The 56,193-nt window shown below is 58.9% G+C and carries 55 protein-coding genes and 2 pseudogenes (1 of these 57 cut by a window edge); 25 read left to right on the top strand and 32 right to left on the bottom strand.

Annotated features, from left to right (window positions below):
* Positions 1–45: 45 nt before the first annotated feature.
* Positions 46–921: an AraC family transcriptional regulator gene (locus tag JQF37_RS17595; RefSeq protein WP_130204006.1), complete on the top strand. Its 876-nt coding sequence runs from the start codon at positions 46–48 to the stop codon at positions 919–921.
* Positions 922–1,038: 117 nt separating this feature from the next.
* On the opposite strand, the gene JQF37_RS17590 is transcribed toward JQF37_RS17595, so the two are convergent.
* Positions 1,039–3,369 carry a TonB-dependent receptor gene (locus tag JQF37_RS17590; RefSeq protein WP_223272614.1) on the bottom strand — a complete coding sequence of 777 codons (2,331 nt, stop codon included), beginning with the start codon at positions 3,367–3,369 and terminating at the stop codon, positions 1,039–1,041.
* Here JQF37_RS17590 and JQF37_RS31445 point away from each other — a divergent pair.
* Positions 3,311–3,625, top strand: coding sequence for a hypothetical protein (locus JQF37_RS31445; protein ID WP_223272616.1), 315 nt, complete (start codon positions 3,311–3,313; stop codon positions 3,623–3,625). The two genes, JQF37_RS17590 and JQF37_RS31445, sit on opposite strands and share 59 nt — an antisense overlap.
* Here JQF37_RS31445 and JQF37_RS17585 read toward each other — a convergent pair.
* The 3 genes from JQF37_RS17585 to JQF37_RS17575 all read right to left on the bottom strand — a co-directional run bounded on the left by JQF37_RS17585 (position 3,612) and on the right by JQF37_RS17575 (position 5,869).
* A complete protein-coding gene (locus JQF37_RS17585; protein ID WP_130204004.1) occupies positions 3,612–4,601 on the bottom strand; it encodes a FecR family protein in 990 nt (329 codons plus the stop codon). The two genes, JQF37_RS31445 and JQF37_RS17585, sit on opposite strands and share 14 nt — an antisense overlap.
* Entirely contained in the window at positions 4,598–5,170 is a 573-nt protein-coding gene (locus JQF37_RS17580) for an RNA polymerase sigma factor (protein WP_130204003.1), read from the bottom strand. Before JQF37_RS17580 ends, JQF37_RS17585 begins: the two co-directional genes overlap by 4 nt.
* A gap of 288 nt (positions 5,171–5,458) precedes the next feature.
* Positions 5,459–5,869, bottom strand: coding sequence for an HPF/RaiA family ribosome-associated protein (locus tag JQF37_RS17575; protein ID WP_130204002.1), 411 nt, complete (start codon positions 5,867–5,869; stop codon positions 5,459–5,461).
* 696 nt (positions 5,870–6,565) lie between these two features.
* Here JQF37_RS17575 and JQF37_RS17570 point away from each other — a divergent pair.
* Positions 6,566–6,883, top strand: a complete 318-nt coding sequence (locus tag JQF37_RS17570; protein ID WP_130204001.1) for a DUF3509 domain-containing protein — start codon at positions 6,566–6,568, stop codon at positions 6,881–6,883.
* Here JQF37_RS17570 and JQF37_RS17565 read toward each other — a convergent pair.
* Positions 6,880–7,380, bottom strand: a complete 501-nt coding sequence (locus JQF37_RS17565) for a phosphate-starvation-inducible PsiE family protein (protein WP_047537873.1) — start codon at positions 7,378–7,380, stop codon at positions 6,880–6,882. The two genes, JQF37_RS17570 and JQF37_RS17565, sit on opposite strands and share 4 nt — an antisense overlap.
* Positions 7,381–7,661: 281 nt before the next feature.
* On the opposite strand from JQF37_RS17565, the pseudogene JQF37_RS17560 reads away from it, so the two are divergent.
* Positions 7,662–7,901, top strand: a pseudogene (locus JQF37_RS17560) (YebG family protein); the annotation flags it as partial.
* A 185-nt stretch (positions 7,902–8,086) separates the two neighbouring features.
* Here the strand turns inward: JQF37_RS17560 and JQF37_RS17555 are convergent.
* Positions 8,087–9,106, bottom strand: coding sequence for a Glu/Leu/Phe/Val dehydrogenase dimerization domain-containing protein (locus JQF37_RS17555; RefSeq protein ID WP_047537867.1), 1,020 nt, complete (start codon positions 9,104–9,106; stop codon positions 8,087–8,089).
* A 183-nt stretch (positions 9,107–9,289) separates the two neighbouring features.
* Between JQF37_RS17555 and JQF37_RS17550 the strand changes: the two genes are divergently transcribed.
* Positions 9,290–10,093 (top strand): transglutaminase family protein, encoded by an 804-nt coding sequence (locus JQF37_RS17550; protein ID WP_130203999.1) that lies wholly within the window; start codon positions 9,290–9,292, stop codon positions 10,091–10,093.
* A gap of 32 nt (positions 10,094–10,125) precedes the next feature.
* Here JQF37_RS17550 and maiA read toward each other — a convergent pair whose 3' ends face one another.
* From maiA to hmgA, 3 genes are read right to left on the bottom strand one after another with little or no spacing between them, the layout of a single operon-like run.
* Positions 10,126–10,761 carry a maleylacetoacetate isomerase gene (gene maiA / locus JQF37_RS17545; RefSeq protein WP_130203998.1) on the bottom strand — a complete coding sequence of 212 codons (636 nt, stop codon included), beginning with the start codon at positions 10,759–10,761 and terminating at the stop codon, positions 10,126–10,128.
* Between the two features lie 12 nt (positions 10,762–10,773).
* Complete coding sequence (gene fahA / locus JQF37_RS17540) at positions 10,774–12,078, bottom strand: fumarylacetoacetase (protein WP_130203997.1); 1,305 nt, start codon at positions 12,076–12,078, stop codon at positions 10,774–10,776.
* 3 nt (positions 12,079–12,081) lie between these two features.
* Positions 12,082–13,386 (bottom strand): homogentisate 1,2-dioxygenase, encoded by a 1,305-nt coding sequence (hmgA, locus tag JQF37_RS17535; RefSeq protein ID WP_130203996.1) that lies wholly within the window; start codon positions 13,384–13,386, stop codon positions 12,082–12,084.
* A gap of 165 nt (positions 13,387–13,551) precedes the next feature.
* On the opposite strand from hmgA, the gene JQF37_RS17530 reads away from it, so the two are divergent.
* The gene (locus JQF37_RS17530) at positions 13,552–14,373 is read left to right on the top strand and encodes an IclR family transcriptional regulator (protein ID WP_130203995.1); all 822 of its coding nucleotides are present in this window, start codon (positions 13,552–13,554) and stop codon (positions 14,371–14,373) included.
* Here the strand turns inward: JQF37_RS17530 and JQF37_RS17525 are convergent.
* The 5 genes from JQF37_RS17525 to JQF37_RS17505 all read right to left on the bottom strand — a co-directional run bounded on the left by JQF37_RS17525 (position 14,338) and on the right by JQF37_RS17505 (position 21,519).
* Positions 14,338–15,027 (bottom strand): hypothetical protein, encoded by a 690-nt coding sequence (locus JQF37_RS17525; protein WP_130203994.1) that lies wholly within the window; start codon positions 15,025–15,027, stop codon positions 14,338–14,340. The two genes, JQF37_RS17530 and JQF37_RS17525, sit on opposite strands and share 36 nt — an antisense overlap.
* Positions 15,028–15,169: 142 nt before the next feature.
* On the bottom strand, positions 15,170–15,496 hold the full coding sequence (locus tag JQF37_RS17520) for a hypothetical protein (RefSeq protein WP_130203993.1): 327 nt from the start codon (positions 15,494–15,496) through the stop codon (positions 15,170–15,172).
* A 144-nt stretch (positions 15,497–15,640) separates the two neighbouring features.
* On the bottom strand, positions 15,641–18,193 hold the full coding sequence (locus tag JQF37_RS17515; protein WP_130203992.1) for a LuxR C-terminal-related transcriptional regulator: 2,553 nt from the start codon (positions 18,191–18,193) through the stop codon (positions 15,641–15,643).
* 141 nt (positions 18,194–18,334) lie between these two features.
* Positions 18,335–19,702, bottom strand: a complete 1,368-nt coding sequence (locus JQF37_RS17510) for a DUF1329 domain-containing protein (RefSeq protein WP_047537843.1) — start codon at positions 19,700–19,702, stop codon at positions 18,335–18,337.
* Positions 19,703–19,725: 23 nt separating this feature from the next.
* Positions 19,726–21,519, bottom strand: coding sequence for a DUF1302 domain-containing protein (locus JQF37_RS17505; protein WP_130203991.1), 1,794 nt, complete (start codon positions 21,517–21,519; stop codon positions 19,726–19,728).
* Positions 21,520–22,234: 715 nt separating this feature from the next.
* Here JQF37_RS17505 and JQF37_RS17500 point away from each other — a divergent pair.
* Complete coding sequence (locus JQF37_RS17500; RefSeq protein WP_130203990.1) at positions 22,235–23,005, top strand: N-acetylmuramoyl-L-alanine amidase; 771 nt, start codon at positions 22,235–22,237, stop codon at positions 23,003–23,005.
* Positions 23,006–23,054: 49 nt separating this feature from the next.
* Here JQF37_RS17500 and JQF37_RS17495 read toward each other — a convergent pair whose 3' ends face one another.
* The 4 genes from JQF37_RS17495 to JQF37_RS17480 form a co-directional block, all read right to left on the bottom strand.
* Positions 23,055–23,966, bottom strand: coding sequence for an SDR family oxidoreductase (locus tag JQF37_RS17495; RefSeq protein WP_204149727.1), 912 nt, complete (start codon positions 23,964–23,966; stop codon positions 23,055–23,057).
* A 186-nt stretch (positions 23,967–24,152) separates the two neighbouring features.
* Complete coding sequence (locus JQF37_RS17490; RefSeq protein WP_130203988.1) at positions 24,153–25,055, bottom strand: alpha/beta hydrolase; 903 nt, start codon at positions 25,053–25,055, stop codon at positions 24,153–24,155.
* Entirely contained in the window at positions 25,055–25,837 is a 783-nt protein-coding gene (locus JQF37_RS17485) for a class II aldolase/adducin family protein (protein ID WP_130203987.1), read from the bottom strand. The genes JQF37_RS17490 and JQF37_RS17485 overlap by 1 nt, the downstream gene beginning before the upstream one ends.
* A 234-nt stretch (positions 25,838–26,071) precedes the next feature.
* Entirely contained in the window at positions 26,072–26,527 is a 456-nt protein-coding gene (locus tag JQF37_RS17480; RefSeq protein ID WP_130203986.1) for a flavodoxin, read from the bottom strand.
* A gap of 100 nt (positions 26,528–26,627) precedes the next feature.
* On the opposite strand from JQF37_RS17480, the gene JQF37_RS17475 reads away from it, so the two are divergent.
* The gene (locus JQF37_RS17475) at positions 26,628–27,086 is read left to right on the top strand and encodes a PAS domain-containing protein (RefSeq protein ID WP_130203985.1); all 459 of its coding nucleotides are present in this window, start codon (positions 26,628–26,630) and stop codon (positions 27,084–27,086) included.
* Between the two features lie 72 nt (positions 27,087–27,158).
* Entirely contained in the window at positions 27,159–27,764 is a 606-nt protein-coding gene (locus tag JQF37_RS17470) for a hypothetical protein (RefSeq protein WP_130203984.1), read from the top strand.
* A gap of 2 nt (positions 27,765–27,766) precedes the next feature.
* Here the strand turns inward: JQF37_RS17470 and JQF37_RS17465 are convergent, their stop codons facing one another.
* Positions 27,767–28,726 (bottom strand): MerR family transcriptional regulator, encoded by a 960-nt coding sequence (locus JQF37_RS17465; protein ID WP_130203983.1) that lies wholly within the window; start codon positions 28,724–28,726, stop codon positions 27,767–27,769.
* 212 nt (positions 28,727–28,938) lie between these two features.
* Here JQF37_RS17465 and JQF37_RS17460 point away from each other — a divergent pair, with 212 nt between their 5' ends.
* From JQF37_RS17460 to JQF37_RS17430, 7 genes are all read left to right on the top strand, one after another.
* Positions 28,939–29,508 carry an antibiotic biosynthesis monooxygenase gene (locus JQF37_RS17460; protein WP_130203982.1) on the top strand — a complete coding sequence of 190 codons (570 nt, stop codon included), beginning with the start codon at positions 28,939–28,941 and terminating at the stop codon, positions 29,506–29,508.
* 186 nt (positions 29,509–29,694) lie between these two features.
* The gene (gene folM / locus JQF37_RS17455; protein WP_130203981.1) at positions 29,695–30,405 is read left to right on the top strand and encodes a dihydromonapterin reductase; all 711 of its coding nucleotides are present in this window, start codon (positions 29,695–29,697) and stop codon (positions 30,403–30,405) included.
* A gap of 20 nt (positions 30,406–30,425) precedes the next feature.
* Positions 30,426–31,001 carry a GTP cyclohydrolase I FolE gene (gene folE / locus JQF37_RS17450; protein ID WP_130203980.1) on the top strand — a complete coding sequence of 192 codons (576 nt, stop codon included), beginning with the start codon at positions 30,426–30,428 and terminating at the stop codon, positions 30,999–31,001.
* A gap of 2 nt (positions 31,002–31,003) precedes the next feature.
* Positions 31,004–31,375: a dihydroneopterin triphosphate 2'-epimerase gene (folX, locus tag JQF37_RS17445; RefSeq protein ID WP_130203979.1), complete on the top strand. Its 372-nt coding sequence runs from the start codon at positions 31,004–31,006 to the stop codon at positions 31,373–31,375.
* A 69-nt stretch (positions 31,376–31,444) separates the two neighbouring features.
* The gene (locus tag JQF37_RS17440) at positions 31,445–31,741 is read left to right on the top strand and encodes a DUF1244 domain-containing protein (RefSeq protein ID WP_047537806.1); all 297 of its coding nucleotides are present in this window, start codon (positions 31,445–31,447) and stop codon (positions 31,739–31,741) included.
* Positions 31,734–32,072 (top strand): HopJ type III effector protein, encoded by a 339-nt coding sequence (locus JQF37_RS17435; RefSeq protein ID WP_130203978.1) that lies wholly within the window; start codon positions 31,734–31,736, stop codon positions 32,070–32,072. The genes JQF37_RS17440 and JQF37_RS17435 overlap by 8 nt, the downstream gene beginning before the upstream one ends.
* A gap of 250 nt (positions 32,073–32,322) precedes the next feature.
* Entirely contained in the window at positions 32,323–33,573 is a 1,251-nt protein-coding gene (locus JQF37_RS17430; protein WP_130203977.1) for an aspartate aminotransferase family protein, read from the top strand.
* Positions 33,574–33,750: 177 nt separating this feature from the next.
* Here the strand turns inward: JQF37_RS17430 and trxB are convergent, their stop codons facing one another.
* On the bottom strand, positions 33,751–34,707 hold the full coding sequence (gene trxB / locus JQF37_RS17425) for a thioredoxin-disulfide reductase (protein ID WP_047539318.1): 957 nt from the start codon (positions 34,705–34,707) through the stop codon (positions 33,751–33,753).
* 315 nt (positions 34,708–35,022) lie between these two features.
* Here trxB and cysZ point away from each other — a divergent pair, with 315 nt between their 5' ends.
* Entirely contained in the window at positions 35,023–35,775 is a 753-nt protein-coding gene (gene cysZ / locus JQF37_RS17420) for a sulfate transporter CysZ (RefSeq protein WP_130203976.1), read from the top strand.
* A gap of 40 nt (positions 35,776–35,815) precedes the next feature.
* Entirely contained in the window at positions 35,816–37,015 is a 1,200-nt protein-coding gene (locus JQF37_RS17415; protein WP_130203975.1) for a glycosyltransferase family 1 protein, read from the top strand.
* A gap of 114 nt (positions 37,016–37,129) precedes the next feature.
* Here JQF37_RS17415 and JQF37_RS17410 read toward each other — a convergent pair whose 3' ends face one another.
* From JQF37_RS17410 to JQF37_RS17400, 3 genes are all read right to left on the bottom strand, one after another.
* Positions 37,130–38,239 carry an NADH:flavin oxidoreductase gene (locus JQF37_RS17410; RefSeq protein ID WP_204149726.1) on the bottom strand — a complete coding sequence of 370 codons (1,110 nt, stop codon included), beginning with the start codon at positions 38,237–38,239 and terminating at the stop codon, positions 37,130–37,132.
* A 234-nt stretch (positions 38,240–38,473) separates the two neighbouring features.
* Positions 38,474–38,956, bottom strand: a complete 483-nt coding sequence (locus JQF37_RS17405) for a glutathione peroxidase (protein ID WP_103405219.1) — start codon at positions 38,954–38,956, stop codon at positions 38,474–38,476.
* Positions 38,957–39,080: 124 nt separating this feature from the next.
* A complete protein-coding gene (locus JQF37_RS17400) occupies positions 39,081–39,566 on the bottom strand; it encodes a peptidylprolyl isomerase (RefSeq protein WP_008054392.1) in 486 nt (161 codons plus the stop codon).
* On the opposite strand from JQF37_RS17400, the gene JQF37_RS17395 reads away from it, so the two are divergent.
* The 4 genes and pseudogenes from JQF37_RS17395 to JQF37_RS31440 all read left to right on the top strand — a co-directional run.
* Positions 39,535–39,861, top strand: coding sequence for a DUF3565 domain-containing protein (locus JQF37_RS17395; RefSeq protein WP_130203973.1), 327 nt, complete (start codon positions 39,535–39,537; stop codon positions 39,859–39,861). The genes JQF37_RS17400 and JQF37_RS17395 overlap by 32 nt on opposite strands.
* 60 nt (positions 39,862–39,921) lie before the next feature.
* Positions 39,922–42,021 carry a phosphate acetyltransferase gene (gene pta / locus JQF37_RS17390; RefSeq protein WP_047537783.1) on the top strand — a complete coding sequence of 700 codons (2,100 nt, stop codon included), beginning with the start codon at positions 39,922–39,924 and terminating at the stop codon, positions 42,019–42,021.
* Entirely contained in the window at positions 42,022–42,927 is a 906-nt protein-coding gene (locus JQF37_RS17385) for an acyltransferase (protein ID WP_130203972.1), read from the top strand.
* A 6-nt stretch (positions 42,928–42,933) separates the two neighbouring features.
* A pseudogene (locus JQF37_RS31440) lies at positions 42,934–43,020 on the top strand (metal ABC transporter ATP-binding protein); the annotation flags it as partial.
* 242 nt (positions 43,021–43,262) lie between these two features.
* On the opposite strand, the gene JQF37_RS17380 reads toward JQF37_RS31440, so the two are convergent.
* The 7 genes from JQF37_RS17380 to JQF37_RS17350 all read right to left on the bottom strand — a co-directional run bounded on the left by JQF37_RS17380 (position 43,263) and on the right by JQF37_RS17350 (position 50,300).
* The gene (locus tag JQF37_RS17380; protein WP_130203971.1) at positions 43,263–44,054 is read right to left on the bottom strand and encodes a hypothetical protein; all 792 of its coding nucleotides are present in this window, start codon (positions 44,052–44,054) and stop codon (positions 43,263–43,265) included.
* A gap of 3 nt (positions 44,055–44,057) precedes the next feature.
* The gene (locus JQF37_RS17375; RefSeq protein WP_130203970.1) at positions 44,058–44,642 is read right to left on the bottom strand and encodes a 2OG-Fe(II) oxygenase; all 585 of its coding nucleotides are present in this window, start codon (positions 44,640–44,642) and stop codon (positions 44,058–44,060) included.
* Positions 44,623–45,174, bottom strand: coding sequence for a hypothetical protein (locus JQF37_RS17370; protein ID WP_130203969.1), 552 nt, complete (start codon positions 45,172–45,174; stop codon positions 44,623–44,625). The genes JQF37_RS17375 and JQF37_RS17370 overlap by 20 nt, the downstream gene beginning before the upstream one ends.
* 327 nt (positions 45,175–45,501) lie before the next feature.
* Positions 45,502–46,053, bottom strand: a complete 552-nt coding sequence (locus JQF37_RS17365; RefSeq protein WP_130203968.1) for a hypothetical protein — start codon at positions 46,051–46,053, stop codon at positions 45,502–45,504.
* Between the two features lie 402 nt (positions 46,054–46,455).
* The gene (gene cysN, locus JQF37_RS17360) at positions 46,456–48,354 is read right to left on the bottom strand and encodes a sulfate adenylyltransferase subunit CysN (protein WP_130203967.1); all 1,899 of its coding nucleotides are present in this window, start codon (positions 48,352–48,354) and stop codon (positions 46,456–46,458) included.
* A gap of 9 nt (positions 48,355–48,363) precedes the next feature.
* Positions 48,364–49,281 (bottom strand): sulfate adenylyltransferase subunit CysD, encoded by a 918-nt coding sequence (gene cysD, locus JQF37_RS17355; protein WP_090316153.1) that lies wholly within the window; start codon positions 49,279–49,281, stop codon positions 48,364–48,366.
* 260 nt (positions 49,282–49,541) lie between these two features.
* Complete coding sequence (locus tag JQF37_RS17350; RefSeq protein ID WP_130203966.1) at positions 49,542–50,300, bottom strand: Nif3-like dinuclear metal center hexameric protein; 759 nt, start codon at positions 50,298–50,300, stop codon at positions 49,542–49,544.
* Between the two features lie 103 nt (positions 50,301–50,403).
* On the opposite strand from JQF37_RS17350, the gene algW reads away from it, so the two are divergent.
* From algW to JQF37_RS17335, 3 genes are all read left to right on the top strand, one after another.
* Complete coding sequence (gene algW / locus JQF37_RS17345; RefSeq protein ID WP_130203965.1) at positions 50,404–51,564, top strand: Do family serine endopeptidase AlgW; 1,161 nt, start codon at positions 50,404–50,406, stop codon at positions 51,562–51,564.
* Positions 51,565–51,651: 87 nt separating this feature from the next.
* Positions 51,652–53,757, top strand: a complete 2,106-nt coding sequence (locus JQF37_RS17340; protein WP_130203964.1) for a TonB-dependent siderophore receptor — start codon at positions 51,652–51,654, stop codon at positions 53,755–53,757.
* 12 nt (positions 53,758–53,769) lie between these two features.
* Positions 53,770–54,489 (top strand): DUF4198 domain-containing protein, encoded by a 720-nt coding sequence (locus JQF37_RS17335; protein ID WP_130203963.1) that lies wholly within the window; start codon positions 53,770–53,772, stop codon positions 54,487–54,489.
* Between the two features lie 58 nt (positions 54,490–54,547).
* On the opposite strand, the gene hisC is transcribed toward JQF37_RS17335, so the two are convergent.
* On the bottom strand, positions 54,548–55,600 hold the full coding sequence (gene hisC, locus JQF37_RS17330; protein ID WP_130203962.1) for a histidinol-phosphate transaminase: 1,053 nt from the start codon (positions 55,598–55,600) through the stop codon (positions 54,548–54,550).
* 2 nt (positions 55,601–55,602) lie between these two features.
* Positions 55,603–56,193: the 3' portion of a histidinol dehydrogenase gene (hisD, locus tag JQF37_RS17325; protein ID WP_130203961.1), read on the bottom strand. The gene runs 735 nt beyond the window's last position; only the last 591 of its 1,326 coding nucleotides appear in the window; the start codon falls outside the window, past its right edge; its stop codon occupies positions 55,603–55,605.

The raw sequence follows: 56,193 nt of genomic DNA, 5'->3' as shown, positions 1-56,193 counted from the left end.
CGCACGCCTACGGAGTAGGATGCAAGGCGTTGGAGAGAACTGATCATGCCCGCACTGGAAACCCTGCAAGTCTTTCAAGCCCTCAACCGCTCGCCCAATGCTCGCCTGGAGCACAGCGCCGAGCTCGGTGACGGCATGGCGGCAGCCTTGTGGAGCAACCATCACGACGCCCAGGATTACGAAGCGCCGAGCCACCACACTTTGTCCTGCTACATCGCCGGCGGCACCGGCACCTTTCGCCGCGATCAGCCCGGCACCAAGGGCGGCCCGGACAAGCTGTGCATCCTGCCGGCCGATCATCAGTCAGGCTGGGTGATCAATGGCGACATTCGTCTGGCCCACCTCTATTTCAGCCCGGAACAATTCGCCCTCGGCTGCGTCACGTTGCTGGACCGCGAGCCCCGTGAAGTGCAGTTGCGCGAAGGCACGTTCCTCGACGACCCGCTGCAAGCGCGGCGCTTTCGACAGATGATCGGCCTCAATTGGGATGAACCCGGCGAACGCCTGCTCACCAGCAGCCTGGCCCACGAAATGCTCAGCCATGCCTTGCTCAGTCAGGTCGGCCTGCGCGACGGATTGCGACTCAAGGGCGGGTTGGCGGCGCATCAGCGGCGACAGTTGGTGGAGTACATCGACAGCCAGTTGGGCGAAGCCATCAGCCTGGGACAACTGGCAGCGCTGTGCGCGCTGTCGGAGTACCACTTTGCGCGGATGTTCCGCGAAAGCTTCGGCCTGCCGCCGCACCAGTACGTGCTGGCACGGCGACTGGGCCGGGCGCGGGAATTATTGCGCTCGACATCGCAGCCGCTGGGGGATATCGCGCTGACCTGCGGATTTGCCAGTGCCAGTCACTTCACCAATCGCTTTCGCCAGGTCTTGGCGGGGACGCCGGGCGAATATCGGCAGGCGTTTTTGCGCTAGGTTCGGGATATCAAGCGGCTGTCAGACCGCCATCGCGAGCAGGCTCGCTCCCACAGGGGAATGCATTCCAATTGTGGGAGCGAGCCTGCTCGCGATAAACGATGACGCGGTCTTGCGTTAGAACTCCAGCGTGCTGGACAAGGTCACCTGCCGCGAATCGCCCATCGACACAAAGAACCGGCTCGCCGCCGAGGTGTAGTAGGTGCGGTCAAACAGGTTCTTCACGTTGAGCTGAAACTTGACCTTTTGCCCGTCGAGTTGCGTGTCGTAGGTGGCGAACGCGTCGGCGACCGTGTAGCCCGGCAGCTCGAAATCATTCACCGCGTTGCCTTCCCGCTCCCCGACATAACGCGCCCCCGCGCCGACCCGCAGTTGATCGCCACCGATGACATTGCCGAAGTCGTACACCGCCGACAGCGAACCGCTGTTGCGGGCCACGTTTTGCAGTTTCTTGCCCTTGTAGTCCGGGTCCTCGGTCACTTCGGCATCGGTGTAGGCGTAACTGCCGATCATGCTCCAGCGATCGCTCAGTTGACCGCTCAGGTCCAGTTCAAGACCACGGGAACGCACTTCGCCGGCGGCGCTGTAAATCGTGACCGGGCCTTCGGAATTGGCCACCAATACGTTGCGTTTATTGATATCGAACAGGGCGATGTTGCCGGTGACCCGCCCCGGCATATCGAGCTTGGCACCGATCTCCCAGGACTTGGCTTCTTCCGGCGCAATGCTGCCATCGAGCACGGTACTGCTGCCGCTCAGGGGGGCGATGGTCGAGTTGGGTTTGAAGGATTCGGTGTAGCTGCCGTAGAACGACAATTCATCGGTGTAACGGTAGACGAGGCCCGCGCGCGGCACCCATTTCTGGCCGTTGCTGTCGGTGTTGGCCTTGAATGGCACGCCTTTGCCGGCGTACTGGTCGTACGCCTGGAAACGCCCGCCCGCTACAAAAATCCATTGGTCGGTGAGGTGAATCGAGTCCTGCACAAACACCGAATCGCTACGCAGCAAATCGGTCTGGGCGCTGTCCGCCGCGCTGACTGTGGTGCCTTCGACTTCACGGCCATAGACCGGGTTGAGGTAGCTGAACGTGCTCAGGCTTTTCTGGCGGATCAGGTCGGCACGGTAGATCTTGCGGTACTCGTCATCGATCCCGAACACCAAGTCATGCTGCATGCCCGCAACATTGACCTTGCCTTCAAGGCTGGCCGTGGCGAACCGGTCGGTGCTGATCACATTCTGCGTGCCGTCCATGCTGCGGGTCAGGGTGCCTTTAGTGGTGTCGATGGCGGTGACACGGACTTGGCTGGCGTCGTAGGTTTCGCGGTTCCAGCTGTAGCCGAAGTGGGCGTTCCAGTTGTCGTTGAGTTCGTGATCGGCCTCGAAATGATAGAGATCCGAACGCCCTTCCATGTCGTTGAACGGCTCGTCGAGGCGCTCATTGCGAGAGATGTCCAAGGGGTGGTTGGTGCGCGGATCGATCACCGTGCCACGGTCGAACGGGGTGAGAAATTCGCGATGCTCATAGGCGAAGAGCAGCTTGGTGCGCTCGCCGAACCAGGCCAGCGACGGCGCCACCAGGGTCTCGCGATGCACGCCGTAGTTGCGCCAGTAATCTTCGTCTTCGTGGTCCAGCACCATGCGATAGGCCAGGCCGGAAGTGCCCAGGGCACCGGTGCTGTCGAAGCTGCCGCCGCTGCCGTTCTTGCCGTCGCCGTAAGTCGAGCCACGCAGGGTCAGGGCGTTGTACTGCTCGAGTTCTGGCTTTTTACTGACCATGTTCACCACACCGCCCGGGTCCTGAATCCCGTAGAGCAACGAAGCCGGCCCCTTGAGCACTTCAACCCGGTCCACCGTGGCGTTCATGCCACGGCCCTGCACCAGGGGCATGCCGTCGCGCATGATCGAGCCGTTGCGGTTGTCACCGAAGCCGCGGGTCATCACCGAATCCTGGGTGCTGCCCAGCGTATTGCCCTGGGTAATGCCGCTGACGTTGGCCAGCGCGTCATCGAGATTGCGCGGTGCCTGATCGCGAATGACCTGGGCCGCCACCACGTTGATGGTCTGCGGAATCTCCTGAATCGGCGCCGAACTGCGCATGATCGAACTGGTGGGCGGCGGCTGGTAACTAGTGGATTGATCCATCACCGAAGTGATGGTGGTCGCCCCCAGGTTCAAGGCGCCTTCGGTGGGCTGCGGTTCCAGTGCGATGGTGTGATCGTCAGTGCGACGGAAGGTGAAGCCTGAACCACTGAGTAAACGCTGCAGCGCCTGTTCGGCACTCATCTGGCCGTTGATGGCCGGTGCGTTGAGGCCGTAGGGCGCTTCATCGGTGTAGATCACACTGATACCAGTAACGCGGCTGAAGTCGCTCAGGGCCTGGGGCAGCGGTTTGGCGGCCATCGAAAAACTGAAGGGCGCGCGTTGTGGGGCACGGGTGTCTGCAGCCATCGCCACACTCAGCGGCAACAACGCCAACGCCGAAAAGCTCAACGCAGCAACACCCCACCATTGTTTGACCGAACCCGATTTTGCCCTGGACTTCATGACTCGTGACCTGTGTAGAACCGCAATGGATGCGAATGAATCGCAGTTTCAGTCACTACACGAATGGCGTTCGGATTTACCTCAGCACAAAGTTGAAAATAATTTTATCGAGGGTGATTGGCTGACCAGCGATGGCGCCATAAGGCTCAACGCAAAATAATCAAATGCCCCAGAAGCTGGTGTTGCTCAAATCCCAGTACTCCCTGCAACGAACTCAGCACCGACTGCGGGTCCTTGCTCGGGAAGCTGCCACTGACCCGACGTTTCGCCAGTTCATCGTTGAGCAACACGATCCGTCCCGGGTAATAGCGCCCCAGGTCCTGGACCACATCGGCCAGTGTCGCTTTGTAGTAATTGAGCCACCCCTGGCGCCACGCCAACTGCGCTTCGCTGTCCACCGCGTGGAGTTTTTCCGCCAGGCCTTCGCCATACGCCACTTGCTGGCCGGCCGTCAGGACCTGCTGCTCGGCGTTCCTGTCCGCCGTCACACCGACCCGCCCGGACAACACCGTGACCTTCGCCCCATGGGCTTGCAGGCGCACCTCGAACTGCGTGCCCAACACTTGGGCGCGGCCCTTTTCGGCCTCCACCACAAACGGCTCGCCGGTGTGGGTCACGTTGAAAAAACCGGCCCCTCGTCGCACCCGCACATGCCGCTCGCCGCGACTGAAATCCACGGCGATGGCGCTGTCGGCATCAAGGGTGACCTGCGACTGATCGGCCAGGGTGACGGTGCGGATTTCCCCCGGTGCCGACACATAATCGGCCCCCAGGTCATCGACCCAGCGCGACGGCTGCCAACCCGTACCCAGGCTGATCATCAACAGCAGGCACGCCGCCATGGCCAACACACCGGACCAACGCGCAACGCTGCGGCGGCGCGAGCGGTTCATGGCGTCGAGATAACCTTGCAGGGCCGATGCATCCTCATCCGCCATCGTCCGCGCCGGCACTTCGCTCAGTTCCCAGACAACCTGAGCACGGGCATAGGCCTCGGCATGGGCCGGGTCGGCCTGCAACCACTGGCTGAACGTCGCCTGATCACCGCTGCTGGGCTGGTCATGCAGCAGACTCAGCCAGGCCAGTGCCGCCTGTTCCTGTGCTGGCGTCGGGATGATGGGTTCAATGGTATTCACTTCGCTTTCCCTGGCGTGCGAGGTTCGGGCTCCCGCAGGCTGGCCTTGCAGGCCTCGAGCGCGCGCATCATGTGTTTTTCCACGGCACTTTGGGACAGCCCCATGGCCTTGGCGATCTCGGCGTATTTGCGGCCATGGATACGATTGAGCAGAAAGATCTGCCGCGTGCGTTCGGGCAATGCGCGCAATGCTGCCTCGACATGACGCAGATCGTTGCCCGCCTCCAGTGCCGCTTGCGGTTCGCTGCCCACGCCATCCACCGGTTCGACCATCAGACCTTCGCTGGCCCGCACCCGCGAGCCCTCACTGCGCAAATGGTCGATGGCGATGTTTCCCGCGCAACGCAACAGATAGGTGCCGAGCTCTTCGACCTGCACCAGCGGCCGTCGCCAGAAACGCAGAAACAAGTCCTGAACCAGGTCCGCCGCCGTCGCCCGGCAGCCGACGCGACGACTGACCAGCGCTTCCATTTGCGAACGTTGCGAGAGGAACACCTGAAGAAAATGCGCACGGTCGCCGTGCACGTCGTCGCGTTGGATTTCGCGGGGTTCGGGAGGACGAGTGATCATCGATTCGGTACTGCGCCCATGCGGTAATCGGCCTGGCCAGCAGCACCGCACTGAGCATCAACGGTAAAACGAGGGGACGTGCCGAGGGTGCCTTTCATGTTGCGACCTGGAAACCGATGAAGCCGCGTGAACATCACGGGCCAACAAGGCCGCCAATACTAATGATAAATATTCTCATGCGCAAAAAAATAATGGATGAAACAGCGTTCCAATGCCAATGACGCTGAAAACGAAACGGGCCTGCAATGCAGGCCCGTTCGAGTGGGTGGTTTAAAAGTGAATCAGGTTTCAGCCGTTTTGCGCAGCCTGCTCGTTTTCAAGAAACTCTTCTTCCAGCAGCACGTCGGCGTGAGCCTCGCGCTCGAACGGCACCACAGTGGCTCGTGGTTTGCCGCGCAATTTGCCGAACAGGTGTTCCAGTGCGTGCTCGAGTTTCTCGGCGGCTCCATCGATCGCCAGTTCCAGGCTGGCGGCTTTATGGGTAACGGAAATCGGTTGGTGGCCTTTTGGCCGCGCTTCCAGTTGGCAGCGTAGATCGTGGGGACCAGGCTTGTCGCCGTTCTCGTCCCGCAGGTGAACCTCCACTCGGGTCAGGTCCTCCTCATAACGTTCGAGCGTGCTCTCAATGGTAGTACGTACCCACTCCTCCAGTCGGATGCTGCTTTGAATATGGTTATCGCTATTGACTTGGATTTGCATAGTTCATCCCTTATTTCAGCTAGCTCGCGAGAGGCCGGTCAGCTAAGCCCTTGGGCGTCATCACCGTGACCTCTTGATTTACACAATCGGTCTGTACGCTGAACAATTCAACCCCTAAAAAAAGATAAATTTTTAATCGAAAAAAAGCCGGACAACCGGCAAAAGCGCTGTTAAGGTCGGGAGTCGAGTCGCCCTGCTCCTCTGTCACAAATCCTCACATTTACTGGTCCGCAGTGGATGCTGGCCGCAAAAAATCCCCGCGTCCTCCTCCAGCGCCCACGCCAGCAATCGCCGCACATCCGTGCCTTCGAGGCCGGTAGAGAGCTGATCGCTTTGGAGGCACACACAGGTTTCTTGCCCTCAAATGGGCAGGCGGGAACACATGAGCAGCAGATATCCCTGTAGGCCCCGGCTTGCGGGAGATGGCAATTCATCAGGCGACACCCGTGCCAATCGTTACTGTGCTGTCGCCAGCAAGCCAGCGCCTGAAGGGGTTACCCGGCGCGCATTCGCTTTAGAGCCCCTCGGCTTTCCACAGCCATGATTGTCCGACAATCTTTCCGGCATGCCCCTTGCTACATCCCTGTTGCAAGCATTGATGGCGATTTGGCCATGAAGGCCGATGGTCCGGTGTTGCGAACTAATCCCGATATCGACCGGTCAACAACTGCACGTTCAATCAGGCGGTGACGCATCATGGACAACCCTTTCCAGCTCATTACCGATGCTTTTGCAGCGGATTATCAGATCAACCTGAGCATTCAGGGTCTCGATGGCAGCATCATGCTGACCCTGTCCAATAGCGGCCACATAGTGGCCAAACGCATGATCAGTGCTGACCAGCGCAACGACCCCGAGCGCCTCAAACGCCTGGTACAAAGCATTCAGTTCGGCATCGCCATCGAACAGGGCCACAGCGCCGTGGCCATTCTCGAAGCCATGACCGATGGCGACATGCGCAACCTGCCGCCGCCCCCCGCCAAAGGCCGGCCTCGACCTGCCATGAGGTTTTAAAGCTCGCCCTTCTCCACTTCCGGGTGTTCACTGGAGCCCGCGCCTGTCTTGCGGTGCGGGTTTTCAATTTTCACCGATGGGAATTGCGATGAAGCGTAACGCACCACCAGAATCGAAAACGCCAGCAGCAGAATCCCGCCGCACAGGTAGATGATCCCGATGTCCGGTGGGTTGTGGTGCGAGACGTTGGAAATCAGCAATCGTGTCAGCGCCGTGATCGCCACGTAGATCAGGAAACGCACCGGCATGTGATTGGTCTTGAAGTAAATCCCGACCATCGCCCCCAGCTCCAGGTAGATGAACAGCAGCAAGATGTCATCGATCTTGATGTGGCCCTGTTCGATCATCCCGAGAAATTCCATCACCGCTGCCCACGCGGTCACCGCACCAATGGCGAACAGCGCCAGATAGTGGAAGGTCTCGACGAACAGGTTGCCCAGGGACTCGGCCAGTTCATGCACGTTCTGCCGCAGGTTTTCTGCCCAGTTGATTTTCACGATGATGCTTCCTTAGGTCGGCTCGACCGGATAATGCGGGTTGGACATGACGATTGTTCTGCATGCAGAAACAAGGCCACGCCATGATGGCGGGGCGCTCTGGAACGCGCTCCGTGACGTTTGGTCGCACCCACCTGTCATCGACGAGCCTGACAAACCCTGTTTTCGGTCTAGATTAAAAAGCCACTACCCAAACACCCGGGTTTCGCTTATCCTTTTAGCTGTATATAGATACAGTAGTCGAATCAGACAACCAAATGTGAAGGCATGTGAGGTGGTGAATGGCCGTCGAAGTGGTATACCGCAGCAGCCGAGATCTGGAGCGCTTGTTCATGGATAAAGCCGAAGCTGACCGTCATGACAAAATGCTCGAACTGGCCGAGTTGTTGGCAGAAGTGTTGCAAAAAGCCGTTCCGTCCCTGACCGAACAGCAAGTGGAAGAAGCCGGGATCTACATGGCGAAGAACCGCGATGTGTTCGCCAAGGCGTTCAAGAGCCAGCCGGATGCGTTGTCCGAATTGCTCAGTGCACCTGTCGAAGTCGCAGAACCGGTTGAAGTGGCGACGCCCGTCGAGGAGCCAATCGCTGAACCGGTCGCTCCGGCGAAGCCAGCCAAGGCCGCCAAAGCAGCAAAGTAAGCAACGCCCAAATTGAACAGGCCCTGAGTCCGATGGAGTCAGGGCCTTTTTCATGCCGGGAAATCCACTCAGCGATACAAGACTTTCTCCGCCAATTCATCCGCCACCCGGGCCGGCGAACGCTTTTCTGCCTGGGCATGGGCGAAGACTTCCGTCAGCCGAGAGCTGATTTTCGACAGGTGGGCCGTGATGGTCGACAACTCTTCGCCACGGTGTTTGAGCGAGACGTAGATCAACCCGCCGGCATTGATCACGTAATCCGGCGCATACAGAATGCCCCGCCGCTCCAACTGATCGGCGACGTCCAGATGAGTCAGCTGATTATTCGCCGAACCGGCCACTGCCGAGCAGCGCAGTTGCGTCACGCTGTGGCTGCTGAGCACGCCGCCCAGGCCGCAGGGAGCGAGTATGTCGCATGGGGTGCTGAGCAATGCATCGTTGGCGATCGGGTGAGCGCCGAGTTGCTCCATGGCCAGTTGCACCTTGCCGTGGTCGATGTCGCTGACCAGCAGTTCGGCACCTGCGGCATGCAGTTGTTCCGCCAGCGCAAACCCGACATTGCCCAGGCCTTGAATGGCCACCCGTAAACCTTCGAGGTTGTCGCTACCCAGTCGCGCCATCGCGGTGCTGCGAATGCCGGTAAAAACACCCATCGCCGCATGGGGCGCAGGGTCGCCCGCCGAGGTGGTACTGGTGACATGTTGGGTCTGCTGGGCGATGCAATCCATGTCCGCTACCGACGTGCCGCTATCGATGGCTGTGATGTAGCGGCCGTCGAGCTGCTCGATGCAGCGCCCGAAGGCCTCGAACAGCGCCGCACGGTTGGCCACATGGACCGGCCGAATGATCACCGCCACGCCACCGCCCTGGGCCAGGCCGGCCAATGCGGCCTTGTAGCTCATGCCTTGGGCCAGGCGCACCGCATCCTCGATCGCAGATTCGTCGTTGGGGTAGGCAAGGTAACGACAACCACCCAGGGCAGGCCCCAGCCGGCTGTTATGAATGGCAATGACCGCCTTCAACCCGGTGACCGGGTCGACGCTCAGATGCAGCGATTCAAGGCGAGTGCTTTGCATGAGAGCGAACATCGTAAGGCTCCCGAATCACTTCTTGTAGTCGCCAGTATAGGCTTGCGCCCAAAAATTGCAGAAGCGCACCGGAATAAGCGCAGCCTTGATGCACGCATTCGGAAATAACCTGAATCAGCCTCTGCATGACACTGGACGAATGCTGGCGACGGGGCTAAAACGAGGCATTGTCCGGAGATTCTGATGACACCGCGCCAATCGTTTTTCGCCTGTCTGCAACGTTCACCGCCCGCGCTGTTCGAGGCAGCGCTATGGATTGCGGCCGAACATGACAGCGAGGTCAATCCCGAGGCGTTGCTCAAGGAATTCCATGAGCTGCAACAGCGCGTGAGTTCCGGCTTGCCGATGCTGCCGGTCAACGAACTGGCGCAACCCTTGTTACGCCGCATGAATGACCTGGGTTTCGCCCAGGACGACTTCAGCCCATTGCGCCCACAGGTGGCCTTGCTCAACAAGGTGCTGGAGTTGCGTCGCGGGCAACCGCTTTCCCTTGGGCTGATTGCCCTGGAGCTGGCCAGGGGCCTGGAAATCCCCTTGGTCGGGGTTAACTTTCCGGGACATTTCCTGCTGCGCGTACCGGGGGCCGATCACTTGCTCGATCCGTGCGGCGGCCGCCGGCTATACCCCAACGATTGCCGGGAATTGCTGCAACGCCAGTACGGCCCGAACATGAAACTCAGCGCCGAACACCTGGTTACCGCCGATCCCGTGCAGATGCTGCAACGCCTGTCGCGCAACCTGCGTCAACTGCACCTTTCCCACGACGATTACATCGGCGCCTTGATCGATGCCGAGCGCGTGCTGGAACTGGGCAATGGCAATGCCGCCGACTATCTGGCCCGGGCCAGTCTCTACCAACGGCTGGACTGCCCGAACGCCGAGCGCTTCGACCTGGAGCATGCGCTGTTGCTCAGCGACGACCCGATCCAGCGGATTCGCCTCACTGAACGGCTGGGGCATTTGCCGCCCAATTCCGTCGTTCATTGATCGCCTGCTCCCACAGGGGCAGGTGGAGGGCGTTAAGGTGTGTCGGGCTGATTCGCCGGATGCGCCTTGATGAACGCCGGATGGGTCGCCGCCAGCGCTGCCACACGACGGATGCGTGGATAGCCCTCAAGCGGAATATTGAAGCGCTCGGCCGCATACAGCTGCGGGATCAGGTAGACGTCGGCCAGACCTGGCTCAGGCCCGAAGCAGTACCCCTCGTCGCCGATCAACTGCTCCACGGTCGCCAGCCCCTGGCTGATCCAGTGCCCGATCCACTCCATCACCTGCGGTTCATCGTGGCCCAACTGGCGCAGCCTGTTGAGCACGCTGACATTGTGCAGCGGATGCACATCGCAACCGATCACCGCCGCCACACCACGCTCACGGGCGCGGGCCGCGAGGTCTTTCGACAGTAGCGGCGCCTGTGGATAACGCTCTTCCAGGTACTCGATGATCGCCGGTGACTGGATCAGCAGTTCACCTTCCTCGGTGCGCAAGGCCGGCACGCGGCCCTGCGGGTTGATCACCAGATACGCCGGCTGGCGGTGCTCGCCACCCGGCGGCGCGATCAGGTTGACCGGCAGCGCCTGGTAATCCAGGCCTTTGAGCGCCAATGCGATGCGCACCCGATAGGACGAGGTCGAACGGTAATAGGTGTAGAGCTGCATGACCCGTTCCCCTTAGCGTGCCGGCAACACTTTGCCACGGCATTCGCCGAAACCGATGGACGCAAAACCTTCACGGCTGCAACGGCCACGCAGGATGATTTCATCGCCGTCTTCAAGGAATTTGCGCACTTCGCCCGACGCCAGTTCGATCGGCTTTTTACCGCCCTCGGTGATTTCCAGCAGGCTGCCGAACTGACCGTTTTCCGGCCCGGACAGGGTGCCCGATCCGAACAGGTCGCCGGCCTGCAACTGGCAACCGTTGACGCTGTGGTGCGCGACCATTTGCGCCACGGTCCAGTACATGTGTTTTGTGTTGCTGAGGGTCAGGCGATGGGCTGGCAGGTTCTGCTCGCGCATGGCTTCGGTCAGCAGCAGCACCTCCAGTTCGATGTCGAAGCCGCCAGCCGCCTGATCACGCTTGTCGAACAGGTACGGCAGCGGCTGTGGATCGCCTTCCGGGCGCGCAGGCTGGGCGCGACGGAACGGCTCCAGCGCTTCGGCGGTGACGACCCACGGCGAGATGCTGGTGATGAAGCTCTTCGACAGGAACGGCCCCAGCGGCTGGTATTCCCAGGCCTGGATGTCCCGTGCCGACCAATCGTTGAGCAGGCAGAAGCCGGCGATGTGATCGGCGGCATCGCCAATGGCGATGGAGTCACCCATCTCGTTGCCCTGGCCGATCCAGATACCCAGCTCCAGTTCGTAGTCCAGGCGCGCGCACGGACCGAAAGTCGGTTCGCTCTGACCCGCCGGCAAGGTCTGGCCTTTCGGGCGACGGACGTCAGTGCCGGAGGGGCGAATGGTCGAGGCGCGGCCGTGGTATCCGATCGGCACGTACTTGTAGTTCGGCAGCAACGGGTTATCCGGGCGGAACAGTTTGCCGACGTTCTGCGCGTGCTCGATACCGACATAGAAGTCGGTGTAGTCGTTGATTTTCGCCGGCAGGTGCATCACGCAATCCGCCGCCAGTGGCAGGAGTTTGGCGCCCTGGGCCTCGATCTTGCCGCGCAGGCTGCTGCCTTCCTCGAGCAACTCGATCAAACGCTGACGCAAGGCTACGCGAGCTTCACGACCGAGTTCGAAGAACGCATTCAACTGACCGCCACGTGTGGCTTCGACGGCGGCTTTTGCTGCGCCATCGAACAGGCCGGCATCGAGTGCGGCCTCCAGATCGACAATATGCTCACCGATGGCCACGCCACTGCGTGGCGCCGAACCCTTCACGCTGAACACGCCCAGCGGCAGGTTTTGCAGCGGGAAATCCGCGTGGCCGTTGGCGGAGGCAACCCAACTGCGAGGGATGGAAGTCTGCGTCATGGGTTATCTCCGTGTCGGGTCGAAAGTGGCGGGCAATGTGGCCCAGCAGGCATCGTAATGGGTTTGCAGTTGCGGGCAATCGAGGGCGAACCGGCTCGGGCGCAGCACCTGGCTGGTCTCGAACATGAAGGCCATGGTGTTGTCGATTTTCACCGGCTTGAGGTCAGCATTAATGGCTTTGGTGCAGGTTTCACCATCCGGGCCGTGGGCGCTCATGCAGCTGTGCAAGGACGCACCGCCGGGCACGAAGCCTTCAGCCTTGGCGTCGTACTCGCCTTTGATCAGGCCCATGAATTCGTTCATCAGATTGCGGTGGAACCACGGTGGACGGAAGGTGTTTTCGGCCACCATCCAGCGTGGCGGGAAGATCACGAAGTCGAGATTGGCCAGGCCGTGGACGCTGGTCGGCGAGGTCAACACGGTGAAAATCGACGGGTCCGGATGGTCGAAGCTGACGGTGCCGATGGTGTTGAAGCGGCGCAGGTCATATTTGTACGGCACGTTATTGCCGTGCCAGGCGACCACGTTCAGCGGCGAATGATCGAGCTCGCAGCCCCACAGCTGACCGAGGAATTTCTGCACCAGCGTGGTCGGCTGCTTGAGGTTTTCGTAATGGGCCACCGGGGTCAGGAAGTCCCGCGGGTTGGCCAGGCCATTGCTGCCAATCGGCCCCAGATCCGGCAGGCGAAGCGGCGCACCATGGTTCTCGGCGAGGTAGCCGCGGGCTTGCGGGTCAAGCAATTCGATGCGGAATTTCAAGCCGCGCGGCAGCACGGCGATTTCCAGCGGCTCCAGTTCCAGCACGCCCAGTTCAGTGGCGATGCGCAGACGACCCTGCTCCGGCACCAGCAGCCATTCGCCGTCGGCGTTGAAGAACACACGTTCCATGGAGCGGTTGGCGCGGTAGCTGTAGATGCTGATCCCGGCCGGTTTGTCGGCGCTGCCGTTGGCGGCCATGCTCACCAGGCCGTCGATGAAGTCGGTCGGTTCAGCGGGAATATCCAGCGGGTTCCAGCGCAGTCGATTGGGGGTCACTTCACCCAGTGGACCACCGGCCAATTGCCGCTCTAGTTTGACGAATGCCGGGTGATTGGCCGATGGCTGGATGCGGTACATCCATGTCCGCCGGGCTTCGCTGCGGACCATGGTGAACGCGGTGCCGGAGAACAGTTCGGTATAGAGGCCGTACGGGGCTTTTTGCGGCGCGTTCTGGCCGACCGGCAGCGCACCGGGCAGTGCCTCACTGCTGAATTCGTTGCCGAAGCCTGACTGGTAAACCAGCGCTGGCGCCGTTGAATCGAGGTTCATGGAGCCTCCTGAACAGGGAGTGGGCAGTGGCCTGTCACTCCGTTGCAGAGGTCTGGGCACGCCGGGGTTATTTTTATCGTAATCCAATTACGCATAACGTAATTTGATTGGTATTGACCGTCAAGCTATAAAGACGCCCATTCGTCCCGGGATCACACCGCCTCCATGGAAAAGCCAGACAGCAACGGTAAACAGAAAGTCCGCTCGGCCGAGGTGGGTACTGACATCCTCAAGGCCCTGGCCGAGTTATCACCCTCGACTTCACTCTCGCGCCTGGCCGAACACGTGCACATGCCGGCGAGCAAGGTTCACCGCTATTTGCAGGCACTGATCGCCAGCGGGTTTGCCGAACAGAACAGCGCCACCAACCATTACGGCCTGGGCCGCGAAGCCTTGCGCGTCGGGTTGGCCGCACTCAACAGTATGGACGTGCTGAAAGTCGCCGCCCTGCCCTTGGCCGAGTTGCGCGACGACTTGAACGAGACCTGCTTCCTGGCGGTGTGGGGCAACCAGGGGGCAACCGTGGTGCACATCGAACCGGCGGTGCGTGCGGTGACGGTTGTGACGCAATTGGGCTCGGTGCTGCCATTGCTCAGTTCGTCGACGGGCCTGGTGTTTGGCGCCTACCTGCCCAAGCGCGAAACCGTGGACTTGCGCGAACAGGAATTGCAGGGGCAATCAGCCCACGCGCTGGCGGATGACCAAACCTATGCAGCCATGTGCGAGCAGATCCGCACACGTGGCCTGCATCATGTGCATGGGTTGTTGATGCCCGGCGTGGACGCCTTGTCGGCGCCGGTGTTCAACGCGATGGGGAAAGTGGTGGCCGTGCTGACGGTGGTAGGCCCGACGTCGCTGTTTCATGCCGACGAAAACGGCCCGGCGGCGCGGCGATTACTCGCAGCGTCGCGGGCCGTCAGTTGGCGCATGGGATACGAGAGTCCCGCCCAATCAGACCAGGAAATCCGGAACGATTTCGATCACTAAATCGCGGATATCCGTCGCCGTGAGCTGTGGATGAAGATGACGCTCTTCGGCACTGTAGGCGACCGAATAAACGCCCATCCCCTCGCCGGAATAGAACGGAATTTCATCGTCCTGCAAATGAGCGTATAGATCTTCAACCAGGCTTCTTGATTGAATGACTTTTTGCACCCCGAGTTCAACGATAAAACTGGTCACGTACACGCTATCAATATCCACTTCGGGTATTTGATATTTCAATGCCGCGTGCACCGTCTCAAAGTCCAATGGCTTGATCGAGCGCTTTGAAAGATTGATCGAGGGAGCACTGGTCAGCGCATTGACTATGTCGATGACGATGCGCTCAAAGCCCGGCATATCCAGAGCCTTGACCCTGTCTTTGGCTTCAAAGGAAAACCGCCGACTGAAAATTTCATTTAGGGCCTGTACATAATTAGGCAACTGTTCGCTTTCGACCCAACCCAGTGTTTCTTCGAATAGTGTTTGGGAAGAGATGACATTTTTGCTGATCAGATCATCCAACGTATTCAAATAGGTCTTGAACGAGTTAACCCCGAGCTTTTGCAGCCGCTCAACCAACAACACTTCTACCGCAAAATCTGCGCGAATTTTCTTCAACGCCATCATCTTGTGGGGAGAAAAGAAACTGTCACTCATAAAAACTTCCGGTGTCGTTATCTGGCACGTACATCCTGCACGGCCAGCTGTTTCACATCAGCACGCGTCGAACCCCGACAGTGCTGAGGAAAACAAAATCAATAAATGATATTCATACCAACTGACGCTGGCATCACTTCTTTCATCCGTTTACGGAGTCACCCAGAAAAACCTGGGCGATGTCCACGCCCATTCTGTTGACCTCCTCAAAGTCCAGCCCCTTGAAACGATAGGTCGGGTCAAATGTGTAAGGCTCGGTAAACAGCCCCAGCGTCTCCCCTTCAAAGTGGGGAATCTCGCGATCCTGCAGCAGTAGAAAGAACGCCCACACCAGTGTTTGGGAATAAGTTACCTGCGGATCTTCAAGCTTATGAATGCCGTTCACATACACTTTATCGACATCGATACCACGCCCACCGAGCCTTGCATGCAACATGGCACGCACGCGTTCAATATTGAGTTCTTCCATGATTTATCTTCCTTGCTTGCCAACTAATTAATATCTGGTTTGTTGTTGCCGGAAAGCATACTAATCAAATCTGCACATCACGCACGCAGTAGAATGTTTCGTCATCTTGCAAGTTATACTCCGACAACTTAACCCACAGCCACTTCACCCTGACGATATAAGCCCCAACTTCTTCGCGATGGCCACCGCCTGGGTACGGCGTTCGACGCCCAACTTGCTATGAATTCGTCGCGCGTGGGTTTTTACTGTATGCAGCGAGATAAACAACTGCTCGGCGATCTGCTGATTCGAGTTGCCCTGAGCAATCAGACTGAGCACTTCCAGTTCGCGCGCGCTCAATGGATTGTCGTCCAGGGTCGGAGGCGTCATCTGTTCGTCTTCGCCCAATCGACTGAGCAATGTCGGCTGGCGCAGGCACAGTTCGCACAAGGCTTGTTGCAAATGGCAGCGTTTCACCAGCTCCAGTCCGGCCTGCAAGGCCGACTTGGCCAGAGCCGTCTCGCCCATCAGATCGGCCACTTCGCAGATCGCCAATTGCAGCTCCGCTTCAAGCGCCAGCCTCCCGTGACGTTGCGCTTGATCGAGCAACGCCTTGAGCCGCTCCAGCGGCTGCTTCGCCTGTTGCAGATACGTCTCGGCCAGCACCAACAGGTAATCGATCCGCGCGATCAGTTCCACGGTGGCCGGAGGCGCTTGACGGGCCTGTGGTCCACGGTAGTGCCGCAATACGCGGGTCAGTGCTTCATGAGCCAATTGCACTCGACCTTGCTGTAACCAGAAGTGACTGCTGATTTGCAGCAACACACTGCGATAAACCGTGTCGGGAATCTGCCGCTGCTGCATCAGGCGTTCGGCATCGCGTAACCGGTCAAAGGCGCGTGCGTAATCGCGCTGATTGGCGGCCACCTGTGCCAGCCCGAGAAAACCATACAGCGCACGTTTGTCCTGACTGTGCAGGCAGTCCTGCAGACCGGACTGGAAGAGCTCGGAAGCCAGGCTGTCCTGCCCCTGGCAGAGCGCCAGACGTCCGCGCCGCAAGGCTATCCGACCGAGCAGCGGGGTCGGGCGATCAGCCTGGCGACACAACAATTCATGGATATCCGCCAGCAGGCTTTCGGCTCGCTGGGGAGCGCCGCGTTGCTCCAGCCACTGGGCATGATCGAGTTCGAGCAAGCCTTCGAACAGCAGCGAACCTTGCGCCCGCGCCAGACACAGCGCCTCACGGTTAAAGGCCTGCGCCGCATCGAGGTCGGCGCTGAGCAGTGCTTGCTGGGTCAGCCCGGACAGGCATAACAATCGCGCGGCCCAGGCATCGGCGCCCAACTCGGCCAGCGCTTCGATAAAGTGCGTGCGCGCCGCTTCCATCCGTCCCTGCAAATGCAGCAACCAGCCTTGCTGCGCCTGCCAGCGCGCCAGCAGTTGCCGTTGCAGGGCAGCCGTGGGCTGGGGGGTGAACCGGACCAGTTGCTCAATGCACGCGGCCGCCTGATCGAAGCGTCCGGCAAACAACAATGCCGCAGTAATCAAGCCCACCAATTGCGGCGTTCCGAAGGTCAACTCTTCGCCCTGGCGCTCATGCAGATCGAGCAGCAAGCGCACATTCTCTCGGCGGAACAAGTGCTCAAAGCTGAAGTGCTGCAACAGACTGACCGCAACCTCGAACTCTTCGGCCAGCAACGCCTGCTCGAACGCGCCTTGCCAGTCCTGCTCGGCGGTGAACCACTGGCAGGCACGCCGATGCCAGGAACGTCCCGCCGAATCCTGCTCGTCACGCATGGCTCGGGCGAGTGGCACAAACACTCGCAGCCAGTCGGGCGAATCCTCCCAGGGTTCGATGAAACAACCCATGTCCTGCAAGGCGTGCAGCCACTGCGCGCCCTCACCGGCGCCAAACAGATGCTCGCACAGACCGGCATTGAATCGCGGCAGGTGCGCCAGTACTTGCCAGGCTTCAAGCAGTTCCGGCGGCAGGGTGTTGAACAGTTCATGTTGCAAGTAGTCGAGCAGCGTCGCCGATCGTCCCTGCTTGTCCTGCCCGGCCACCCATTGACAACCATCGAGCAAGGCAATGCGCGTGCCGGCGCACCAGCCACCGCTGCGCTGGATGATCTTCCTGGCCGTAATCGCTGCCTGCCCTGGCGCGACATGGACGAGCAACTGTTCGATGTCCGACTCGTTGAACGCCAGCGCGCGCGCCTCGCACTCGTACAACTCATCATCGAGCAACAACCGTGGCCAATTGCATGACGGACGCCGACGCGAGCTCAACCACCAGTTCAACAATGGATTTCTGACTGCCAGCAAACGGTCCAGCAAGCGGTCGAGTTCAGGATTGGGCACGCGACAGTAATCATCGAGAAACACCCAGGTCGGCGTCTGCAACCGGGTCAGCGACTCCAGCAAAACGTGCTCATCCGCCGCTGCGAACCCCAGTGCCTGGGTCAGGCGCTGCTGAAAATCGACGACACTCAAACACGTCCCCGACAACGGCAACCAACACACCCGACAGTGCTCCGGCGCACGCAGCAGGCACTCGGTAAGCAGTGCACTCTTGCCGCTGCCGGCCGGTGCGCAGAGCAGCTTGACCCGGGCCGACGAGGCCAGCAGCGGTTCGGTCAAGCGCTCGCGAGCCAGGTGGTGAGAAGACAAACGAGGCAGGGGTCCAGGACGGTCCAGACTCAGGGTCATGGCAGTCATAGTAGAGGCGCCTTTTTATAATTGTGGCGCCACCCTAGACCTCTCCCGAACGCTTGTTGAAGAAGTATTCAGCAGACTGATTTACACCCATAAAAAAGGTGACCGCGAGGTCACCTTTTTGTGTAAGAGCCTGTAGGAAGACTACTTCACACCTGTACTCCGCAAGGCTGCAGGCGTGTAGTCCCCAGCTTTTGCCGCGATGTTGAATTCGAAGCTGCGCTTCTCTTCATTCTTCATCCCCAGTGCGATGTAACGGCCGGCAATGAGGTCATACAGCGCCTCGACGGTGTAGGCCGGAACCTGATGATCGTAGTAGAACTGGGCATGCCCTTCCGCCACGCGCCAGAGCTGGCCACGACCGTCGTAGTGATCGGCCAGGGCGACTTGCCAGGTGTCTTCGTCAATGTACATGTGACGCTTGGCATAGACATGCCGCTCGTTAGGCTTGACCGTGGCGACAACCTCCCACACCCGGTGCAACTCATAACGGGTCAGGTCCTGATTGATGTGCCCGGCCTTGATCACATCGGTGTACTTCAGGTCAGGCGAATCGAGCTTGTAGCTGTTGTACGGGATGTACATTTCTTTCTTGCCGATCAGCTTCCAGTCGTAGCGATCCGGCGCTCCGGAAAACATGTCGAAGTTGTCGGTAGTGCGTAACCCGTCCGATGAGGTGCCGACGCCGTCATAGGCCACTTGCGGCGCACGCCGCACGCGACGCTGGCCGGCGTTGTAGATCCAGGCCTTGCGCGGCTCCTGGACCTGATCGAGGGTCTCGTGAACCAGCAACACGTTGCCCGCCAGCCGCGCCGGTGCGGTCACCTCCTGTTTGAAATAGTTGAGTACGTTCTCCTCGCTGCCCGGTTTGTAATCCCCCAGCAGGGACGGTACGGCCACCTCGTCCTTGAAGCGAATGACGGTGAAATCCCCATTCGATTGCGGCGTTGCCTGGGTAATGGTGCGACGCAGATTACCGCCGTGATAACGGGTGATATGGTTCCAGATCACCTCGACACCGTTCTTCGGAATCGGGAACGCGTAGTAGCGATTGCCAGTGAAATTGGCCAGACCGTTACCGTCGTTGATCGGGGTTACATTCAGTGCGCTACGCTTGGCCGACTCATAGATTTCCGGTGGCAGGGCCGCCGTGCGATGAGTCGGATACACCGGGATTCTGTAGGTCTCGGGATAGCGTTTAAACATCGCTATCTGCCCATCGGACAGCTTGTCCTTGTACTTGTCGACCGTCGCCGCCGTGATGACGAACAAAGGCTTTTCATTGGCGAATGGATCGGCCAGGAAACCCTTGCTGTCGACCGCCCCGGCGTTTTTCGGAATACCGCCGGTCCACGCCGGAATCGAACCGTCGGCATTGCCGGCCTTCTCCGCGCCCAACGGCGTAAGGCTGGTGCCGAGTTTGTTGGCCTCTTCCGGCGTTACCGCCGCCATCACGTTGGCGGCCAGCAGACCGAGGGCCAGGGCACCACATTGCAGAATCATCTTGCGCATGGAAATCATCCTTCTCAGCCAGATCAGAAGTTCACGCCAAAGCTCAACGCCACGAAGTCGCGGTCCTCGAGGGTGTTGTAGTCCCCCCCGAAGAAATCGGTGTAACTGAGGCTTGCGGTGTAGGTATTGCGGTAGTCCGCGTCGACGCCGAGGCTGACGGCCTTGGCACCTTCGTTGAACAGCCCGTTGGGGCCATACCCGCTGACGTCGTGGGACCACGACAGGTTGGGTTTGATGTTGATGCCGGCGATGAGGTTGTTGTAATCGAGGATGGCCCGGGCTCGATAACCCCAGGAGGTCGAGGTCACGAAGCCATCGGTGTCGCCGCCGAAACCATACTGCCCGTACACCGAGTCGCGGCCATAGCGCAGCTTGCTGCGGGCTTCCAGGCCACCGACGTGAACCACCGCGGCCTCGCCCACCAGGGTCAGGCGATCAGCGCCCATCACCTGATCGACGAAGTGCGTCAGGGTGCTCTGGACCTGGGTTATTTCCTTGCGCCGATAGCCCTTGTTGTCGGCGCCTGGACGGGACGCAATGGGCGATGCCGCGCCGCCGGCAATCGGGTTGAGCATGGCCAGGGTCAGGTCGTTGGTGTTGACCTGCACCGGCGCGTTGGGTCGATAACTGATCTCGCCGGTCCATGCGGTACCGGTGGGCAAGGTGGTAGAGAAACTCGCGCCGTACAGGCGAATGTCTTCCGGGTAATCGAGGTAATACTGGCCGCGCCCGAGCATCACACTTTGCGCGAGACCCGAGCCACTGCCGGGCGCGATCCGGTTGGCCGTGGCCACGATCCCCGGAATGCTCGCCAGCGTGCTGGCACCTGCGGTGACGGTGCCCACCGTCGGCGTGCGGCTATGGTAGTTCATGAAGTACAGACCGTACTCGGTGTCGTCGCCGAGCCAGCGCAACGCCGTCCCCCACTGCCCGGAATCGCGGGCATCACGGTCACCGCCACGAGGCACGATCACGCCCTCCTTGCTGACTTCAAACCCCTGGCCAAACGCCGCAGCAATCGGCTGCAACGGGGCGATGGCCGGGCTGGCGACGGTGTAGTTCTTGTTGCAACCGTCCGCCGCCACGTCGACGCCGAAGAAGGTCCCGCAGTTGTCGAGAACGGTCTGGTCCCATTCCAGTTGGTAGAAGCCTTCCACGGTCAACTTGTCCGTCAGGCCCTGGGAAGCGAACAACATGTTCACCGGAATCAAGCCTTCCTTGATCTCGGCACCCGGACGGCGGAACGCGGAAACATCCACCGGGTTGATGCTGTTGATCGAGTTACCGATGAATGTACTTTCGCCCCAACTGACCACCTGCTTGCCCGCACGCACCGTGCCCGGCAGATCGGCGATGGAGTAGTTGTGATAGACGAAGGCATCGAGGATCTGCCCGCCGGAAGACTTGGCGCCCTCCTTGCGGCCATTGTCGCTGATGGGCTTGAACTCGCGGTCTTCGTCCTTCAGTTCGAAGTCGTACCAATACTTGCCACGGACAAACACACCGGTGTCGCCGTACTTCAGCTCAAGGTCATGGATGCCTTTGAAGATCTTCGAGAACGTCTCGCCTTTCTTGAAATTCAGCCGCCCGTCATCGCCGGTCGAGGACTGGCCGGAGCCGCCATTGACCGTGCCCACCAGCGAGTCGTCGGCATCGCGCATGCCCCAGCTCGCGCCCACCGACAGCGACGAGTCGAACGTCCCCTCGATCTCGCCGACGTTGAATGAAATGGCCTGCGCCTGGGCACAGCAACCCAAGGCCACCGCAGCGGCCAGCGCCTGCGGCGTGAAGATGGCGCGCATTGTTGTTTTTGTCATGCGTCTTCCCCGGTGAGTGACAGAAGGCCTCACCCTACTGCCGCCTGCCAGGGGCGATAAGCGCACCAAGGAGGTATTCGTGGTGTACCTCTAAAGGATGAATGGCCGCCGGGAACGGGGGTTTACACGGGGATATGGATGGGCTGGATGGGAGGCCATCAGCTGTGCGCATGTTATGGCGAAACGGACCTCGAAGAGGTCACCAGGACTGTTACGAATGTTGCAATACAGCATGTCTCGAATCGCTATTTTTCCTTTACTGGCCAACACTTATTCTAGCCTGGCTTTCACGGGAACCCGCCCGGAAGCACGAAGCAGCGGCACGTGATTTACCGTGCCGACTGGCGACAGATTTCAGATGAGATTGAAGATCTCGACTCATCGCCCCGTGCACACCGACGTTGATTTGTAGCTCCTGGATCCAACGTCTCTTTTGGCCGCTGCTTTTGCAGCGGCCTTTTTTATGGGCGCGATTTTGTGGAGCCGACTGGATCCACTCTCATTACTTTTAATCTTTAGCAACTTTTAAACTAAAAACCCCAAAACACTCAAACTCCAATCAGCAAAAAAAAAACCGCTTTCAACCCACATCAATCTCAGAATACACCTACAGAACTTTGTAACTACCCGGAGCACTCCAACAATTAAGCTAAATCGCAGGTCAGACACTTCCCATCATCAGCTGACCTCTTCTTGATTTATTGCGAGTGCTTTTATGAAATCCATCAGTTACAACAAATACCGCTCAAGTAAAAGCTTCAACAACCGAATACGCTTCCTTATCTTCCACTACACAGCTGGTAACTTCTCCAGCTCGGTAAAAATTCTGACGGGGCCGAGCGTCAGCGCCCATTACCTGGTTCCGGACATTACCGATCCAAGTTATCTGAGAGAAGGTTATACCGAACAGCACATCTTCAACCTGGTGGATGAGTCCCATCGAGCCTGGCATGCGGGCGTCAGCCAATGGGGTAGTCGTAGCAATCTGAATGACACCTCCATCGGCATTGAAATCATCAATCTTGCGACGGATAACAACGGCGAGTTCAACTTCCCGCCGTATCATCCAGAACAGATCGCTGCCATTGAAGAACTGGCGCTGAATATCCTCAAGCGCTACCCGGACATCACACCCACCCAGGTATTGGGGCACTCGGATATCGCCGTTGGACGAAAAAGCGACCCGGGACCTGTGTTTCCCTGGCATGCGCTTTATCTCAAAGGCATCGGCGCCTGGTTCGATGAGGTCACCCGGGACGACTTTCTACAGCAATACAACGCCAGCGCCATTCCGGCCCGCAGCGAGTTGCTAACGCTATTCAAGTCCTACGGATATGACATTTCAGGCGCTTCGACCGAGCAAGGTTTCAAGCAACTGGTCCGGGCATTTCAGATGCATTTTCGCCCGGAGCGTTACGACGGGGTCATGGATGCGCAAACAGCCGCAACCCTGGCGGCGCTGGTGTCCAGGTACTTTCCTCGATAGCCCACGAACACAGTCGGCAAGGTCATTCAATATGACCTTGCCTGCCGCATTACAACGAATACTTCTGCAAATTCCCCATCATTTCCTTCAGCGCTTCAATGTTGTCCTTCGGATGCGCTGCGCCCTCGAAATCACAAATCTGCTGCCAGTGCGCCGCCACATCTTCCGGCGAGAAACCCACCCGTGGGTCGAACCCGGCGCCCAGGCTGCGCTCCCAGCGCACCTTGCCCATCCAGCCGCCGCCGACTTCGAACAGGCCGGAAGTTTCCTGGCAGTTTTCGCTGGCCAGGTAAACCACCAGCGGGCTGACCAGTTCCGGTTTGAGTTGCTCGAACACTTGCGGCGGGATCAGGCCTTCGGTCATGCGCGTGCCGCCGGTGGGGGCGATGGCGTTGACCAGGATGTTGTTCTTGCGGCCTTCGATGGCCAGGGTGCGGGTCAGGCCGTAGAGGCCAAGCTTGGCCATGCCGTAGTTGGATTGGCCGAAGTTGCCGTAGATGCCGGAGGTGGACGCGGTGAAGATCACCCGGCCGTAGTTTTGTTCGCGCATGTGTGGCCATGCGGCGCGGGTGACTTTGTAGGCGCCTTCGACATGGACGCGATAAACCAGGTCCCAGTCGGCGTCTTCCATTTTGTGGAAGGTCTTGTCGCGCAGGATGCCGGCGTTGTTGACCACCACATCGACACGACCGAAGACATCGAGTGCATGCTGAACGAGCTTGTCGCCATCGGTGACCGAGTCGTGGTTGGCCACGGCGGTGCCACCGGCATCACGGATTTGCGCGACCACGCGGTCTGCCGCAGATGCGTTGGCACCTTCGCCCTGGGCCGAACCGCCGAGGTCGTTGACCAGCACCCTGGCGCCCTGTTGGGCGAACAACAGCGCGTGCGCCCGTCCCAGGCCGCCACCCGCACCGGTGATGATCACGACTTTATCTTCGAAGCGCACAGACTCATTCATGGGAGGACTCCAACAGGCCAGGGACATTGCCTTGGAGTTTCAGGCACGGCGCTGCGGGTCACAATGAACAGGGGGGAGGCTGAATGGTGCGCGATAAGGCTGGGGGATGATGAACGTCAGACAGCGAGGACTTTGTGGCGAGGGCGCAAGCTCCCTTGCCACAAGATGCTCTGCGTTCAGCAGAACTCAGGAACACGCCACCTTGAGCGGCGGCAGCACCTGCTGATCGCGAAACGCCAGGTAGTGCTTGAGCACCTGGGACGGCGCCTCGATCTGTGGGTAGTGACCGATGCCGCTCAACAGCACCGCATCCGGGTTGGGGATCAGCTCCCGATAACGCGCGACCATGTGCGCGCCGGAGATCGGATCGACCTCGCCATCGATCACGCGCAAAGGCACCTCACCGCGCTGCATGGCGGCGACCCAACGATCGCGTTGCACTCGCCGTTCGGGGATGTAGCCGATCAACTTGTGCATGACCCGTGGCCCGTTATTGCTTTCGATCAGGCTCCAGAAATCATCCATTTCGCTCTCGGTGGGAAGCGTCTGAGGGCCAAAGATCTGATGAAAACTCTTCACCAATCCATCGCGACTGAACGCGCGGCCAATCATCCAGCCCAAGGGGCTGAGCAGCAGTTTTTGCATCAAGACGGGACGATGGGTTTCCGGAAACAGCCCGCCGTTGAGGAACACGCAACTGGCAATTTGAATCTGCGAATCGTAATGCCGGGCCAGCAGCTCCTGGGCCACGCTGTCGCCGTAATCATGCGCCAGCAGGTGCACAGGTTGCTCGACACCCAGTTGAGCCAGCAGCGCCTGTTGCAGATCAGCCTGCTCCAGCAAGCTGTATTCGTGATTCACCGGTTTGGCCGAGTCACCGAAACCCAACATGTCGCAGGCAATCACCCGATAGCGCTGAGCCAGCGGCTGCCACAGGTAATGCCAATCCCAACTGGCACTCGGGAAGCCATGGATGAGCAGCAGCGGCTCACCCTGCCCCGCCGTCCAGTAACGAATGGTCTGGCCACGGAAGTCGAATGTCTGGCTGCGCTTGCGCCAGATACACAGAGGAATCTCAGCGAGTGCCATTAGAGTTTATAACCCGTGTCTTGTTTATCGAGTTTGCGCAGTAGCGCTGGCCAGGCCAACGTACCGCCCATGCCCTGAGCACTTTTGGTGACACCGGCGATCATCGCCTTGGCACCCGCCAGAATCTGCGGTTCGATGGCGATCAGTTCCGCGCCACCGCCCTGCGCCATGACCTGGATGTCACAGGCGCGCTGGAAGGTAAACATCATCAGGAACGTGTCGGCGATGGTGCCGCCGCAGGTCAGCAAACCGTGGTTGTGCAGCATCAGGAAATTGTTTTCCCCGAGATCGGCTTGCAGTCGCGCCTTCTCTTCGTGATTCAGCGCAACGCCTTCGTAGGCGTGATACGCCAGGCTGGACAGGACAAACAACGATTGTTGGCTGATCGGCAAAATGCCTTGTTTCTGCGCCGAGACCGCAACACCCGAGGCGGTGTGGGTGTGCAGCACGCAGACGACATCATGGCGAACCTCGTGCACCGCGCTGTGGATGGTGTAACCGGCCGGATTGATCTCGTACGGGCTGTCCATCAGCTTGTTGCCGGCCTGATCGACCTTGACCAGGCTCGAGGCAGTCATTTCGTGAAACATCATCCCGAAAGGGTTGATCAGGAAGTCTTCGGTGCCAGGCACCTTGGCCGAGATGTGGGTGAAAATCAGATCGTCCCAGCCGTGCAGGGCAACCAGGCGATAACAGGCTGCCAGGTCGACCCGGGTCTGCCACTCGGCGGCACTGACCTGGTCTTTGACGCTGTCGAGGGATTGAACGGGGGCTACGCTCACGACAAGGAACCTCTGGTTTTTATTATGGAGTGTTTCCAATGACTATCGAGTCTAGACACCCTCCAGGGTTCGCGTAGTTGCATTGGCAGCCAGCTTGATGGCCGAGCGAGTCAGTCGCTCGGTGATGCGGGATACACGTCAAAGTATCGCCGCCAGAGAGGCCGAGCCGGGCACTGCCTGCCGCCCCGGCAGCACCCTGAGAATCGACGTTCACAAACGTTGAGCGGTGCTCGGTCAGCCCCGCAAAGCGCCAGCCAGCTCTGCCAGCCAGGGCTCGGCATCCGTTTCGGGAGTGACGCTTTCACTGGCGTCCAGGCGCAACATTGGCAGCACTTCGCGAATACCCAGCTCACCGAACAACTCACGCATCAATTCGCCGCCGCCGCAGAACGTATCGCCGTAGCTCGCATCGCCCAAGCCAATCACAGCACCCGGCAAACCACGCCAGGCCGCGGGCAATTGGTCGCGGATCGCGAAGTACAGCGGTTGCAGGTTATCCGGCAACTCCCCCATGCCGGTGGTCGAGGTCACCGCCAGGAAAGCCTGCGGGCCAAAGGCCTGGACATCGGCCAGACTTGCACGCGGGTTGTGAAAGGTTTCGAAACCGGCGTTTTTCAAAAGGCTGGCGGCGTGACGGGCAACCTCTTCGGCCGTGCCGTACACCGAGCCGGAAATGATGGCGACTTTCATCAATCTGATCCTGAAGCTGAGTCAAAGACCGGGATCTTAACAGCACAGTCTTTATTGTTCTTTTAGAATCCCCCGACAACCAACAAGGAAGGGGTCCACCATGATCAACTCGAAACTGCTGCAGTTGGCGATCAACGCCTCCAACGACGGCATCGTGATTGCCGAAAAAGAAGGCGCGCAAGACAAGATTCTGATTTACGTCAACCCGGCATTCGAGCGCCTCACCGGTTACTCCAGCGAAGAAATCCTTTACCAGGATTGTCGCTTCCTGCAATCCGGAGACCGGGATCAGCCAGCTTTGACGAAGATTCGTGATGCACTGAAGAGCGAAGGATCCTGTCGGGAAATCCTGCGCAACTACCGCAAGGACGGCACACCGTTCTGGAATGAGCTGTCCATTTCGACGGTGAAAAATCCGAGTGACGGGCTGGTTTATTTTATCGGTGTACAAAAAGACGTGACGCTGCAAGTCAAGGCACAGCAACGGATTGCGCAGCTTGAAGCGCAATTGGCCGAAGCCCGGGCTGAGCTTTCGGCGCTAAAAGCGACGAACGGTTAAAACAAATCAACGAATCAATTGTCATTAACTACAATCACCGAACACTTTGTAACTATTTCTTTCGAGCCTGCCATGCATCGCGACGCGCTCCTCACCCAGGATGAGCTGGATTTCATCCAGACCATGCAACACAACCCGCAGCTCAATGTGCGTGATGCGACGTCGAGCCTGCTCGTAAACGGCGGTTCGCAAATCCGTGACTTACTCACGCGCCTGGCAGCGCATGAGCAAGTCACCATCCAGGCCAATTTCGAAAATCAGCAAATGACGTTCCCCCTGCACTTGGTGGAAGACGAATTTCATGCGCTGCATCTGCGCCTGGGTGTTCCCAGCATTTATGAAGACGGCCCATTGGTGCGGCCATGGCGACTGGTGCTCGAAGAACCGGTAGCACTGGAAAATGCCCAGGGCCAACCCGGCACGATGTGGGTGCATGAAGTCTCGTTCAAAGGGGTTTTGCTCGAGGTTCGCAACAAGACCAAGGCACCGAAGCATTTCGCTTTGTGGTTCAGCCCTTCAGGCTATGAGCGAATCGCGCTGCGCGGCACCTTCGAGAAGGAAACCGAGCAAGGCTTCTACGCCTATCAATTGAGCCAGAGCGACACGGATGAAACCGAACGCCTGCGCCAGTACATCCTGCAGCAACATCGGTTGACCCACCCGACCCTGCATCTCTGAATTCAAGTATCCAGATTGCCCGCCAGGAACTGTTTCAGACGCTGGCGCATCACCACGCCCTCGTTTCCCAGACAACCGATCGACGATCCGGCAAGGCTTTCCTGCGCCAGGTCGGACGCATCACCGGCCAGCAGCAACGGACAATCAAGGCTCATCGCCAGGCGACTCAAGCGCCGTGGAAGTTCGGGCGCCGGTACGTGATTGGAAAAAAGCACCAGTGCCTGGGGTTTGATCCTTTCGCACACCAGGGTCAACTCATCGAACGGCTGGCCGATGGCCAACACGCGCACGCCGGCTTGTTCGCTGCTCAGGAACAAGGCAGCAATCAATAATTCAAGTTCCCGGCATTGGCCCGACAGGGCGCTGACGATGACTCGCCCTGGTTGCTTGTCACGGATCAACAGCAAGCGTTGCGTGACCCGTGATCGCAGGAAACTATCCAGGAACAACCACTCGCTGACCCGGCCGAATGAATCCTGGCGTTGCAGCAACCGCGTCCAGAGCGGGAGCAGGATGTCCTGAAACACCACCGGCTGGCTGTAGCTGGAAAAGATCTGTCCGTATATCTGCTCCAGCAACACATCGTCAAAAGCACTGACGGCGGCCTGAAGCTGCTGATGCCATTGCGCATAGTCAGCTTGTACGAGGTCGTTGGGGATCAGGTGCGACAACGCCTGAAGCGGCGCTGCCTTGGCCAGTATCTTGCCGATCTTGCTGACCGCGACACCGCGTTCGATCCAGCCGAGGATGCTGCGGACACGCTCGATATCGGCCATCGAGTACAGGCGATGCCCACTTTCGGTGCGCGTTGGCACGATCAGACCATAGCGTCGCTCCCATGCACGTAGCGTGACGGGATTCACGCCGGTCAGGCGCGATACTTCGCGAATGGGGAAGAGCTCTTCCTGCTCAAGAGATACAGCCTGCGGTACGCCTGAAGCACCATCAGTAAGTACGGGCATCTGGGCCTCAACGTCCATGTGTAGTTCGAGCCGCATTTTAACCCCCCTGCCCCATGATCATTCAAGCCATGGGCGATCGAAAAACAACGAATACGAAAACAGGTAGAATGCGGAATAATCCTTGCTTGTCACGACACGCAGTCCACCACCCCGGCACTGCGTTCAGCGAAGTTCCTACCCGGATCGACGCAAAAGCCTTACGGAGATACACAATGTCTACCTCACCCGTCACGCTGATGGTTGCACGTCGCGTTGCCGATGGGCGTTATCAGGATCTGATCGCCTGGCTACGCGAAGGCGAACAACTGGCCACCGACTTCCCCGGTTATCTCGGCTCCGGCGTGCTCGCTCCGCCGCCCGACGATAATGAATTCCAGATTATTTTCCGCTTCGCCGACGAGCAGACCCTGCACGCCTGGGAACACTCCGCCTCGCGTACGGCGTGGCTCGCCCGCGGTAGCGACTTGTTCGCCCATCCGATGGAACATCGGGTCAGTGGCATCGAAGGCTGGTTTGGCGCCGCAGGCCAACGCCCGCCACGCTGGAAACAGGCAGTGGCGATCTGGCTGGCTTTCTTTCCGGTGTCGCTGCTGTTCAACTTTGTTGTTGGGCCGTTGCTGAGTGAAATGAGCCTGCTGCCTCGCATATTTGTCAGCACGCTGTGCCTGACGCCCTTGATGGTCTACTTCTTCATTCCACTGTCGACGCGCTTGTTGGCGGGTTGGCTCAATAGCAAGCCTGTGCGCCGGTTGTCCGCCGAGCCAAGCCCTCAAAGCCGCTGATCTCCCGGTGCAGGAGCGAGCCAGCTCGCGATGAACCCGAGAACGCTGCGGGGTATCAGGCTCCCAGCGTTATCGTTCACGACCCTCGCGAGCAGTCGAGCGTCGACCGGCTGCTCCTACCGAGGGCATAGGTGAACGCTGCAATGCGCTGGTATAGTTTTGCTCTTACCGCGACGCGAGCCGTTCATGACCTCTTCCGCAGCCCCAATCCTCATCACCGGCGCCGGCCAGCGTGTCGGCTTGCATTGCGCGCAGCGATTGCTCGAAGACGGCCATCGCGTGATTTTCAGCTACCGCAGCGAACGCCCCGGCGTACAAACCCTGCGCGATCTGGGGGCGACGGCGCTGTTTGCCGATTTCGCCACCGAGGGCGGAATCCTTGCCTTCATCAGCGAGCTGAAAACCCATACCGAGAGCCTGCGGGCGATCGTGCATAACGCCTCCGAATGGCTGGCCGAAACCCCGGAGACCGAAGCCGAAGCCTTCACTCGCATGTTCAGCGTGCACATGCTGGCGCCCTACCTGATCAACCTGCATTGCGCCGAGCTGCTCGAACGCTCCAGCCCCGCCGACATCGTGCACATCAGCGATGACGTGACCCGCAAGGGCAGCAGCAGGCACATCGGCTACTGCGCCAGCAAAGCCGGGCTCGACAGCCTGACGCTGTCCTTCGCCGCGAAATACGCGCCGGGCATCAAGGTCAACGGAATCGCCCCGGCCCTGCTACTGTTCAACCCTGATGACGACGCGGCCTACCGCGCCAAGGCGTTGGCCAAATCCGCACTGGGTATCGAACCCGGCAGCGAAGTGATCTATCAGAGCCTGCGCTATTTGCTCGACAACCCTTATGTCACCGGCACGACCCTGACCGTCAATGGCGGAAGGCACCTCAAATAAGTGTCCCGCGAGGATTTTCCATGACGTTATCCCTGCCTCAGAACGCTCTGTCTCAGAGCTACCGCGAAATCCTGATCGGTCTCGGCGAGAATCCCGACCGCGAAGGTCTGCTCGACACGCCGGTGCGCGCGGCCAAGGCCATGCGATACCTCTGCCATGGTTACGACCAGAGTGTCGAAGAAATCGTCAACGGTGCGCTGTTCGCTTCCGACAACGATGAAATGGTCATCGTCGACAACATCGAGCTGTACTCGCTTTGCGAACATCACCTGCTGCCCTTCATTGGCAAGGCGCATGTGGCTTATATTCCCACGGGCAAGGTGCTGGGCCTGTCGAAGATCGCGCGGCTGGTGGACATGTTCGCCCGACGCCTGCAGATCCAGGAAAACCTCACCCGGCAAATCGCCGACGCGGTGCAGCAAGTAACCGGCGCGGCCGGCGTCGCGGTGGTCATCGAAGCCCGGCACATGTGCATGATGATGCGCGGCGTCGAGAAACAGAATTCGACCATGAACACCTCGGTGATGCTCGGCGCCTTCCGCGAGTCGAGCAACACCCGCCAGGAGTTCCTGCAATTGATTGGACGGAGCAAGTAGTAATGCCACAACTTCAACCAGGCATGGCACGCATCCGGGTCAAGGACCTGTGCCTGCGCACCTTCATCGGCATCAACGAGGATGAAATCCTCAACAAACAGGATGTGTTGATCAACCTGACCATCCTCTACGAGGCCCGGGAAGCAGTGCGTGACAATGACATCGATCACGCGCTGAACTACCGGACCATCACCAAGGCCATCATCGCCCACGTCGAGGGCAATCGCTTTGCGCTGCTCGAACGCCTGACCCAGGAGATTCTCGATCTGGTCATGGTCAATGAGTCGGTGCTGTACGCCGAGGTCGAAGTGGACAAGCCCCACGCCCTGCGATTCGCCGAGTCGGTGTCGATCACGCTTGCAGCGAGTCGCTGAGTGCGTCTGGCGGATTGCCCGCCAGACTTTTATCATCCCGCGCCACGACTGGATTTCACAGAGCCCGCCATGAACGATCAACAACGCCTGGAACTCGAAGCCGCCGCCTTTCGCCGGCTGGTGGCCCACCTGGACAGCCGCAAGGACGTACAGAACATCGACCTGATGAACCTCTCGGGTTTTTGCCGTAACTGCCTGTCCAAGTGGTACAAGGCGGCTGCCGACGAACGCCAGATCGAGGTGAGCCTCGACGAAGCCCGCGAAGTGGTTTACGGCATGCCGTACGCCGACTGGAAAGCCCAATTTCAGCAAGAAGCCAGCGCCGAACAACAAGCGGCGTTCGCCAAAGGAAAACCCAATGAGTGATTTGAACACCCTGCGCACCAGCCTCAAAAGCGGCGAACACGCCTTTGCCGATACCCTGGCCTTCATCGCCGCCGGTTACGACTACCAGCCACAGGCGTTCAACAACGGTGGCGTGGAAAACGCCGCCGGACAGAACGAAGGTTCATGCAAGACGCTGGGCCTGGCATTGCTGGAAGGCTTGAGCGACGAAGAAGCCCTGCTGGCGTTCGGCGAACACTACCGCTCGGTGCTGGCCACGCCTGAAGGCAGCGACCACGGCAATATCCGTGCGTTGATGGTCCATGGCCTGGCTGGCGTGAAGTTCGCTCAACAGCCCCTGACCCGCCGCTGATTTAACTTGTAGGAGCAGCCGGTCGACGCTCGGCTGCTCGCGATGGACGACAGGGCACCGCGGGGTGTCAGGTTGCCAGTGTTATCGTTGACCACCATCGCGATCGGGCTCGCTCCTACAAGTCAGCGTTCAAGGCGCGCAAAGCACATCCCGACTTTTCAGATTGACCCGGCCACTTTATTTCGTTTGCCCGCCAGTGCTGCTCACGGCTTAGATAAAGGAAGTCCTCCTTCTTCCGAGCCGGTCATTCATGAGCAGCGAAAGCATCAGTCAGTCGATCAACATCGTTCACCCTGTCACCCTCAGCCACGGTAAAAACGCCGAGGTCTGGGACACCAATGGCAAACGCTACATCGACTTCGTCGGCGGCATCGGCGTACTCAATCTCGGCCATTGCCATCCGCGCATCGTCGAAGCCATTCGCGAACAGGCCACCCGGCTGACCCATTACGCGTTCAACGCGGCGCAACATGAACCCTATATTGCCTTGATGGATCGCCTCAGCGCGTTTATCCCGGTGGATTACCCTGTCAGCGGAATGCTCACCAACAGCGGCGCCGAGGCGGCGGAAAACGCCCTGAAGATCGTGCGCGGCGCCACCGGCCGCAGCGCCGTGATCGCCTTCGATGGAGGCTTCCACGGGCGTACGCTGGCCACCCTCAACCTCAACGGCAAAGTCGCACCCTACAAACAGAAAGTCGGTGTGTTGCCAGGGCCGGTGTATCACCTGCCCTTCCCGAGCCAGGATAACGGCGTCACCTGCGCCGAGGCCCTGAAGGCGATGGAGCGGCTGTTCAGCGTCGAAATCGACGTCGAAGACGTGGCGTGTTTCATTGTCGAACCCGTGCAGGGCGAAGGCGGTTTCCTGGCGATGGACGTTGAGTTTGCCCAGGCATTGCGGCGTTTCTGCAACGAGAAAGGCATTGTGCTGATCGCCGATGAAATCCAGTCCGGTTTCGGCCGTACCGGCCAGCGCTTCGCGTTCTCGCGACTGGGCATCGAACCCGATCTGATCCTGCTGGGCAAAAGCATCGCCGGTGGCGTGCCGCTGGGTGCGGTGGTCGGGCGTAAATTGCTGCTCGACAACTTGCCCAAGGGCGGGCTGGGTGGCACCTACTCCGGCAATCCCATCGCCTGTGCCGCCGCGCTGGCGACGCTGGATGAAATGACCGATGCCAACCTGAACGCCTGGGGCTCGCAACAGGAAGAAGCGATCGTCAGCCGCTACGAAGCCTGGTGTGCGAACAAGCTGTCGCCGTATCTGGGTCGACTGACTGGCGTTGGTGCCATGCGCGGTATCGAAATGATCAAACCCGATGGCACCCCGGCAGCCGCGCAACTGACGCAACTGCTGGCCCTGGCGCGGGACGCCGGGTTGCTGCTGATGCCCAGCGGCAAATCACGCCACATCATTCGGCTGCTGGCACCGTTGACCACCGAGGCCGCGGTGCTGGAGGAAGGGTTGGATATTCTCGAAGCGTGCCTGAAGAAACTGGTCTGAACACCTGCCTTCACCGTAGGAGCGAGCCTGCTCGCGATGGACGACAGGGCACTGCGGGGTGTCAGGTTGCCAGCGTCATCGTTGACCACCCTCGCGAGCGTGCTCGCTCCTACAGGAGTGAGATTTTTCGAGGCAATAAAAAAACCGGCCGAAGCCGGTTTTTTTACGATCGCAGAATCAAGCGTTCTGCAGATTATCCAGGTAACGCTCGGCATCGAGTGCCGCCATGCAACCGGCGCCGGCCGAGGTGATGGCCTGACGGTAGACGTGGTCAGCCACGTCACCGGCCGCGAAGATACCTTCGATGTTGGTCGCCGTGGCATTGCCATCACGGCCGCCCTGCACAACCAGGTAGCCATCTTTCAACGTCAGCTGACCTTCGAACAGCGAGGTGTTCGGGGTATGGCCGATGGCGATGAACACGCCGTCGACCTTTACTTCGTCGAAGCTGCCGTCGTTGTTCTTCAGACGGGCACCCGTCACGCCCATGTTGTCGCCCAGGACTTCGTCCAGGGTGGCGTTCAGTTTCAGGATGATCTTGCCTTCGGCCACGCGGGCGTTGAGCTTGTCGATCAGGATTTTCTCGGCGCGAAAGGTTTCGCGACGGTGAATCAAGGTCACGGTGCTGGCGATGTTGGCCAGGTACAGCGCCTCTTCCACCGCCGTGTTACCACCGCCCACCACAGCCACTGGCTTGTTGCGGTAGAAGAAACCGTCGCAGGTCGCGCAGGCCGAAACGCCTTTGCCCATGAACGTTTCTTCCGACGGCAGGCCCAGGTAGCGCGCGCTCGCACCGGTGGCGATGATCAGCGCATCGCAGGTGTAGGTCGCGCTGTCGCCGGTCAGGGTGTAAGGCTTGGCAGCGAAGTCCACGGCATTGATGTGATCGAAAACGATCTCGGTTTCAAAGCGCTCGGCGTGCTCTTTCATGCGTTCCATCAGCGCCGGGCCGGTCAGGCCGTGAACGTCGCCCGGCCAGTTGTCGACTTCGGTGGTGGTGGTCAGTTGACCGCCAGCCTGCATGCCGGTGATCAGCAGTGGCTTGAGGTTGGCACGGGCGGCATAGACCGCGGCACTGTAACCGGCAGGGCCGGAACCGAGAATAATCACTCGCGAATGACGGACTTCAGACATGACCTGCTCCTGTTGACCGGCCCGGAACACCTGGCGCGGATCGCCGGTTTGCCGGCGGGAATAAAAAAGGACCATTGAAAGCACTTGGGGAAGGCTTGAACTCGACAGTCCTGTAAAAAGAATGGGTGCAGCGTATCGAGGGGGCGAAGATTAAGGAAATACGGTTTAACAATCCAGCTCATAGGTGGTCTCTATCCCGTCAGCGTGATTATCAGGACGCCTTTGTTACAGTTAATGTCGATGCCGCTACCGCGCTTTCACCCGTCAGGCAAAGCCGGTAAGGTCGGCGCGTTTTCCCTTTGCTCGGAGCACGTTATGCCCGCCCCTGTTCTGTCCGGCCCGCAATACCTGCGCGAAGGCCTGAAACTGGTTCTCAGCCCCAGCCTTCGTCTTTTTGTATTGCTTCCACTTGTCATCAATCTGGTGCTGTTCGTCGGATTGATCTATCTGGCTGGTCACCAGTTCAGCCTATGGGTCGACACACTGATGCCTTCCCTGCCCGACTGGCTGAGCTTCCTCAGTTATGTCCTGTGGCCACTGTTCGTCGTGCTGGTGGTGTTGATGGTGTTCTTCACCTTCACCATGCTCGCCAACGTCATCGCCGCACCGTTCAATGGCTTCCTGGCGGAAAAAGTCGAAGTGGTGGTGCGTGGCACTGACGACTTCCCGACCTTCAGCTGGGGCGAGCTGATCGCCATGATCCCCCGCACCCTGGGCCGGGAAATGCGCAAGCTCGGTTACTTCCTGCCCCGGGCGATCGGCCTGTTCATTCTTTCGTTCATCCCGGTGGTGAACATCATCGCCGCGCCGTTGTGGCTGCTGTTCGGGGTCTGGATGATGGCGATCCAGTACATCGACTACCCGGCGGATAACCACAAGCTGGGCTGGAACGAGATGCTCGCCTGGTTGCGGCAGAAACGCTGGCAGAGCATGAGTTTCGGCGGCATCGTCTACCTGGCGTTGCTGATTCCGGTGGTCAACATCCTGATGATGCCGGCCGCCGTGGCCGGGGCGACGCTGTTCTGGGTGCGTGAGCGCGGGGCCGAGAACCTGGTGACCCAGCGCTGATACGGTCACAAATCCATCACGCAAACGCCATAACGCCGACATGGCCTCAGTCGACACTGAGGTCATGACGACAGCTCTGCATATCACCCTGATCACCGAAACCTTTCCTCCCGAAATCAACGGCGTGGCCAATACCCTTGGTCGCTTGTGCGACGGTTTGCGCGCGCGCGGGCATCAGGTGGAGTTGATTCGGCCGCGCCAAGGCTGCGATCAGCAACTGAGCAGCGACGATGAATTGATGCTGTGCCGGGGCTGGCCGCTGCCGGGCTATCCCGGTTTGCAATGGGGTCAGTCGTCAATGCACAAGCTGTTGCGCCGCTGGAAGCGCCATCGCCCGGATGTGCTGTACATCGCCACCGAAGGCCCATTGGGGTTATCGGCACTGCGAGCGGCACGGCGCCTGGGGATATCGGTGGTCAGCGGTTTTCACACCAATTTCCAGCAGTACTCCAACCAATATGGGCTCGGCTTGTTGACGCGGGTGCTGACCCACTACCTGCGCTGGTTCCACAATCGTTCGACCATGACCCTGGTGCCCAGCGTCAGTCAGCGAATGGAGCTGGAACGGCGTCACTTCGAGCGCCTGGCGTTGCTTTCCCGAGGGGTCGACAGTCAATTGTTTCACCCCTCAAAACGCTTGAACGCCCTGCGCGAGCAATGGGGATTGGCCGAAGAAGACATCGCGGTCATTCATGTCGGTCGCCTGGCCCAGGAAAAAAACCTGGGATTGCTCAAGCGCACCTTCGACACCCTCAAGGCCAGTTATCCACAGCGCACCCTGAAGCTGATCGTGGTGGGCGATGGTCCGCAGCGCCAGGAATTGCAAAACGAATTGCCCGAGGCGATTTTCTGCGGCACTCAGCGCGGTGAAGCCCTGGCCTGTCACTATGCGTCGGGGGATGTATTCCTGTTTCCGAGCCTGACCGAAACCTTTGGCAATGTAGTGCTTGAGGCGCTGGCCTCGGGGCTGGGGGTCGTGGCCTACGATCAGGCGGCGGCAGCCCAGCATATTCGCCATGGCTACAACGGCGTACTGGCGATGCCGGGAGATGAAGAAGCGTTCTGCGATGCGGCGGCGTGGCTGCTGGAAGAGCGGGAAACCTTGCGCTGCGTTCGGCTCAACGCACGCCAGCATGCCAGTCGCCAGGGCTGGGCGTCGATTATCGAACAGTTCGAGGGGCAGTTGCGGGGGGCTTGCGTGAGGGAGCAGGTGGTGTCGAACGCGTCGATAATCCCTTGAACATTTACTGACTTTGAGGCCCCCATCGCGGGCAAGCCCGCTCCCACAGTGTTTTGCGTTGTACACAAAACCTGTGGGAGCGGGCTTGCCCGCGATGGGCCGGTACAGACGCCTTTAAACCAAGGTCATCAACGCATCGCGGCTAAACGGCAGAATGTCCTGCTCACGGCCTTCGCGAACTTTCTGCGCCCAGTCCGGATCGACCAACAGCGCACGACCGACCGCTACCAGGTCGAACTCGTCGTTGTTCAAACGCTCCAGCAGTTTTTCCAGGCTGGCCGGTTGCGCGACCTTGTCGGTGTTGACCATGAACTGCAGGAACTCGCCATCCAGACCGACGCTACCGACGGTGATGGTTGGCTTGCCGGTGAGCTTGCGGGTCCAGCCCGCCAGGTTCAATTCGGAGCCGTCGAACTCCGGCTCCCAGAAGCGGCGGGTCGAGCAGTGGAAGATATCCACGCCGGCGTCGGACAACGGCTTGAGGAACTCGCCCAGCGCCTCCGGGGTTTGCACCAGGCGCGCGGTGTAATCCTGCTGTTTCCACTGAGAGAAACGGAAGATGATCGGGAAACCTTCGCCGACCGCAGCACGCACCGCCTGGATCAATTCGATGGCGAACCGCGAACGATTGGCCAGGCTGCCGCCGTATTCGTCGGTACGCTGGTTGCTGCCTTCCCAGAAGAACTGGTCGATGAGGTAGCCGTGGGCGCCATGGATCTCTACGCCGTCCATGCCGATGCTCTGGGCATCCTTGGCGGCCTGGGCGAACGCGGCGATCACGTCCTGAATATCTTGTTGGGTCATGCCGTGAACAACGACCTGACCGTCCTTCACTTTTTCCGACGGGCCATAACCCGGCACGCTGGCGTCAGGCTCGGTGCCGATGCGACGCACGCTGCCCACGTGCCACAATTGCGGAACAATCTTGCCGCCTTCGGCGTGGACGGCGTCTACGACTTTCTTCCAGCCTGCCAGGGCGGCTTCGCCGTAGAAGTGCGGGACGTTCGGGTAGCCATTGGATGCCTTGTGGCCGACGGTGGTGCCTTCGGTGATGATCAGGCCAACGCCAACGCCAGCGGCAGCACGACGACGGTAGTATTCGATGACTTTGGAATTGGGTACACCGCCTGGGGAAAACGAACGGGTCATCGGCGCCATGACGACGCGGGTCGGCAGTTCGAGGTTGCCAAGGTGGAACGGTTTGAACAGGGCTTGGACGGGCATGGGGACGCTCCACGAAGGATTACTTTATGACGGCGATAATATGGAGATCCGCACGCGCTGGATAGCACTATCGATTTGGGTGATAAAGGAGCAAAAGGTTACGAATAACCTTGTAGGAGCGAGCCTGCTCGCGATTGTCGTGAACGATAACGCGGGAAACCTGACACCCCGCGGCGTTCTCAGGTCCATCGTCGGAACGCCGCCCGGAGCCCGCTCGCTCCTACAGGGGGGGAATCAGCTCAGGGCTTTTTCAATCGCCTGAATGACGCTCGGATCGTCCGGCGACGTACGTGGCGAGAACCGCGCCAGTACACGCCCGTCTTTGCCCAGGAGGAACTTTTCGAAGTTCCAGGTGATGTCACCCGGGAACTCCGCGCCCTCGCCCGCCAACAGTTTGTACAGCTGATGACGTTCATGCCCGTTGACTTCCAGTTTGCTGGACAACGGAAAAGTCACGCCATAGTTGAGGCTGCAAAACTCCTGGATTTCCTGCTCGGTGCCTGGCTCCTGTCCGGCAAACTGGTTGCACGGCAAGCCCAACACGCTGAAGCCTTTGGCCTTGTATTGCTGGTAAAGATTCTCCAGCGCCGCGTACTGTGGGGTCAGGCCACATTTGGAAGCAACGTTGACCACCAGCACCACGTGCCCCTTGAACGGCGCCAAAGGTAGCGCCTGACCATCAAGGGCTGTCAAATTAAGGTCGTGAAAAGCACTCATGACGAACTCCAGATTCCCGTGTTCTTCTCGAAACAGCCACTTATCGGTGTCGCCTGGGACAGCCGCAGACTAAAAAGGCGCCCTCGGGGCGCCTCTCCAGTAATCGAAAGCTTAGCGCAGAAAATCAGTGGTGATGGCCACCTTCGCCATGGACGTGACCATGAGCGATTTCTTCCTGGCTGGCATCACGGATATTGATGATCTTGACCTGGAAATTCAGGCGCTGACCGGCCAACGGGTGGTTGCCGTCGACAGTCACGTCGTCGCCATCCAGATCGCGGATGGTCACGATCTGCATCTGGCCGTCCGGAGCGGAAGCGTGGAACTGCATGCCCACTTCCAGCTCATCCACGCCTTCGAACATGCTGCGGCTCAGTGTGCTGACCAGTTCGGCAGCGTACTCGCCATAGGCATCTTCAGGTTCAACGGCTACGGTCAGCTCGTCGCCGACTGCTTTGCCTTCCAGTGCCTTTTCCAGGCCCGGAATGATGTTACCTGCGCCTTGCAGGTAGACCAGCGGCGCGCCGCCGGCTGAGCTGTCGATGACCTCACCAGCGTCGTTGGTCAGGGTATAGTCGATGGAGACAGCCTTATTGGCGGCAATCAGCATGGGGCGAGACCTTTTGCATAAGAATAATGAAAGACCCAGTTTAGCGAAGCAATCGCCCGAAAGCGAACACAACCCGGACAGACGGATTGCGACGATCACCGGCTTTCATCAAGACGAGGACGGACACTGGGTGGCCGAGCTTTCCTGCGGCCACACACAGCACCTGCGACACCAGCCGCCCTGGCAGTCCCGCGCCTGGGTCACGGACCCTGCACGGCGCCATGAAAAAATAGGCCAGCCCTTCGATTGCGGTTGGTGCGCACAAGGCTCGGTTAGCGATAACCTTGGCGACTGAATTTCGGTAGATCGTCAGATATAGATGATCACCACTGCCATGCACCTCCAGAGAATCCGCATGCAAACTTTTTTTATCGCACCCACCGATTTTGGTGTGGGTCTGACCTCCATCAGCCTCGGGCTGGTCCGCACCCTTGAGCGTGCCGGCCTCAAGGTCGGTTTTTTCAAACCGATCGCTCAGCCGCATCCGGGTGACACGGGGCCTGAGCGCTCCACCGAACTGATCGCCCGCACCCACGGCCTGAAACCTCCACAGCCACTGGGCCTGGCCCATGTCGAGCGCATGCTCGGCGACGGTCAGCTGGACGAGTTGCTCGAAGAAATCATCACGCTTTATCAACAAGCGGCCATCGGCAAGGACGTGCTGATTGTCGAAGGCATGGTCCCGACCCGCAGCGCCAGCTATGCCGCACGGGTCAACTTGCACCTGGCCAAAAGCCTCGACGCCGAGGTGATCCTGGTGTCGGCGCCGGAAAACGAAGTGCTGACCGAACTGTCCGGTCGCGTCGAGTTGCAGGCGCAATTGTTTGGCGGCCCGAAAGACCCGAAAGTCCTCGGCGTGATCCTCAACAAGGTGAAGACCGACGAAAGCATGGAGGCCTTCGCCGCACGCCTTAAGGAACATTCGCCGCTGTTGCGCAGTGGTGACTTCCGCCTGCTGGGCTGCATTCCGTTTCAGCCGGAACTCAACGCCCCGCGCACCCGCGACGTCGCCGACCTGATGGGCGCACAGGTGCTCAACGCCGGCGACTACGAAACCCGGCGCATGTCCAAAATCATCATCTGCGCGCGCACCATGCGTAACACCGTAGAGCTGCTCAAACCGGGCGTGCTGGTGGTGACCCCGGGCGATCGCGACGACATCATCCTCGCCGTCAGCCTCGCCGCCATGAATGGCGTACCGCTGGCCGGCCTGTTGCTGACCAGCGACACCCTGCCCGACCCACGGATCATGGACCTCTGCCGTGGCGCCTTGCAGGCCGGTTTGCCGGTGTTGTCGGTGAGCACCGGCTCCTATGACACCGCCAACCAGTTGAACGGCCTGAACAAGGAAATCCCGATCGACGACCGCGAGCGCGCGGAAATCATTACCGATTTCGTCGCCAGCCACCTCGACGCCAACTGGCTGCACCAGCGTTGTGGCACACCGCGGGAAATGCGCCTGTCGCCGGCCGTGTTCCGCTATCAACTGATTCAGCGTGCGCAGAACGCCAACAAGCGCATCGTCCTGCCCGAAGGCAGCGAGCCGTTGACCGTGCAGGCCGCAGCGATCTGTCAGGCCCGGGGCATTGCCCGTTGCGTGTTGCTGGCCAAACCGGCAGACGTCGAGGCCGTTGCGCGCGCCCAAGGCATCGAGCTGCCACCGGGGCTGGAAATCCTCGACCCGGACCTGATCCGCGAGCGCTATGTCGAACCGATGGTTGCCCTGCGCAAAAGCAAAAGCCTCAACGCGCCCATGGCCGAGCAGCAACTGGAAGACACCGTGGTGATCGGCACCATGATGCTGGCGCTGGACGAGGTCGATGGCCTCGTGTCGGGCGTCATCCACTCCACCGCCAACACCATTCGCCCGGCCCTGCAACTGATCAAAACGGCGCCGGGCTGCACGTTGGTCTCGTCGGTGTTCTTCATGCTGTTTCCGGAAGAGGTGCTGGTCTACGGCGACTGCGTGATGAACCCGCACCCGAGCGCCAGCGAACTGGCCGAGATCGCCCTGCAAAGCGCCGATTCGGCGGCAGCGTTCGGCATCACTCCCCGTGTGGCGATGATCAGTTACTCCAGCGGTGAATCGGCCAGCGGCGAAGAGGTCGAGAAGGTGCGCGAGGCTACGCTGCTCGCCCATGAGCAACAGAACTCGCTGTTGATCGACGGCCCGTTGCAATACGATGCCGCCGCCAACGAAACCGTGGCCCGGCAACTGGCACCGAACAGTCAGGTGGCCGGACGCGCCACGGTGTTCGTGTTCCCCGATCTGAATACCGGCAACACCACTCACAAAGCCGTGCAGCGCAGCGCCGACTGCGTCAGCCTCGGCCCGATGCTGCAAGGCCTGCGCAAACCGGTGAATGACTTGCCGCGCGGTGCGCAAGTCGACGACATCGTCTACACCATCGCGTTGACCGCGATCCAGGCAGCCAACCGACCTATGGACGTTTAAATGCTGGTTTTTCTACCTGCCGCCGTGCGCGGTGTCATTGCTTCGTTGCTGTTGGCACTCAATACCATCCTGCTGTGCTCATTCCTGTTCTGCGTGGCGCTGATCAAGGTCCTGCCGTTCGCCTTCACCCAGCGCATCGCCGGATGGTTGATGAGTCATACCCACGAAGCCTGGATCAGCATCAACAAAGGCTGGATGAACCTGGTCCGTCGTACCCGCTGGCACACCAGCGGCCTGCAAGGCCTGGACTACCGGCATTCGTACCTGATCACCAGCAATCACCAGAGCTGGGTCGACATCCTGGTGCTGCAATACGTGCTCAACCGCCGTATCCAGCCACTGAAGTTCTTTCTCAAGCAAGAACTGATCTGGGTCCCGGTGATCGGCCTGGCGTGGTGGGCGCTGGGCTTCCCGTTCATGAAGCGCTACTCCAAGGCCTATCTGGAGAAACATCCGGAAAAGAAGGGCAAAGACCTGGAAACCACCCGCAACACCTGCGCAAAGTTCCGCAATAATCCGGTGGGGATTTTCAACTTCGTCGAAGGCACACGCTTCACCGAAGGCAAGCATGCCCAACAGCAATCACCCTTTAAATACCTGCTCAAACCCAAGGCCGGCGGCATTGCCTTTGTGCTGGATGCCATGGGCGAGCAGTTGGAGTCCATCGTCAACGTGACCATCCACTACCCAGCCGGACGACCTGGTTTCTGGGATTTGCTGTGCGGAAATATTGCGGATGTGGTGGTGCACTTTGAAGAGCTGAAAATTCCGCCGCAGTTCATCGGCAAGAACTACGACCAGGACGGCGAGTACCGCCTGCAGTTTCAGGGCTGGATCAATCAGCTTTGGGAAGACAAGGATGCGTTGCTGGGGCAGATGCATCGGGAATATCCAGACAAACGCTGATCCCCTGTGGGAGCGAGCCTGCTCGCGAATGCGGCGGATCAGCCTACATCAATGTTGAATGACACACCGTATTCGCGAGCAGGCTCGCTCCCACATTTGATCGAATCAATCTGAAAAAAAACCGCCGATGATCACTCATCGGCGGGTTTTTCATTACGGGCTAATACTCACTGCCTGCATGGCAAGAACTTGATAAACGGATAGGCTGGCCTCTATAAGTAATGAGCTGCACGCCCCAGCATGACGCGAACTTGAATCGACTCGCACTCAATCGCGCTTTTATCCAAAACCAAGGATTGTTTGCTTAAACACCACTAGCCTTACAGTGCGGCCTGTTAAATATAACCATCACTACCGCTTGTACAGCACCCATATTCGTCACCGGTATCATCAGGGTTACCACCTATTTCAAGTGGCCCGATCGTTACTGTTGCGATATTTTCAGGCGGCGGTGGTGGAGGAACAAAAGGCGCAGGAGCATAAGATCCCCCTCCCCCGATATTTTCGTTGAATACAGCTATCGCAGAAGGCAAAAATTCGCCGGTTGCAGAAAACCAATTACAAGAAAGCATCTGATTACCGTACGCCGCCCTCAGAGTTTCCTTGTGCACTATCTTCATGTCGGGTGCACAGACGTAATCAAGGTAGTTATCCGCAGCACTACCATTAAAGAAATTCGCAGCATTTGTCACTATGTTTTCGAGCGCTTGCGATTTATAGATTGAATACCCACCAACAAGAATCGAGACACTCATACTGGCAATAATCAGCGATGGTGAAGCTACTAAAATAGCCATAGTTCCGAGTACACCAGCGACATTACCTACGAGGTTAAGAGCATCACCCTTGTTAATTCCATTACCATCTCTAACATCCACTCCAATTTTTAGGAAAGTAATAGTACCAGCGACTATATTGGCTGGCATGCTCACAATCGGCACATAAGGTCCTGCCAGCTTGGTGACTGACATCACGCTCGCTATTACAGCACCGGTTTGTGCCGTTTGGCTCACCAACACCATTCCAGCCCCATTCACTAAAAACTGGTCTGCCACCGCAGTCGCACCCGAGCCGACAGTTACGCCATCGTTCACTACACCTACAATTATCTCGGCTTTCCCAGCCATATATTACTCCTTGATCACAGTTTTAAACGCAAGTGTCATTCTTACCTGATCACACTTGACGGAAGGTGATCTCGCCGCATGTGGAATTCGCCCATCGAAAACCACCACACGACGAGATTTTGGAAGTACAGCCTTAATGACATTTTCTTTCGCATCATCATAGAAAACGAGCTCTCCTCCCCAGGACGTGGGCCAGTGCTCGTTGCAGAAAACGATAACAGTCAATCCCGGATGGATTTTGTTATCACGATGAATAATGGTGTCTTGCCCGAACGTCTGTCCGTTTGCGTAAACACCTAACAACGTCATATTGAAATCATGTAGATCTGAAAATCGCTCCCAGAAACCAACCAGAAAACGCCATGATTCATTGCCGTTCAATTCTTCCAGGCAGGACTGCCGCTCAGGGCGACCTTTACCCGCAATGAACACGTGCCAGCAAGGCCTGACGAAGGGCAACTCTTCATAATTTGGCCAGTTGTATCTCCAGACAGCCCCCTTGAGCAAAAGATTTATAGCGACTTCTTCGCTTTCCATCAGAAAGTCATCAATAACATATATTCCATTATCAATTCTCTCGAGTTTCATGCGTTCTCCTTTTCGCAGCGACCCTGTTCCAAATTCCATTCCGAGCAATTACAAACAGCAAGTAAGACAATATAATTGACCAACCAGCCAGCACAAAATAACACCCAATGTTATTTGACCTTACCCAAAGCAATATATCTTTACGGCCGATCAACAAATTGGTATCAACATCATAGACCCACCAAACAAACCGTTTAGTCCGATCTGAATCCACAGCAACCCACAATTTTTTCCCCTTCCTCAAATTCAGGTGCTGAATGTCACTCGCAGAAGCTTCAATAATGTAGTTATAGGCATCCTCATCCAGCCCGACCCTCAAATATAAAGATGAAGTAGCTCTTGACTGAAAAACATCTCTATACAAATAAGCACTTTCCATAACCAGCCGTTCCGGCAAGGGAGGGATCTCCCGTACTTTTCCATACATTGGGACCGAAGCAACAACAAAACCAACAAACAAAAACACTAAAAAAACAATCTCACCGACCCCGGCAATATATTCAGGAGGGATATATAAATTCTTTGCAGGCACACGCACTCCCAGAACGTCAATCGAAAATCACATTAAGGATTCAACACCTGACTGAGCTCGGAATCGTTCGAATCTCAAATCTTGCGCACCGAATAGCCCGACTTTTTTAAGTGAAATACCTCAGATCGCTTAAACGCAAAGCTCCAGAGCTTTGTATTTTTCGAAACTAGACAAAACACCGAGATGAACACGTGCCAGCAGGGCCTGACAAAGAGCAGCTCTTCATAATTTGGCCAGCTTTATCTCCAGACAACCCCCTTGAGCAAAAGGTTTATGGCGACTTCTTCGCTTTCCGTCAGAAAGTCATAAATCACGTATATTCCATTATCAATCCGTTCGATTTTCATGCACTCTCCTTTTCGCTACAACCCTGTTCCAAATTCCATTTCGAAAAATAACAAACAGAAAGCATGATGACAAAACTGACAACCACACCAATAAAAAATAGCACTCATTGTTACTACGCTTTATCCAACTCAATATATCCTCACGACTGACCAACAGATGGGTATCAACATCATAGACCCACCAAACAAACCGTTTAGCCCGATCTGAATCTACAGCAACCCATAATTTTTGCCCCTTCCTCAAATCCAAGTTCTGAATGTCACTAGCAGAAGCTTCAATAATGTAGTTATAGGCATCATCATTCAGCCCGACCCTCAAATATAAAAATGAATCATTCCTTGAGTGCGAAACATCTTTATACAAATAAGCACTCTCCCTAACCAGCCTTTCCGGCAAGGGAGGGATTTCCTGTATTTTTCCATATACAAGAACCGAGACCAAAACCAGAACAAAAAACAAAAATAGTAAGGAAACATTCTCTCCGACCCCAGTAACATATCCAGGATTGGCATATAAATTCTTTGCAGGCACACGTACCTCCAGACGCCTATCAAAAACAACATTTAACACTCACACCTGACAGGGATTGGCACCGCTCGAAACTCAGATTTTTCTCACCGAGAAATCCAAATCTTTAAACTTTAATATTTCAGAGCGCTTAAAATTCAAAAACCCTGCGCTTTGTATTTTCTTTTCGCCCCCCCCCAAAAAAAACCGAAACAGATATCAACCTCATATCTGCTAACAACAATATCTCCCTATGCAAACAAATGTAACTTACCGAGTTCCGATATCCCTGTAGTCCATTTCCCAAGCACCAACAACGCTGGCCATTCACGCGTTTTTCCGAGCACAAAAAAAGCCCGCAGACAGTTACCTGTCTGCGGGCTTTTTCTTGCAGCTTGAAGCTAGAAGCTTGCCGCTGCTTTGAGCTTAGATCGCACCACGCTTGCGCAGCAGATCCAGCACTTGCTTGACGCTTTCTTCCAGCGACAACGATTGGGTGTCGATCACCAGATCGGCATCCAGCGGCACGTCGTACGGGAAGGACTCGCCAGGGATGTTATCGCCGCCCGCCGCGTACAGGCCTTGTGGATCGCGTTCGGCGCAGACCGCTGGCGAAGCCTGGACGTAGACCGTCAGCAGACGCTCTTTGCCGATCAGTTCCTTGGCCTGTTCACGACCTTCGGAGCTCGGCGCAACGAACGCCGCCAGGGTCAGCAAACCGGCTTCGTTGAACTGGCGCGCTACGTGCGCGGCACGACGCCAGTTCTCGGTACGCCCGGCGCGATCCTGTGGCAGCCCCTTGTTCAGGTCGTGACGCAGGTTCTGGCCATCGAGCACATATACCGCACGGCCCATGTCGAACAGCTTGCGCTCTACGGCATATGCCAGGGTGCTCTTGCCTGCGCCCGACAAGCCGCTGAACAACACGGTGGCCGGTTGCTGGCCGAAGCGCTGGGCGCGTTCTTCGGTGGCGACGTGGGCCAGTTTGCCGTGGTGCGTGGCACTGCCGTGTTCCAGAGGCTGGGCGACGATCATGCCGGCGCCCACGGTGCCGTTGGTCAGGCGGTCGATAATGATGAACGCGCCGGTGGTGCGGTTGCTGTCGTAACCGTCGAGGGCAATCGGCGCGTCGAGCGCGATCTTGACCTTACCGATTTCGTTCAGCTGCAACGCGCTGGCCGGGCCTTCTTCGAGGGTGTTCACGTCGACCTTGTTGACGATGCTGGCGATGGAGCCCGGCACGTAACTGGTGGCGCGTTTGATGTCGTATTTCTTGCCCGGCAGCATCGGCTCTTCAGCCATCCACACCAGCATCGCTTCGAAGCTGTCGGTGACCGGCGGCACGTTGTCGGCGTGGACCAACAGGTCGCCGCGGGAGATGTCGATTTCATCTTCCATGGTCAGCGTCACCGCTTGACCTGGACCGGCGTGCTCCAGCTCACCCTCGAAGGTGACGATGGATTTCACGCGGCTGCTCTTGCCCGACGGCAGGACCACGACTTCGTCGCCTTTCTTGACGATGCCACTGGCCAGGGTGCCGGCGAAACCACGGAAGTTCAGGTTCGGACGGTTGACGTACTGCACCGGGAAACGCAGGTCGGTGAAGTTGCGGTCGCCCGCCACTTCCACGGTCTCGAGAATTTCCATCAGCGACTGGCCGGTGTACCACGGCGAGCGCTCGGACTTGTTCACCACGTTGTCGCCCTTGAGGGCAGACATCGGCACGAAGTGCATGCTCGTAGGCTTCATCTTCAAGCCTTCGGCGAACTTCAGGTAGTCGGCCTTGATCGACTCGAACACGCCCTGATCGAAGTCCTTGAGGTCCATCTTGTTGATGGCGACGACGATGTGCTTGATGCCCAACAGCGAGGCAATGAAGCTGTGGCGACGGGTCTGGGTCTGCACGCCGTAACGGGCGTCGACCAGGATGATCGCCAGGTCACAGGTGGATGCACCGGTGGCCATGTTGCGGGTGTACTGCTCATGGCCAGGGGTATCGGCGATGATGAACTTGCGCTTGGCGGTGGAGAAATAGCGGTACGCGACATCGATGGTGATGCCTTGCTCACGCTCGGCCTGCAGGCCGTCGACCAGCAACGCCAGGTCGATGTCTTCGCCGGTGGTGCCGACTTTTTTCGAGTCGCGGGTAATGGCTTCCAGGTGATCTTCGTAGATCATCTTGGAGTCGTGCAGCAGGCGCCCGATCAGGGTGCTCTTGCCGTCGTCGACGTTACCGCAGGTCAGAAAGCGCAGCAGCTCTTTACGTTCGTGCTGGCCCAAGTAGGCGAGGATGTCCTCGCTGATCAAATCAGATTGATGCGACATGACAGCCCCTTAGAAATAACCTTGACGTTTCTTGTCTTCCATCGAGCCGGCGCCATCGTGGTCGATGACACGGCCCTGGCGCTCGGAAGTTCGCGTCAGGAGCATTTCCTGAATGATGTCCGTGAGGCTTTCGGCCTCGGACTCCACCGCGCCCGTCAACGGGTAGCAGCCAAGGGTACGGAAACGCACTTTCTTTTTGACGATGCGTGCTTTGTCTTCATCGCTCAGGTGTTCGAGGATGCGCTCGTCGTCGATCATGATCAGCGTGCCGTTCTTCTCGATGACTTCACGCTCGGCGGCGAAGTACAGCGGGACGATCGGGATGCCTTCAAGGTAGATGTACTGCCAGATGTCCAGTTCAGTCCAGTTCGACAACGGGAACACACGAATGGATTCGCCCTTGTTGACCTTGCCGTTGTAGACGTTCCAGAGCTCCGGGCGCTGGTTTTTCGGATCCCAGCGGTGCTTGCTGTCGCGGAACGAATACACGCGCTCCTTGGCGCGGGATTTCTCTTCATCGCGACGGGCACCACCGAAAGCGGCGTCGAAACCATATTTGTCCAATGCCTGCTTCAGGCCTTCGGTCTTCATGATGTCGGTGTGCTTGGCACTGCCGTGGGTAAACGGGTTGATGCCTTGCGCCACGCCGTCCGGGTTCACATGGGTGATCAGGTCGAGACCCAGCTCGGCGACCATTTTGTCGCGGAAGGCGTACATCTCCTGGAATTTCCAGCGGGTGTCGACATGCATCACCGGAAACGGCAGCTTGCCAGGGAAAAACGCCTTGCGTGCCAGGTGCAGCATCACGGCGGAGTCTTTACCGATGGAGTACAGCATCACCGGGTTATCGAACTCGGCGGCCACCTCGCGGATGATGTGGATGCTTTCCGCCTCCAGCTGTTTCAGATGCGTCAGTTTGTCGACCATGGCTACTCACGAAAGCTTTCTTATGAACGGCCAGCGGGCCGTGTTCGAGCGAGGAATCCTAGCACAGCGCCCACTTCTAATCAGGACGCCAACTAGAACGAAAGAGCATATGAATATGCCCCCTCGTTTGGGCAGAACCCGCCCCCTGCAGGAGCGAGCCGGCTCGCGATGTTCGTCAACGATAACGCTGGGGGCCTGACACCCCGCGGCGTTCTCGGGTTCATCGCGAGCAGGCTCGCTCCTACAGGGACAGCGTTTTGTCAGATTGGGTTCGGGCAATCGATGAAGATGTGTTCGAGGGCAAAGCGTCGCGCCAGGTAATCCCCCAGCGCCTGAACGCCATAACGCTCGGTGGCGTGGTGGCCGGCGGCGATGAAGCTGATGTCGTTTTCCCGCGCGCTGTGGAACGTTTGCTCGGAAGCCTCGCCGCTCAGGTACAGGTCGACACCCGCCAGAATGGCCTGATCGATGTAGCCCTGACCGCCCCCCGTGCACCAGCCGACCCGACGAATCATCTTGCTGCCCTCGACCAGCAAGGGCTCGCGGCCCATGACTTCCTGGACCCGGCGGGCAAAATCCCGAGGCATCATCGGCTCACTCAACGAACCGACCAGACCGACAATCTTCAGGTTGTCCGGGTCCAGCGGGCCTTCGACGGTGATGTCGAGCTGCCGGGCCAACTGCACGTTGTTACCGACATCCGGGTGCAGATCCAGCGGCAGGTGATAGGACAGCAGGCTGATATCGTGCTTGAGCAATGTCTTCAGGCGACGCTGCTTCATGCCGGTGATGCACGGGTTTTCGCCCTTCCAGAAATAGCCATGGTGCACCAGCACCAGGTCGGCGTTGGCTTCCACGGCGGCATCGAGCAACGCCTGGCTGGCGGTGACGCCACTGACAATGCGCATCACTTGCGGCCGGCCTTCGACCTGCAGGCCGTTGGGGCAGTAATCGGCAATTTTCGAACTGCTGAGGTAACGGTCGGCTTCTTCGACCAGGGTGCTCAGGGCGACGGCCATGAAAGACTCCTAAATATCCCGTTCAGAGGCACGCGCGGCCTCGTATAATGCGCGTCATTATGGGCGGTCCGATACCGCCTGCAACCCTCTCAGGACGTGCTTAATGCTCAAGGCGCTGCGTTTTTCCGGCTGGCCGCTACTGGCCGGCGTGCTTGTCGCTCTGTTGATAATCCAGCGTTACCCGCAGTGGGTCGGGCTGCCAAGCCTCGACGTCAATCTGCAGCAAGCCCCGCAGACCACCAGCATGCAGCAAGGTCCGGTGTCCTATGCTGACGCGGTGACTACGGCCGCGCCATCCGTGGTGAACCTGTACACCACCAAAGTCATCAACAAACCCAACCACCCGTTGTTCGAAGATCCGCAGTTCCGCCGTTTCTTCGGCGATAACTCGCCCAAGCAGAAACGCATGGAGTCGAGCCTCGGTTCGGGCGTGATCATGAGTCCGGAAGGCTACATCCTGACCAACAACCACGTGACCAGCGGTGCCGACCAGATAGTGGTCGCGCTCAAGGACGGGCGCGAAACCCTGGCCCGGGTGATCGGCAGCGACCCGGAGACCGACCTCGCGGTGCTGAAGATCGATTTGAAGAACTTGCCGGCGATCACCGTCGGCCGTTCCGACAACATCCGCATCGGCGATGTGGCCCTGGCCATCGGCAACCCGTTCGGTGTCGGCCAGACCGTGACCATGGGTATCATCAGTGCGACCGGGCGTAACCAGTTGGGCCTGAACAACTACGAAGACTTCATCCAGACCGACGCCGCGATCAACCCCGGCAACTCCGGTGGTGCACTGGTGGATGCCAACGGCAACCTGACCGGTATCAACACGGCGATTTTTTCCAAGTCAGGTGGCTCCCAGGGCATCGGCTTCGCGATCCCGATCAAACTGGCAATGGAAGTGATGAAGTCGATCATCGAGCACGGCCAGGTGATTCGCGGCTGGTTGGGTATTGAAGTGCAGCCATTGACCCAGGAACTGGCGGAGTCCTTCGGTCTTTCTGGACGTCCGGGCATCGTCGTCGCCGGGATTTTCCGCGACGGCCCGGCGCAGAAGGCCGGCCTGCAGTTGGGCGATGTGATCCTCAGCATCGACGGCGAACCGGCCGGTGATGGCCGTCGCTCGATGAATCAGGTCGCGCGGATCAAACCGACTGACAAGGTCACTGTTCAAGTGATGCGCAACGGCAAGGAGCTCAAGCTCACCGCGGAAATCGGCTTGCGTCCGCCGCCGGCTCCGGTGAAGGAAAAAGAAGAAAACTAAACCCGGCCCGAGCATTTCGGGCCATTGGCAGACATTCTCATTAGACATGTTATATTGTTTCAATTCTAGGAATTGGAACAACATAACATGTCGTCTCGAACAAAGGCCTCCATGGCCAGTCTTGCCCTCGGGCTGCTGGGGAATCCGGTCTTCGCCGAAGAACCGCGAACCCTCGAACTGGACGCAATCAGCGTCACTTCAGATTACGAATCCGCCACCGGCCCGGTCGATGGCTACCGCGCCACCCGCTCTTCCAGCGCAACCAAAACCGACACCGCCATTCGCGACATCCCGCAATCGATCAGCGTGATTCCCGTCAGTGTGCTCAACGACTTGGGCAGCATCAGCGTCGAGCGTGCACTGGACTTCGCGGGCGGCGTGTCGAAACAGAACAACTTCGGCGGCCTGACGCTCTACGAATACAGCGTGCGTGGCTTCACCACCTCGGAATTCTACAAGGACGGATTCAGCGCCAATCGCGGCTACCCGAGCACGCCGGACGTGGCGAGTATCGAACGCATCGAAGTGCTCAAAGGCCCTGCTGCCAGTCTTTACGGTCGGGGCGATCCGGGCGGCACGGTGAATATCGTCACCAAAAAACCCCGACCCGAAGCCTTCGCCACCCTGCAAACCAGCGCTGGCAGTTGGGATCGCTACCGCACCGCGCTGGACGTCAACACCCCACTGGATGAGGACGGCAACGTGTTGTCGCGGGTAAACCTGGCCGTCGAGGACGGCCAGAGCTTTCGCGATCACGTTGATCGTGAGCGGGTGTTCGTCGCGCCCTCCTTCAGTTGGCAACTCAATCCCGACACGACGCTGCTGGTGGAAAGCGAGTTCATGCGCCACCGCTCCACATTCGACCGCGGCATCGTCGCGCCGAACAACGCGTGGAGTGGCGTGTCTCGTTCGACCTTCCTCGGCGAACCCAACGATGGCGACACCGACAACCACAACAACCTGCTGCAAGCCGCGCTCGAACATCACCTGAACGACACCTGGAAACTGCGCCTGGCCAGTCACTACAAGCAAGGCAAACTCTGGGGCTTCGCCTCGGAAGCGCGCGCCTTGAATGCCGATGGCCACACCGTCAACCGACGCTACCGCGAGCGGGACAACGATTGGCACGACAGCATTACCCAACTCGAACTGCGCGGATTATTCGACACCGGCCCGTGGCAGCACGAACTACTGATCGGCAGTGAATACGAGAACTACCGCAAGAACGAGCGCGTGACGACCATCGCCGGCAGCCCCTACGCCATCGACATTGACCAACCGCTCTATGGCCAGCCGAAACCAGGCGGCGTACGTTCCGGCACTGACTTCTTCGAACACGTCGAAAGCCGCGCCCTGAACCTGCAGGATCAGATCCTCTTCACTGACACGTTGCGAGGCATGCTCGGTGCGCGTCTCGAACGGTTCGAGCAAAGCATCGACGATCACACGCGCAACTCCACCAGCCGCCAGCACCACGACGCCCTTACGCAACGGGCCGGACTGCTGTATCAGCTGACACCCGAAATCGGCCTGTTCGCCAACGCCTCCACTTCGTTCAAACCGAACAATGGCCTGGACGCCGCCGGCAGATCCTTTGATCCGGAAGAAGGTGTTGGCTATGAAATCGGGATCAAGAGCGAGCTGTTCGACGACCGTTTGAGCAGCACCCTCGCCGCCTTCCATATCGAAAAGAAAAACGTCCTCGCCCTCGACCCGGGCACCGACACCAGCCGCGCCATGGGCAAGGCCCGCAGCCAGGGTTTCGATCTGCAAGTCGCCGGGCAAGTCACCGATGCCGTACGGGTGATCGGCGCCTTTGCCTACATCGATGCTGAAGTCACCGAGGGCGACAAGGTCATTCCAACCGGCAGCCGAATTCTCGGCGTCGCCAAACACAGCGGCAGTTTGCTGGGGGTTTATGCGTTTCAGGACGGTCGCTTGCGCGGATCCGATGTCGGTGCGGCCTTCACCTATGTCGGCGACCGCTCGGGCGAAGCCGGCAGCGACTTCGAATTGCCGGCTTATCACACGGTTGACCTGCTGGCCCATTACAAGGCCAGCGACAACGTCACTGTGGGCCTGAACCTCAACAACGTTTTCGACGAGAAATACTTCGAGCGTTCCTACAGCCATTACTGGGTCAACCCCGGCGAGCCGCGCAATTTCACCGTCAGCCTGACACTCACTCTATAAAAGGACATCTCCATGCCCTCTCTCAAATCCCTGGCCCTGCTCGGTCTATTGTTCACCCATGAGGTCTCGGCCCATGGTCTCTGGACTGAACAGCGTCGCGGCAACATCGAAGTGATTTACGGCCACGGCGCCGAGGACAATGCCTTCAAGGCGCAGAAAATCAGCGGCGCCTGGGCGTATGACATCAGCGGGAAAATGATTCCGGTGACCGTCCAGCGCCTGCCTGATCACGCGCGCCTGCAACCGCTGAAACCGCCCGCGGTGATCGCCGTGGCACTGGACAATGGCATGTGGTCGCAGACCGCCGACAAGAAGTGGGTCAACGAGGGGCGCAGTAAAGTACCGGGCGCGATCGAGTCGACACAGACGTTCAAGTACAGCCTGGCGATTTATCAGTCGGCCGCCAGGTTGCCCAGGCTTGATCAGCTGAAGTTGCTGATTTTGCCGGAGGTCGATCCGCTGACCGTGGGGCCGGGCAATTCGCTGCCGGTGCGTGTGCTACTGGATGGCAAACCGGCGGCGGGCGTGAAGTTGGTGGGTGACTATCGCAATGCGCCGAACACCTTGAGCACCGAAACCGACGCGGACGGCCGGGCGCAAGTGCTGGTGCGCAATGAAGGGCTGAATGTGATTTCGGCTCAGGTGGAAGTGCCGGTGAAAGACAGCGCTGACGTGAGCAGTCGTGGATTGTTCAGTTCGCTGACATTCCTGGGCGAACCGCATCACGAGTAAGTCAAAACAACACTAAACACTGTGGGAGCGAGCTCGCTCCCACAGGATCGGGGATGGTTTACAGATCGCCTAAACCGTCGATCAGCGCCTGGTTCTGCTCAGGCGTACCGATGGAAATCCGCAGGAACTGAGCAATCCGCTCCTGCTTGAAGTGCCGGACGATCACGCCTTGCTCACGCAACTTCGCCGCCAGCCCCGCCGCATCGTGCTGCGGGTGACGGGCGAAAATGAAGTTCGCTGCCGACGGCAATACTTCGAAACCCTTGGCCTGCAGCTGTGCAATCAACTGCTCGCGACTCTCGATGACCAATCGGCAAGTCTTGTCGAAGTACTCACGATCTTCAAACGCGGCCGCCGCACCGACATTCGCCATCCGATCCAGCGGATAGGAGTTGAAGCTGTTCTTGATCCGCTCCAGCGCCTCGATGAGGTCAGGATGCCCCACCGCCAAACCTACCCGCAGACCCGCCAGAGAACGGGACTTGGACAGCGTCTGAGTCACCAGCAGGTTCGGATAACGGTCCACCAGACTGATCGCGGTTTCTCCGCCGAAGTCGATGTAAGCCTCATCCACCACGACCACCGAATCCGGGCTGGCCTTGAGGATTTGCTCGATGGCGTCGAGGGCCAGCAGGCAACCGGTCGGCGCATTCGGGTTGGGGAAAATGATCCCGCCATTCGGCTTGGCGTAGTCCGCCGGGTCGATCCGGAAGTGCGCGTCCAGCGGCACCGCATCAAACCGGATGCCGTACAGACCGCAGTAGACCGGATAGAAGCTGTAGCTGATATCCGGGAACAGCAGCGGCTGATCGTGCTGCAACAGGCCGTGGAAAATGTGCGCCAGGACTTCATCGGACCCGTTGCCGAGGAACACCTGATTGCTCTGCACGCCGTAATACCTGGCGACCGCATTCTTGAGCAGATCGCTGTTCGGATCCGGGTACAAACGCAGGTTGTCGTTCAGCTCGGCCTGCATGGCGGCCAGTGCCTTGGGCGATGGGCCGTACGGGTTTTCGTTGGTGTTGAGCTTCACCAGTTTTGCCAGTTTCGGCTGCTCGCCCGGTACGTAAGGCACCAGATTCTTGACGAACGGGCTCCAGAATTTACTCATGCTCAGTTTCCCTTTTGTTCGTCAACGATACGGTATTCGGCACTGCGGGCGTGAGCGGTCAGTGACTCGCCACGGGCCAGCACGGAAGCGGTTTTGCCCAGCTCGGACGCCCCCTGCTCGGAGCAGAAGATGATCGACGAGCGCTTCTGGAAGTCGTAAACACCCAGCGGCGAGGAGAACCGCGCGGTGCCGGAAGTCGGCAACACGTGGTTCGGGCCCGCGCAATAGTCGCCCAAGGCTTCGGAGGTGTGACGACCCATGAAGATCGCACCGGCGTGGCGGATCTGCGGCAGCCAGGCTTGCGGATCGGCCACCGACAACTCCAGATGCTCCGGCGCGATGCGGTTGGCCACTTCGATGGCCTGGGCCATATCGCGAACCTGGATCAGCGCACCACGACCATTGATCGAGGTTTCGATGATTTGCGCGCGCTCCATGGTCGGCATCAGCCTGGCGATGCTGTCGGCCACTTTGTCGAGGAAATCGGCGTCGGGGCTGACCAGGATCGCCTGGGCGTCTTCATCGTGCTCGGCCTGGGAGAACAGGTCCATGGCGATCCAGTCCGGATCGGTCTGACCGTCGCACACCACGAG

The sequence above is a fragment of the Pseudomonas sp. MIL9 genome, assembly GCF_016887925.1.
GTDB classification, from domain to species: Bacteria; Pseudomonadota; Gammaproteobacteria; order Pseudomonadales; family Pseudomonadaceae; genus Aquipseudomonas; species Aquipseudomonas mohnii.
The sequence above is the reverse complement of the archived record's forward strand: the minus strand, read 5'-3'. Positions and strand labels throughout refer to the sequence as shown.

Excerpts from the sequence above, each read along its gene's own strand:
- JQF37_RS17595 (WP_130204006.1), top strand. The coding sequence starts at position 46 with ATGCCCGCACTGGAAACCCTGCAAGTCTTTCAAGCCCTCAACCGCTCG.
- JQF37_RS17590 (WP_223272614.1), bottom strand. The coding sequence starts at position 3,369 with ATGGCTGCAGACACCCGTGCCCCACAACGCGCGCCCTTCAGTTTTTCG.
- JQF37_RS17580 (WP_130204003.1), bottom strand. The coding sequence starts at position 5,170 with ATGATCACTCGTCCTCCCGAACCCCGCGAAATCCAACGCGACGACGTG.
- JQF37_RS17575 (WP_130204002.1), bottom strand. The coding sequence starts at position 5,869 with ATGCAAATCCAAGTCAATAGCGATAACCATATTCAAAGCAGCATCCGA.
- JQF37_RS17570 (WP_130204001.1), top strand. The coding sequence starts at position 6,566 with ATGGACAACCCTTTCCAGCTCATTACCGATGCTTTTGCAGCGGATTAT.
- JQF37_RS17555 (WP_047537867.1), bottom strand. The coding sequence starts at position 9,106 with ATGTTCGCTCTCATGCAAAGCACTCGCCTTGAATCGCTGCATCTGAGC.
- JQF37_RS17550 (WP_130203999.1), top strand. The coding sequence starts at position 9,290 with ATGACACCGCGCCAATCGTTTTTCGCCTGTCTGCAACGTTCACCGCCC.
- maiA (WP_130203998.1), bottom strand. The coding sequence starts at position 10,761 with ATGCAGCTCTACACCTATTACCGTTCGACCTCGTCCTATCGGGTGCGC.
- fahA (WP_130203997.1), bottom strand. The coding sequence starts at position 12,078 with ATGACGCAGACTTCCATCCCTCGCAGTTGGGTTGCCTCCGCCAACGGC.
- hmgA (WP_130203996.1), bottom strand. The coding sequence starts at position 13,386 with ATGAACCTCGATTCAACGGCGCCAGCGCTGGTTTACCAGTCAGGCTTC.
- JQF37_RS17530 (WP_130203995.1), top strand. The coding sequence starts at position 13,552 with ATGGAAAAGCCAGACAGCAACGGTAAACAGAAAGTCCGCTCGGCCGAG.
- JQF37_RS17525 (WP_130203994.1), bottom strand. The coding sequence starts at position 15,027 with ATGAGTGACAGTTTCTTTTCTCCCCACAAGATGATGGCGTTGAAGAAA.
- JQF37_RS17520 (WP_130203993.1), bottom strand. The coding sequence starts at position 15,496 with ATGGAAGAACTCAATATTGAACGCGTGCGTGCCATGTTGCATGCAAGG.
- JQF37_RS17515 (WP_130203992.1), bottom strand. The coding sequence starts at position 18,193 with ATGACTGCCATGACCCTGAGTCTGGACCGTCCTGGACCCCTGCCTCGT.
- JQF37_RS17510 (WP_047537843.1), bottom strand. The coding sequence starts at position 19,702 with ATGCGCAAGATGATTCTGCAATGTGGTGCCCTGGCCCTCGGTCTGCTG.
- JQF37_RS17505 (WP_130203991.1), bottom strand. The coding sequence starts at position 21,519 with ATGACAAAAACAACAATGCGCGCCATCTTCACGCCGCAGGCGCTGGCC.
- JQF37_RS17500 (WP_130203990.1), top strand. The coding sequence starts at position 22,235 with ATGAAATCCATCAGTTACAACAAATACCGCTCAAGTAAAAGCTTCAAC.
- JQF37_RS17495 (WP_204149727.1), bottom strand. The coding sequence starts at position 23,966 with ATGAATGAGTCTGTGCGCTTCGAAGATAAAGTCGTGATCATCACCGGT.
- JQF37_RS17490 (WP_130203988.1), bottom strand. The coding sequence starts at position 25,055 with ATGGCACTCGCTGAGATTCCTCTGTGTATCTGGCGCAAGCGCAGCCAG.
- JQF37_RS17480 (WP_130203986.1), bottom strand. The coding sequence starts at position 26,527 with ATGAAAGTCGCCATCATTTCCGGCTCGGTGTACGGCACGGCCGAAGAG.
- JQF37_RS17475 (WP_130203985.1), top strand. The coding sequence starts at position 26,628 with ATGATCAACTCGAAACTGCTGCAGTTGGCGATCAACGCCTCCAACGAC.
- JQF37_RS17470 (WP_130203984.1), top strand. The coding sequence starts at position 27,159 with ATGCATCGCGACGCGCTCCTCACCCAGGATGAGCTGGATTTCATCCAG.
- JQF37_RS17465 (WP_130203983.1), bottom strand. The coding sequence starts at position 28,726 with ATGCCCGTACTTACTGATGGTGCTTCAGGCGTACCGCAGGCTGTATCT.
- JQF37_RS17460 (WP_130203982.1), top strand. The coding sequence starts at position 28,939 with ATGTCTACCTCACCCGTCACGCTGATGGTTGCACGTCGCGTTGCCGAT.
- folM (WP_130203981.1), top strand. The coding sequence starts at position 29,695 with ATGACCTCTTCCGCAGCCCCAATCCTCATCACCGGCGCCGGCCAGCGT.
- folE (WP_130203980.1), top strand. The coding sequence starts at position 30,426 with ATGACGTTATCCCTGCCTCAGAACGCTCTGTCTCAGAGCTACCGCGAA.
- folX (WP_130203979.1), top strand. The coding sequence starts at position 31,004 with ATGCCACAACTTCAACCAGGCATGGCACGCATCCGGGTCAAGGACCTG.
- JQF37_RS17440 (WP_047537806.1), top strand. The coding sequence starts at position 31,445 with ATGAACGATCAACAACGCCTGGAACTCGAAGCCGCCGCCTTTCGCCGG.
- JQF37_RS17435 (WP_130203978.1), top strand. The coding sequence starts at position 31,734 with ATGAGTGATTTGAACACCCTGCGCACCAGCCTCAAAAGCGGCGAACAC.
- JQF37_RS17430 (WP_130203977.1), top strand. The coding sequence starts at position 32,323 with ATGAGCAGCGAAAGCATCAGTCAGTCGATCAACATCGTTCACCCTGTC.
- trxB (WP_047539318.1), bottom strand. The coding sequence starts at position 34,707 with ATGTCTGAAGTCCGTCATTCGCGAGTGATTATTCTCGGTTCCGGCCCT.
- cysZ (WP_130203976.1), top strand. The coding sequence starts at position 35,023 with ATGCCCGCCCCTGTTCTGTCCGGCCCGCAATACCTGCGCGAAGGCCTG.
- JQF37_RS17415 (WP_130203975.1), top strand. The coding sequence starts at position 35,816 with ATGGCCTCAGTCGACACTGAGGTCATGACGACAGCTCTGCATATCACC.
- JQF37_RS17410 (WP_204149726.1), bottom strand. The coding sequence starts at position 38,239 with ATGCCCGTCCAAGCCCTGTTCAAACCGTTCCACCTTGGCAACCTCGAA.
- JQF37_RS17405 (WP_103405219.1), bottom strand. The coding sequence starts at position 38,956 with ATGAGTGCTTTTCACGACCTTAATTTGACAGCCCTTGATGGTCAGGCG.
- JQF37_RS17395 (WP_130203973.1), top strand. The coding sequence starts at position 39,535 with ATGGAGACAGCCTTATTGGCGGCAATCAGCATGGGGCGAGACCTTTTG.
- JQF37_RS17400 (WP_008054392.1), bottom strand. The coding sequence starts at position 39,566 with ATGCTGATTGCCGCCAATAAGGCTGTCTCCATCGACTATACCCTGACC.
- pta (WP_047537783.1), top strand. The coding sequence starts at position 39,922 with ATGCAAACTTTTTTTATCGCACCCACCGATTTTGGTGTGGGTCTGACC.
- JQF37_RS17385 (WP_130203972.1), top strand. The coding sequence starts at position 42,022 with ATGCTGGTTTTTCTACCTGCCGCCGTGCGCGGTGTCATTGCTTCGTTG.
- JQF37_RS17380 (WP_130203971.1), bottom strand. The coding sequence starts at position 44,054 with ATGGCTGGGAAAGCCGAGATAATTGTAGGTGTAGTGAACGATGGCGTA.
- JQF37_RS17375 (WP_130203970.1), bottom strand. The coding sequence starts at position 44,642 with ATGAAACTCGAGAGAATTGATAATGGAATATATGTTATTGATGACTTT.
- cysN (WP_130203967.1), bottom strand. The coding sequence starts at position 48,354 with ATGTCGCATCAATCTGATTTGATCAGCGAGGACATCCTCGCCTACTTG.
- cysD (WP_090316153.1), bottom strand. The coding sequence starts at position 49,281 with ATGGTCGACAAACTGACGCATCTGAAACAGCTGGAGGCGGAAAGCATC.
- JQF37_RS17350 (WP_130203966.1), bottom strand. The coding sequence starts at position 50,300 with ATGGCCGTCGCCCTGAGCACCCTGGTCGAAGAAGCCGACCGTTACCTC.
- algW (WP_130203965.1), top strand. The coding sequence starts at position 50,404 with ATGCTCAAGGCGCTGCGTTTTTCCGGCTGGCCGCTACTGGCCGGCGTG.
- JQF37_RS17340 (WP_130203964.1), top strand. The coding sequence starts at position 51,652 with ATGTCGTCTCGAACAAAGGCCTCCATGGCCAGTCTTGCCCTCGGGCTG.
- JQF37_RS17335 (WP_130203963.1), top strand. The coding sequence starts at position 53,770 with ATGCCCTCTCTCAAATCCCTGGCCCTGCTCGGTCTATTGTTCACCCAT.
- hisC (WP_130203962.1), bottom strand. The coding sequence starts at position 55,600 with ATGAGTAAATTCTGGAGCCCGTTCGTCAAGAATCTGGTGCCTTACGTA.